Origin of the sequence: Marinovum sp., assembly GCF_034669705.1 — a bacterium.
Taxonomy (GTDB): Bacteria; Pseudomonadota; Alphaproteobacteria; order Rhodobacterales; family Rhodobacteraceae; genus Marinovum.
In genome coordinates this window covers 1-55,839 of sequence record NZ_JAXMOR010000026.1, presented here as the reverse complement: position 1 = coordinate 55,839, position 55,839 = coordinate 1, and the positions used below count along the sequence as shown (strand labels likewise).

Genomic DNA, 55,839 nt, shown 5'->3' with positions numbered 1-55,839 from the left:
CTGTCCTTCGGGATGACGCTGAACGCCGGCGACGTGGTGCTGACCGGCACACCGGCGGGTGTGGGCAACGGGCGCACGCCGCAGGTCTTCCTGAAGCCCGGCGATACCGTCGTGACCCGCGCGACAGGGCTGGGAGAGCTGCGCAATACGGTCACCGAGGTCGACCTTTACGGCGATGCGGACATCGTGCTGTGACACGCGCATTCCCGATCACGGCGATTGCCAGCGTCGACATCCAGTCGCCCGATCCGGAGCGCCATGCCGCCTTCTACCGCGATGTCTGGGGGCTTGAGCCGATAGACCACCCCGGTGATGCGCGTTTCTTTGCGGGCACCGGGGCCGATCCGTATATCCTGGCGCTCGTGCCGGGGGAAAGCCCGGGCCTTGCCGCCGTGACCTTCCGCTGCGCCTCGGCCGAGGCGATGGACCAGACCTTGGCGCGGGCCGAAAAGGCGGGATGCAGGCGGATCGACTCGCCGGCGCCCGCAACGCGGCCGGGCGGCGGCACGATGGTCGATTTTCGTGAACCCAACGGCTGCGTGATCCGGCTTGTCCACGGCGACCAGCCCCGCGATCCGAAACCGACCCGGATCGACCGCGCGACGCGCCTGTCGCATGTGAACATCAACACCCGCGATGTGGATGCGCTGGCACGCTTCTACGAGGATGTGCTGGGCTTCGCGCTGACCGACCGCTCGAAGATCATGGCGTTCCTGCGCTGCAATGCCGACCACCACGCCGTCGTTCTGGCCGAAGCGCCCGTCGAGGGGCTGAACCACATCGCCTTCATGCTGCCCGAACTGGAGGGCGTCATGCGCGCCTCGGGCCGCATGCGAGACCACGGCTACGACTTCGGCTGGGGCGTGGGCCGTCACGGCCCCGGCAACAACGTCTTTGCCTATTTCGTCGATCCCGAAGGCTATGTGGTCGAACACACCGCCGAGGTTCTTCAGGTCGATGACAGCTACGAGGTCGGCGGCCCCGCGGACTGGACATGGCCGCCGGGGCGCACCGATCACTGGGGCATTGCCCCGCCGAAAAGCGAAACCTGCAAGGCGGCGCAGACCGCCATCGGATTCGTATGAGGACCGCCGGGCGTTTTGAGACCGGCGACCAACGACTGACGGGAAAGCCCTATCGGCGGCGGACAGGTCCGCGTCACAGGACGGGGTCCGCGGCAGTCTGAACCCAGGGAGGACGACGACAATGAAAATGACACCGAAAAGCAAGCTTCTGACATGCTCGGCCGTGGCGCTGTTGGCCACGACGGCGACGCTCCACGCGGAGATGACGGATGAGGCCCGGCAATTTCTGGCCGACAACGGCATTTCCGACGAACTGATCGAACAGGCCGCCACGGCCACCGCGACGGAACTGGATGTTCCGGCGGAATGGCTCGAAAAGGCCGCCGAGGAAGGCACCATCGACTTCAGCACCAACGACGCTGCCGGGCATGTGGCCGAATGGCTTCCCGTCTTCAACGCGCGCTATCCCGATATCGAGATCGTGGCGACCGAGACCTCTGGCGCCGCCCGCGCGGTCCAGCCGCTTCTGGCGTATAAATCCAGCAACCTGGTGCGTCATATCGTGGTCAGCTTCGAAGGCTCGCTGCCCGATTACATCGAGGCCGACGCCCTGGCCGAACTTGACGATCTGCCGGCCTGGGACGGCGTTCCCGAAGACCGCCGCGCCGCCGACGGCACCTTTGCCGGGATGCAGAACACGACCTGGTGCCTGATCTACAACAAGGACCGGGTCAGCGAAGACGAACTGCCCGCGACATGGTGGGATCTCGTCGCGGAGGACTCTGCGCTCAAGGATGGCCGGGTCGGTGCCGCGAACCGCGCGCAGCTCTGGACGCTCAATCTCTGGACGCATGAAGACTACGGCTCCGAGCGGATGACAAACGAGTTCTTGCCGGCGTTCTTCAACACGCTCAAGCCGCAGCTGCGCTCCGAAGGGGTCGGCGGCATGATCAACCTGCCGCTGGTCGGCGAGTTCGATGTCGGCCTGCCGACACCGAACGACGAAACGGCGGAAATGATGGAAACCGGCGCGCCGATCGGCTGGCACTGCCCCGAGCCGGTGCCGCAGTACTTCAACCTGATCGGCATGTTCCGCGACTCGCCCACGCATTATTCGTCCAAGGTGTTCATCAACTGGATCCTCAGCCAGGAAGGCCAGCTTGTCCGTCTTGCCGCCGGGGGTGACGGGCCAGTGCACAAGGACCTTCAGGTCGAAGGCGCCGCCGCCCTTGCAGACGAATATGCGGGCAAGGACATCGCGCTTCGCACGATGGACGGCATGCTGAACGAACTGCCCAAGCTCTATGACGTCTGGAACCCGCTCTGGGCCGAGACCGGCGGACCCAACTGATCGCAAACCCCCGCTTTCAAATCTGCTCCCCGGGCCGCAGCAGGTCCGGGGAGGCGTCGCAAAGGTAGAGCGTACTCATGGTCGACACGGTTGACATAGCAGCAACGAAGGCTCCCGCACCAAGCGCCAGGGCCGGTCGCAACATCCTTGCGCGGGCGTTTCCCTGGATCGTGCTGATCGTGCTTGCGGCACTGGTCATCGCGCCGATCTTCTCGCTCGTGGCAGGTGCGTTCAGCCTGTCGCGGCTTCCCAACGAATTCTCGCTCGACAACATCGGGTTCGACAATTTCTATGCCGTTTGGGTCGAGCAACGCATCGACAAGGTGATCTGGAACACCGCGATCTATGTCGTCGGGGCGACCATATTCGGCATCCTCTCGGCGGCCCTGCTGGCCTGGCTGGTGGAACGCTCGGACATGCCGGGCAAGATGTGGATCTATGCGGGCGTGCCCCTTGGCATCGCGGTGCCCGGCATCCTGCATGCCATCGCCTGGGTGCTCCTGCTCAGCCCCCGGTCGGGCTTTGTAAACCGCGGCTATATGGAAATCACCGGCAGCGCGGCGCCGCTCTTTGACATCTATACCATGGGCGGTCTGATCTTTGCCGAGGGCCTGCGCCTCGTGCCGGTCGCCTTCCTCATGCTGGTGCCGCTGATGCGCAGCATGGACCCCTCGCTGGAAGAGGCGGCGGCGGCGAGCGGGGCCAGCCCGATGCGCGCCACGCGGCGGATCACGCTGGCGCTGCTTCTGCCGGGCGTTCTGGCGGTCAGCATCTTTCAGGCGATCACCGCGATCGAGAATTTCGAGGTCCCCGGCATCCTCGGCATGCCGGTGAACCTGCATGTCTTCAGCACGCGGGTCTTCAACCTGATCGACAATATCGGCACCATTCCCGCCTTTGGACAGGCCAATGCCGCCGCCGTGTTCTACCTGATCATTGCGCTGGTCATCTCGTTCTTCTACCTGCGCCTCGTGCGCCATTCCGAGCGGTACTCGATCATCACCGGCAAAGGCTACACGCCCCGTCAGGTGCGGCTTGGCAAATGGCGCAAACCGGCGTTGGCGGTCGCACTGCTGTTTCTCTTCGTGACCATCGTGCTGCCGTTTCTGGTGCTGCTCTATGTTTCGCTGGTCAATTACCTCCGGCCGCCCAGCTGGGAGGCCTTCACCAACATGACCACCAAGCACTACGAGGCGGTGTTCAATCAGCCGCGCGTCTTCCGCACGCTGATGAATACGATCTACGTCACCCTGATGACCGCGACGACGGTGACCATCGTGTCCTTCGTGATCGCCTACGTCATCGTGCGGACCCGGTTCCGGGGGCGTTACGCGCTCGACATGCTGTCGTTCCTGCCGCACTCGATCCCCGGCATCGTGCTGGGCCTCGCGCTGTTCTGGCTGTTCATGCAGTTCGACAAGCTGACCGGGGCCAGCACCTTCGGCTCGATCTATGCGCTGGTGCTGGGCTTCACGATCCTGTTCCTGTCCTACGCGGTGCGGGCGATGAGCGTGGCGATGATCCAGGTGCATCCCGATCTGGAAGACGCGGCCAAGCTGTCAGGCGCGCCGCCCTGGCGGATCGCCCTGCGCATTTTCGGGCCGCTCTTGCTGCCGACGCTGGTCGGCATCTGGATCTACGTCGCCATGCTCAGCGTGCGCTTCATCAGCCTGCCCCTGATCCTGTCGCAGGGCGGCAGCAACGAGGTGCTGGGCGTGATGATCTGGTCGCTCTGGGACAATGGCAACATCAGTTCGGTCGGGGCCATCGGCATCATGCTGATGAGCTTCATGTTCGTGCTTGCGCTGGGACTGCGTGCGTTCGGATTTGGCAATCAGCGCGGAGGTGCACTTTGATCGGAATCCATGACCTGCGGGTCCGCTTCGACTCGGACAAGGGCCTCGTCGACGCGGTGCAGGGCGTCAATATCGACGTCAAACCCGGGGAGTTCTATACCCTGCTCGGCCCGAGCGGCTGCGGCAAGACCACAACCCTGCGCTGCCTTGCGGGGTTGGAGACCCCGACGGGCGGGCGGATCACCATCGGCGATACGGTCGTGCACGATACCAAACGCGGGCTCACCATACCGACCCACAAGCGCGACATCGGCATGGTGTTCCAGTCCTACGCCATCTGGCCGCATCTGACGGTCTTCGAAAACGTCGCCTTTCCGCTGCGCGAAGCCAGACCCAAGGTCCCCGAGGCACAGATCGAGGCGCGGGTCGGCAAGGCGCTGGAACTGGTGCAGCTTGGCGGATACGAGAGCCGCCCGGCGCCGTTCCTCAGCGGTGGTCAGCAGCAGCGCCTTGCCCTGGCCCGCGCCATCGTCCGCGAGGCGTCCGTGGTGCTGTTCGACGAGCCGCTGTCCAATCTGGATGCCAAGCTGCGCGCCGAGACCCGGCTTGAGCTGCGCCATCTGGTCAAACGCCTCGGCATGACGGCGCTTTATGTCACCCACGATCAGACCGAAGCTCTGACCATGGCAGACCGCGTCGCCGTCATGCGCGATGGCCGGATCGTTCAGGAAGCCACGCCGACCGAGATCTACAAGCGACCGAATTCGCGCTTTGTGGCCAGCTTCATCGGCCAGTGCAATTTTGCCGATGGCACCGTCACCGCCGCCGCCAGGGGCGCTGAGCCCGGGCTGATCGACACCGCCTGGGGCCCGGTGCGCTTCGACGCGGCGGCCGATGCCGCGACAGGCGCGAAGGTGACGATTGCCGTGCGCCCCGAAAACGTCCGCCTGGTCGCGAATGGAACCGACGGCGCGGCGGACGTGCCGCAGGGCGAAGTCATCGATACCGTGTTCCTGGGCGAGTCCGTGGAATGCCGGGTCCGGCTCGGGAATTCCGATCTCGTCGCGCGCATCCATCCCGATCAGCCGGTCGAGGAAGGCAAAGCGATCGGCGTGATGATCCGTCCCAAAGATGTGGCGATCCTGTCGACGTGACCGCCGCTGTGCGCCAAGCCGGCCCGCGAACCGAGGTTTTCGTTTTGGCGGCACTGTTGTGCGGGACCTCTGCCACCGTGCTCGAAAGCATGGCCATCGGTGTGACGCTGCCGTTCATCTCGCGTGATTTCGCCGTCTCGGCGGCCAGCGTCACATGGGTCATGGGCGCGTCGGAATTCGTCATCGTGGCGCTGCTGCTGCCGATGGCGGCGCTCGGCGAAGCCATCGGGTATCGCCAGGTCTATCTGGGTGCGCTGGCCCTGTTCGTCGTGGCAACGCTGACCTGCATGCTGGCACCCGGCTTTGGCGTGATCGTCGCGGCGCGGGCGGCGCAGGCGGTCGGGACGGCCGGGGTGATGAGCCTCGGCTTTGCCCTGTTGCGCAGTGTCCTGCCCGAAGATCGTCTGGGCCGCGCCATCGGTCTCATGGCAGCGACCGTGGCGCTGGCCTCGTCGCTTGGCCCTGCCGTTTCCGGCCTGATCCTGTCGGTGGCAAGCTGGCGCGCCGTGTTCGGGATGCTGTCCGCGATCGCGCTGATTGCCTTCGTGCTCAGCCTGCGCGTCCTGCCCGCCACGCCCCCCTCGGGAAAGCGTTACGATCTGGTCGGGGCCATATTGGTGGCCGCGCTGTTTTCTGCCGCGCTGGTGGTGATCAACGGGTTGGCCAACGGCTGGCCCCCTGCCCTGCTTGGCGTGGCAGCCGTGGCCTTCGGCCTGCTGCTGCTGGTCGTCTTGACCCGATCCCGCGGCGCGCAGGCGCCTGTCTTTCCGTTGGATCTGCTCGCGCGGCCGGTGTTTCTGCTGTCCATCAGCGCCTCGGTCTGTGCCTTCAGCGCGCAGTCCATCGGCTTCATCCTTCTGCCGTTCTACCTGCTGTTCACCCTTGGGATGGGCGAATTGCAGATGGCCCTGACGCTCAGCGTCTGGCCCGCCGCGACGGCGATCCTCGCCCCCGTGATGGGCCGGTTTGCAGACCGCATTCCCGCAGGGACCACCGGCGCCGCAGGTCTGATCGTGATGGCGGCGGGATTTGTCCTGATTGCCCGGGCGGGCGACACGGCGAGCCCTGTCGACATCGCGCTGCGGCTTGCGGTTTGCGGGGCGGGCTTTGCCGTGTTCCAGACCCCGAACAACCGGACGATCATGCTGGCCGCCCCCAGGGATCGCAGCGGCGCAGCCAGCGGAACACTGTCCATCGCGCGACAATTCGGGCGGGCCACCGGAACGGCCATCGCGGCCTTTTCGCTTCTGGCTGGACCCAGTGCCGCGCTTGCCGCAATGTCCGTTGCGGCGGCAATTGCCTGTCTCGGTGCGTTTGCGAGTGTCGGACGAACATTTCTGAAGTCAGGACATGCCAAGTGAAACAGCCCGCCGAAGGAACAGGAGTGCGTCGAATGCTGAAGCTATATCACGCAAACACAAGCGTCTGCTCGCAGAAGGTGCGTATTGCCTTGGCCGAGATCGGCCTCGGCTATGACAGCGTCCTTCTCAACCTGCAGCAGGGCGATCAGTTTGCGCCAGCCTATACGGCTTTGAACCCCAATGCGGTGGTGCCGACCCTGATTGACGACGATCTTGTCCTGCTGGAATCGAGCCTGATTGCCGAGTATCTCGACAAGACTTACAACGACAGCCGGTTGATGCCCGACGATCCACGGCAGGAGGCCCGCGTGCGGCTCTGGCTGTTGCGGTGTCTCGCGGTCCATGCCGCGATCAACACCCTGTCGTTTTCAACCTTCATGCGCGACAAGGCGTTCGAGACCAAGTCACCCGAAGAGATCGAGGCCGGCATCGCCCGGATGCCCGACCCGATCATGCGCAACAAGCGCCGCGACCTCTTTGCCCATGGGCTGGGGTCGGATCATGTCGAACAGGCCCTGCGTCATCTGCACAGGGCGTTTGCCGACATGAGCGCGGATATCGGTGCGGGCACTTGGGTCTCCGGTCCGGCCTTCGGCCTCGCGGATATCGGGCTGGTCGCCTATGTTGACAGGCTGGACCGGCTGGGATTTGCAGGGCTCTGGGAGGATGATTTTCCCGCTGTCGGCACATGGCTGGCGGCCATGCAGGCGCGGCCCAGCTATGCCACCGCCATCGAGGCGTTCATCCCCGAGCAACAGGCGCACTCCCAGCGCGCGGGCGGCGGCAAGCACTGGCCGGCGTTGCAGGACCGCTGGAACGAGATCAGGGCCTGACCGCAACTCATGTTTCCGGTGTAAGCGGCACGGATCGAAGTTCGTTGTCCGGACGCCGGGTGAAAGGTCAACCTTCTTGGCCAAGCCACGTCGCGCAGGTTTCGAAGGTCTGGAGGATCGAACGCTGAGCACATTCCAGACAGTCTCGCGGAGCCTGCACCGCTGGATGGGGGCCTGCCTTGCGCTTCTTGTCATCGTGATCGCTCTGACCGGCGTCGGGTTGATCTGGCAGACATCCGTCAATCGCCACCTTTACCCGCAAGGCGCGATTGCCTTTGACGGCACGCCGGCATCAGCCGCCCGAGTCGCTCTGGCTGCGGACCGGGCTTTCGGCCCCGACAGCATCGACCAGGTGACTTTCGGCAACGAAGACTTCGGCCTCAGTGAAGTCCTGCTGCGGGACCAGAGCACTGCCTTCATTGCGGCCGATGGACAGATTGTCGGGGTCTGGCCGCTGAACGGGCGTTGGGACGACTGGCTTGTCGATCTCCATCATCGGTTGCTTGCGGGCACGGCCGGACTCTACGTGGTGGGGTTTACCGGGATCGCTGCGTTGATCTCGATCCTGACGGGATGCATCGCGTTCTGGCCAAGCCGGTCTTCGTGGCGCAAGGGGGGGCTGCCCCGGTCGTCGACCCCGCAAAGCCTTCGGCGCAGTCACCGCAATGTTGGGGTCCTCATGGCGCTTCCGATCGCGCTCATTGTTCTGACCGGCGTGGCGCTGAGCTTTCCGCAAACCGCGAAGCGGGCGATTGCCTGGACCTATGAGAACAGCGAAACCTACGGCGAGACCTTCGGCGATGGCGTCGACATGGCAAGTGGGCGGGATCAGGCCGCTTGGCCGCGCGCTTTCCTTCGCGCGGCCGCGGTGTTTCCCGGCGCCACGATCACCGGGGCGATCTGGCCTACGGACCAAAGCGAGATCGTGATCCTGCTGCGCAATCCCGGGGATTGGACCGATACCGGAAGCGGGCAGGTCCAGATCACCGCGGCCGACGGGTACATGGACCTGCGCATCGACGGACGGCACCTGCCGGGAGGAGAGCGCCTCTGGAACATGGTGAGCCCGCTTCACACCGGGGCCGTGCGGGGTTTGGCATATGCCATCTTGGAGACCATCATCGGCCTGAGTCTGGTCTATCTTGCGGGGATCGGCCTGATGAGCTTTGTCAGAGCCGGTGTCCGGCGCAAGTGACACCACCCGGGCGCTAGGGGCCACGTGATCGCGGCCCCCGGCTTGGTTCACTCGGAGCGTTCGGTCGTCAGGTCGTCGCACTCATAGGGTTCGTAGGCATCAGCCGTCAGAGTGACCTCGTCGGAGCCTGTGATCGGCGCCTCCAGATAAAGCGGGTCGACGAACTCATAGGCACGGTGCAGCACTGTTCCGTCGTCGTTGAGGGTAAAGCGCTCGGTCACGGTCAACTCGGGGCTGTTCCTGACCGCGACGGGACCGGCGCCTTCGGGCCGTTCGGGACGTCCTTCGCCCGCCTGCGGCTCGCCGGGGGCACCGCTCATGGGCGCCATGATCCAGCCGTCGTCGAAGCCGCTGGTCGTCACCACCAGCGTGTCGCCCTCCCATGTGCCGGTGGAATAGCCTGCACGGCTGGGCACATGGTCGTCCGGCATCCCGGTGCCATCAAGGTGGATCGTCCGGACAAGGTCCATGAAGCCATAGGTCATCCGGATTTCGGTGTCCTCCTGCTCGATCACGTTGACCATCTGGTCGAACCACCAGTCCAGAACGATGTTGGTGGGCTCGCACTGAAAGCGCGGATTGTCGTCAGCCGTCGCGCCTTCCACCGCCGCGGCGCCTGCTGCGGTCAGGGAGACCTCGGGCCGCCCGGCGCGCCGCGTTCGGTCAGGACCTGCGCCCAGGTGCCGGCGATGTTGGGCGTGCCGTCGTCGCGCTCGGTCTGGCGTTCCTCGGGCTCGATGTTGCCGGCGTCGTCGAAGGTGCTCTGGCGCGAGGCGGTCAGACCGGAGTCAAAAGTGATCTCGCGCATGTAGCAGGTGGTGGGATCGGTGCGGTCTGGCGAGCCGAGGATCGCGATCTCGCTGCCGATCTCGAACATGTCGGTGGTCCAGCCGCGGCGCTTGAGCAGCGAGCCGGACTGCAATTCGCAGCGCATGTTCGACACTTCGCCCGCGTCATCGGTGGCGTCGAAATAAACGTAGGCATGCGGGTTCACCAGGCGGATGCGGGTGATCGTGCCGCTCAGCTCGACCGTCTGGCTGGTGTCGAACTGGCCGCTGCTGCCGTGGTGGGCGATGGCGGGCAAGGGCATCGCGGCCATCGCGGCCAGCAATGCCAGGTTGCATAGGGTCTTCATGTCAGATCGTCCAATCTCTGTTTCGGCCGCCTCGTGCGAGCCTTGTCGTACCTCAAACGCATGGCGCGCCGGTTTCTGTCGCTTATTTTTCGCGGCGCACTTACCCGACCGGTGTTAAAAGCGATATTTTTTTCATTCCTTAATTAAACTCGATTTTATTGTTGACGTTAAGTAAGAATTGGCGAGACTGGTCGACATGGCGGCCCCGCAACCATGAGGAGGTTCGGGGCCATTGGCCAAATCCTGGAGGAGATGGAAATGTACCTAAGAAACCTTGCGGCCACGACCGCGCTGGTCTGTGCAATGGGCATCGCGTTGCCGCCTGTCGCGGCCTTGGCGCACCATGGCGTCTCGGGGCAATTCGACCTCGATCAGAAGATTGAGACCAGCGGTACCGTGACCCGGGTCCGCTTCGTCAACCCGCACTCCTATGTGTATTTCGACGCGGTCAATGATGCCGGCGAAACCGAGAACCGGCGCTGCGAATTGCGTTCTGGCAGCCTTCTCAAGCGCAAGGGCTGGACGCCCGACATGTTCCCCATCGGCTCCGAGGTGACGTTCAATGGCTCGCCGGATCGCCGCGACCCGCTGACCTGCTATGTCGAAACCGTCACCTTTCCGGACGGCCGCGTGCTGACCCGCTACGGCGCGGTCGCCGAAGACGGCACCTTCATGGAGCCCGAGGGTGATGCAGAACGCGCGGCAGAGGAAGGCACGCCGCCCCCTGCGCCCGCGGCGGATATGCCCGACCTGTCCGGCAACTGGTCCGAGCCTGTCGCCGACGGCCCGCCGCTGCCCTATGCCGGGCGCGCGCCCGACTATGTCCTGACCGATGCCGCCGTCGAGGCCGGAGACGACTGGGAGCCCGACGACAACCCGCGCTTCCATTGTCAGCCGACGAACATCATCCTCGACTACCGGTTCGACCAGATGATCAACAAGATCGAGCAGTCGCCGGAAGAAGTGAAGATCACCTATGGCTTCATGGACGTGGTTCGCACCATCCACATCGATGGCGAGTTCCCCGACGAGATCGAGCCGAGCGTGACCGGCTATTCGACCGGCACCTGGGAGGACGGCAAGCTGACGGTCGAGACCAAGGGCTTTACGCCCGGCTTCCTCGAAGCCATCGGCGGGCGGTCCACGCGGTCTGTGCCGCACAGCGACCAGATGGAGATCACCGAGGTCTTCTACATCGATGACAGCAACGGCGAGCTGGTGCAGGAATACACCATCACCGATCCGGTCTATCTGGCCGAGCCGCATTCGCACCTGAACCGCTCGGTCAAGACGGAAGACGCGTTCATTCCCTATGAGTGTGACGACCTGACAGAAAAGGAATAAGGCGCGACGGAAACTCCGGACTGCGCCGTTTCAACCTCAAAGCCTGTCCGCGCTGCCCTGGTGGCGCGGACAGGAGCCACACAATCTGAAAGGCGAGGTACACCGAATGGACCTCTTGTTTGCGCTGGAGGATTCCGGCGCCGGCATGCTCGTGTCGAGCACGCAATGGGGCTATGCCATCGTGCTGTCGCTTCACGCCGTGGGCATGGCGATCATGGTCGGCATATCGCTGATGCTGATCTTCCGGGTGCTGGGCTTTGGCCAGAAGGTCCCGCTCGGGTCTTTGGCAGACTACTGGAAGGTGGCGCTGCTGGGCTTTTTGGTCAACATCGCCTCGGGCACCATGCTGTTTCTGGGCAGCGCGTCCGAGCTGTTCTTCAACTGGGCCTTCCGCATCAAGATCGCGCTGGTGCTGATCGGCGTCGTGCTGACATGGCGGCTGGTGAGCTATTGCTACAAGCCTGCCGCACGGTCGGACACCGTCTATGTAGACGCCTCGGACCGGCGTCTTGCGGTCGCGGCCCTTCTGGTCTGGCTTGCGGCGCTGATCGCCGGGCGCCTCATCGGCTATCTGAACTAGGGGGGCAGGGCATGTATTCCTTGATCAACTGGGTCATCGAGACCCTCAACGCCACAGCCCTCAGCGGCTTCATCATGGGCAGTGCGTGGGTCTTTCCGATGCTCGAGATGCTGCATTTCTTCGGTCTCTGCCTGCTGTTCGGCTCGCTTCTGATCGTCGATCTGCGGGTTATCGGACTGGCGCCCCGGGTGCCTGTCTCGCAGGTCGAGGTGTTCGTGCGGATCACGCTGGTGGGCTTTGCGATCAACCTGATTACCGGGACACTTTTCCTGATCGGCGACAGCGACCGGTATCTGGTCAACATCGCCTTCTGGCTGAAGATGGGCGTGATCGCGCTGGCCGCGTTGAATACCGCCTGGTTCGTCCGCCGCATCCGGCCGCAGATACAGGCCGGATTTGAGGGGTCCGAGCTGAGCGCCGACGCCCGTTTCATCGCCGGGGCATCGCTGGTCTTCTGGACGGCGGTGATCGTGCTCGGCCGCATGATCCCCTACGTCGAGGAGTGATGCGACCGCGCTGGATCCTGCGCCTTGCGGTGCTTGTCGCGGGTCTGATCCCGCTGGCGGGGGCCGCTCTGGCGCATGGTGTGGCGGAAGGCGATCAGGGGTTCCTGCAGGGCGTGACCGGCGTGCACCCGGTGCCCTTCATGTACCTCGGCGCCAAGCACATGGTCACGGGATACGACCACCTGCTCTATCTGGCCGGGGTGATCTTCTACCTGCGCGCATTTCGTGACGTGGCCGCGTTTGTCAGCCTCTTTGCGCTCGGCCATTCGATCACGCTGCTGTTCGGCGTGCTGTCCGGGCTGCACGTGAACCCCTATCTGGTCGATGCGGTCATCGGTCTGTCGGTCTGCTACAAGGCGCTGGAAAACCTCGGCGCACGCGGCTTTCCGGACCCGAGGCTCGCGGTGTTCGGCTTCGGTCTGGTGCACGGCTTCGGGCTGTCGACCAAGCTGCAGGATCTGGAGCTTGCACGCGACGGGCTGGTGGCCAACATGATCTACTTCAACATCGGGGTGGAAATCGGACAGGCCCTGGCGTTGGGGGTTCTGTTGATCCTGCTCGGAACATTGCGCCGCCGGGACACCGCGCCTGCCGTCGGCCAGAACGCCAATGTCGTCTTGTTCGCCGCCGGTCTTTTACTCTTCGGGGTGCAGATCACCGGGTTTTTCGTCACCTGATCACAGAAAGGACCTGTCGTGAAAAAGGCCAAAGGAATTCTCCCTCTGCGCAAGCTGGGCATTGGCGCGGCTGCCGCGGGCGTGCTGTTCGTTGCCTTCGTTCTGCCTGCGGAATACGGCATCGACCCGACCGGGATCGGCCGGTCCACCGGGCTGACCGCGATGGCGCAGGAGGCAGCACCCGGCTATGTCTTTGACGGCACGCTGGCATTCAATATCGAAGAGTACGATCCCGGGGCCGAACGCATAGAGCGGTCGATCCAAGGGCTGATCCATCTGGAAGACGCGCCGTTCAAGAGCGAAGTGATCGAATTGCAGATCGAGGATATCGGCGAGATCGAGCACAAGTTCGTCCTGCCCGCCGATACGACGCTGCTTTATTCATGGGAGATCGTCGATCCGAAGGGCGATGGCGTCTATTACGAGTTCCACGGCCATCCCTCCAGTGTTGACGCCACAGACTATCCCGAAGGCTTCGAGATGGCCTATTCCAAGGGCGAAGGCATGGCCCAGAGCGGCGCCTTCACCGCGCCGTTTCCGGGCTATCACGGCTGGTACTTCATGAACCTCGAAGAAGGCCCGATCACCATCAGGCTGACGGTTGCGGGCTACTGGTCCGAGCACAAGGAGATGTACCGCGCCATCGACGGCAAGGTTGTCAACAACGTCGAGTTCTGAGCCGCGCGGCTCGCATCCGCCACGCGCCAGCGCGCGTGGTCCACACCCTGTTCGACGCAAGCGTTGAGGTGCCTTTACCGTCACCCGTGGTGGTCAGAACATCGCCCGGCATCAGCTCAAGCCAGTTTGACAGGAATTACACCGGCTCGGCGACCGCAACGATCAGCTTCGCCGTCGTGCTCGACCGGATCTCGACGCCATTCAGATCACAGCGCACCGCAAGGTCGTCTCACTGGCCCTGATCCGCCCTCCACTGGTCCCTCATTCAAGACAAGGGTCCGCAGGTTGGCCAATCAAATGTTGCATCGCTGGTGGAGCGCGTCAGCCGCTTCACGGTGCTGCCGAAGACCCCGGACACCCGCACCAATCCGGTCATCGGCCAGATTGGCCGGATGCCGCCATGGCGGTGCATCGCGCTCGATCGCATGTCGACAGGGTTGGAAACGTCTGGCAGTGCGGGCGGTAACCACAGGAGCAGCCTGCTGAGCGATCGATCGGCCTCCTGGCGTTGCGTCCTGGACCGTACCCATGGAGCGCGCCGCGATCACGGCCGCGCTTCGCGTGCCTCCCGGCATCTCCCCAACCACCTGCGATTTGCCCGAGAACATGGTTTCGACCCCGCGGACGAGCAAGACACTTGCGGTGGGGCGGGCCACCCGGCCGGACGGCCCGCCTCGCGGGTGGTGCGTCAGACGGGCCAGACCGCCTGCAGCTTCTCGCCGGCCAGGATGCGGTCGCGGGCCGAGGCCTCGTGCGCGCCCAGCTCGTCGGCCTGGTCGGCCACCGCCACCAGGTGCCGCCGGGGGATGCAGACCACCCCGTCGATATCGCCGAAGATCACGTCGCCGGGCGTCACTGTGGTCCGGCCGAGTGTGACGGGCACCTGGTTTTCCTTGGGTTCCTTCTTGCCGGTGATTCCCACCGGACTGGGCGCGGTGCCGAACAGCGGATAGCCCAGGTCCCGCACCTGCGCCAGGTCACGCACCGTGCTGTTGACCACGGTGGCAATGACCCCCCGCGTCTTGGCCCCGGTGCTCATCAGCTCGCCCGAGCAGCTGCCGTCGGCGCAGGCAGCGTCGACCACCATGATGGCGCCCGCGGGCGCATTGTCGATGGCATTGTGATAGACGTCCTGCGGCTCGCCCTTGCGGGTCGAGGGGGCAAACAGCACAGTCACCGCCGGGCCGACCACCACCGCCCCGGGGGCCAGCGCGCCGAACAGCGAGATGCCGTCGAGGTAGCCCCAGAGACCCAGCGCCTCCATGCTGTCGTGCACATCCCCCGAGTACCATTTCTTCAGCCGCTCGATCGCGTCGGCCTCTGCCGCGCTGTAGGCGTAGTCATACATTCCGGTCTTCCTCCAGTTCCTTTTCGATGGCGATGCGCAGGTACTCCGCGCTGCGCGCGATCTGTTGACGCATGAGCGCCTTGGCGCCCGGACCGTTGCGGTCACGGATGCGGGCAAAAATCTCTTCGTGTTCGGTATAGGCCTCTTCCAGCGACTTCGTCGGCACGCGGCTTGACAGCTGGATCATCTCGTTGATGAGATTGGCAAAATTCTCGTACATGATGGCGAGGATGCGGTTTCTGGAACAGCGCACCAGCGCCAGGTGAAAGGCCGCGTCGGCATTGACGAAACCGTCGAAATCACCGCTGTCGCGCGCCGCGCGCATGGCATCCAGCGCCGCTTCCACCTCGGCATCCACCGGAGTTTCGCTAGCCACCAGCAGATCGATGACCTCGGTTTCGATCATCCGCCGCGCCTCCATCAGCTGGCGCAGGTAATCCGGCTCGGTCGCCAGAAGCTGGCGCACGGTGACCGCCAGCGAACCGATGAATTCGTTCACGTCCTGGCGCACCACGGTGGTGTGCCCGCCGTGGCGGCGCTGGACCAGGCCCTTGGTCTCCAGCGCCTGGATCGCCTCGCGCACGGAGCGGGTAGACACCCCGAATTCGCGCGCGATCTGGCTTTCCGAGGCCAGCTTGTCGCCCACCTGCAGGTCGCCGACAAGGATACGCTCCTCCAGCGCCGAGAGAACGACGACATGCAGTCTTTCGCGGGACGACGGTGCCGAGTTTGCAGGCGGTGTGGGCGCGCTCATCTCAAAGTCCTCATTTCATGGGTCCGACCGGTTTGTCCGTTCAAGTCTCGGGGCGGTGGCAAAATTCGGCAAGGAGTGTTGACGCCGCGTTCGCTTGAGGTTTAGGCTACTTATGTCATAAGTCATATGTCAAGAGTCGGATTTCTCCGGGGGGGAGCATCCGAGGAGCAACAGGGAGGAAAACCATGTTCCAGGAATTCATGAAGATGTCGCGCCGTGCGGCCGGTCTGGCCGGTGTCACGCTGATCGCCACCGCCGGGGCGGCGCTGGCGGAATGGCCGGAAAAGGCAGTCACGGTGATCGTGCCCTGGTCGGCCGGGGGCGGCACCGATGCCACCGCGCGGGCGGTGGCGACAGAGCTGGAAGAGACCTTCGGCCAGCCGTTCAACGTGGTGAACCGCACCGGCGGCGGCGGGCTGGTGGGCCATGCGGCCCTCGCCAATGCCAAGCCCGACGGCTACACGCTGGGCGTCATCACCATTGAAAGCACGATGTACGAGGCCCAGGGCCTCGCCGGCGTGACCCCCGCGGATTACAGCTATATCGGCCGGTTCAACGCCGATCCCATCGCCATCAACATCGCCGGCGACGCCGAGTATTCCGACGCGGCCGGCCTGGTCGAGGCGGTCAAGCAGGATCCGGGCGCCATAGCAGCCTCGGGCGCCAATCGCGGCGGGCTTTCGCACCTCGCGTGGATCGGCCTGCTCGACAAGCTGGGCATCGACCCGACCGCGGCAACCTGGGTCGCCTCCGACGGCTCTGCCCCGGCGTTGCAGCAGCTGGCCTCGGGCGCCATTGACGTGGTCTCCACCTCGCCGGCCGAAGCGCAGGCGCTGGTCGATGCCGGCGAAGCCAAGACCGTCGCGCTGATCTCGTCCGAGCGCTCGTCGCTCTACCCGGACCTGCCCACCACGACCGAGATCTTCGGCACCGACTGGTCGCCCCTGCCCTTCCGCGGTCTGGCCGCGCCAGACGGTATCCCGGCCGACATCGTCACCAAGGTCGAGGCAGCCCTGAAGGAAATCACCGAGGACCCCGATTTTCAGGCCTTCATGGCCTCGCGCGGCTTCTCGGTTGCCTACCAGGATGCCGCGGGCTTTGCATCCACGGTGAAAGCCGCGTCAGACGGTCTCGCGGCAGCCATGGGCTCTGCCGGGCTGACCCAGTAACGGGTCGCGGAAAGGACCTGTCATGAGGATCGCAGATCGCCTGTCAGGCTCGGTCCTGGCCTTGTTCGGCCTGCTCGTCATCTGGGGAAGCACACGGCTTCCCCAGGTGCCTGGCGTGCGCTTCGGCGCGGACCTTCTGCCCCTGGGCCTCGGCATCGCGCTTCTAGGCTTCGGGCTGATCATCGCCCTCTCGTCCCGGCGCGACGGGCGGGTCTGGATCAACCTCGAGGACTGGCGCGGCAAGGACAGTGACAGGCGACGCGACAGGCTGGCGGCGATCTGGTCGCTGGGCGGGCTCGCGCTTGGGCTGGTGCTGTTCGAGCCGCTGGGCTTCCCGCTCTATGGCATGGGATTCATGGCGGTGATGATGGCACTGATGGGGGCGCGCTGGCCGGTGATTGCGCTGATCTGCCCCGGTTTCATCCTGCTGCTCCACTACGTGTTCTCCGGTCTGCTGCGGGTCTCGCTGCCCGCCGGGCCGCTTGCCGGGATACTGTCATGAGTGCCGCAACGCTGGCCGAGGCGCTGGGCCTCGTCTTTCACCTTCCGGTGCTGCTCGCCATCCTGGGCGGCGCGGTCTACGGGCTGTTCATCGGTGCGCTTCCGGGGTTGACCGCCACGATGGCCACCGCGCTGCTGGTGCCGCTGACCTTCTACATGGCGCCGCTGCCGGCCATCGCGCTGATCGTCTCTTCGACCGCCATGGCGATCACCGCCGGCGACATTCCCGGCGCGCTGCTGCGCATTCCGGGCACGCCCGCCTCGGCCGCCTATACCGAGGAAAGCTATGCCATGACCCGCAAGGGCCTGGCGGTGCGCGCCCTCTCCATCGGTTTCTTCTTCTCCGCCACCGGCGGGCTGATCGGCGCAACGGCGCTTCTTCTGACCGGGCCGCTGCTGGCGAAGCTCTCGCTGAACTTCTCCAGCTTCGAGTTCTTCTGGCTCGCCGTGCTGGGCCTGCTCGCCTGTGCGCTGGTCTCGGGCAGCAGCCCGGTCAAGGGCGCGGTGGCGCTGGCGCTGGGGCTTCTGGTCTCGACCGTCGGGCTGGATGTCACCAGCGGCCAGCCGCGTTTCACCTTCGGCTCGATCGAGCTTTCGGGTGGCGTCAGTTTCATACCGGTGATGATCGGCATGTTCGCCTTCTCCGAGATTCTGCGCGGTCTCTCCGGCGGCGGAACGGACCCTGCGGTGCGACGCGCCAAGCCGGTCGAGACCCTGCCGATGCGCCCCTATCAGGGCATCTTCGGCCTGCTCCGGCGCCATCCCCGCAACCTGTTGCGCGGCTCGGCGCTCGGCGCCACGCTGGGCGCCCTGCCCGGGGTCGGCGGCGACCTCGCGGCCTGGATCGCCTATGGCCTCTCGTCGCGGTTCTCGAAAACGCCCGAGAAATTCGGCACCGGCCACGAGGAAGGGCTGATCGAGGCCACCTCGGCCAACAACTCCGGGCTGTCCTCGGCCTGGATCCCGGCGCTGGTCTTCGGCATCCCCGGCGACGCGGTGACGGCCATCGCGGTGGGCGTGCTCTACATGAAGGGCGTGGCCCCGGGGCCGCGGCTCTTTGCCGAGAACCCGACAATGCCCACCGCCATCATCCTGTGCTTCTTCCTCGCCAACCTGCTGCTCTTCCCGCTGGGCTACATCGCGATCCGCGGCGCCCGGCTGGTGCTGGCGGTGCCGCGCAATGTCATCGTGCCGATGATCCTCGTTTGCTGTTTCCTGGGCTCTTATGCCATCAACAACACCCTCTTCGGCGTCGGCATCATGCTGGTGGCCGGGCTGGTGGGCTATGTGATGGAGCGCAACGGCTATCCCATCGCGCCGGTGATCCTCGGCCTCGTGCTCGGCCCGGTGCTGGAGCGCAACTTCATCATGTCCATGCAGATCGCCCGCGGCGACCTGGCGGGATTTTTCGACCGCCCCGTCGCTGCCGGCCTCGGTCTCATCGTCATCGCGGTGATCGCGCTGACCCTCTTCACCCAAATCCGCAAGGCCCTGCGTCACCGCAGGGCCGGCCAACACCCCTGAACAAGGATAGATCCAGATGCTCGACTTCTTCTCCGTCACCGACAAGGTGGCCATTGTCACCGGCGGCCTGGGCCAGCTCGGCTCGCAGTTTACCAAGCAGCTGGCGGGCAACGGCGCCAAGGTGGCAATCTTTGCCCGCCGCGACCGCAGCCCCGAGGAGATCGAGAGCCAGTTCCCCGGCCTTGGCGACCGGGTGCGCGTCTACAAGGCTGACGTGCGCGACAAGGACAGCCTCGTTACCGCGACGGACCGGGTGATCGCCGACTGGGGCGTGCCGCACGTTCTCATCAACAATGCGGGGATCGACAGCAAGCCCGACGGCGACGCCGATCAGAACGCCCCCTTTGAGGTCTACCCCAAGAAATACTGGGACGACGTGATCGACACCAACCTCACCGGCTGCATGCTCTGCTCGCAGGTGATCGGCACCAAGATGGCCGAGGCCGGGCGCGGATCGATCATCATGGTCGGGTCGATGTACGGCATGGTCTCGCCCAATCAGGCGCTTTACGCCTACCGCGAGGAACGCGACGGCAAGCCCTTCGTCAAGGCAATCTCCTACGCGGCCTCGAAATCCGGTCTGCTGAACATGACCCGCTACCTCGCCACCTATTGGGCGAAAAAGGGCGTGCGGGTGAACCTTGTGACCTTCGGCGGCGTCAAGACCGGCTCCTTCGACAAGGAATTCATCGACGCCTTCCTTGAACGCGTGCCCATGGGCCGGCAGGCCGAGATCGAGGAATTCGGCCCCATCGTCCAGTTCCTGGGCTCCGACGCCTCCAGCTACATGACCGGCGCGAACCTCGTGCTGGACGGCGGCTTTACCTCGTGGTGACCGCATGAGTCATGTGATCGGGATCGATGTCGGCGCGGGCTCTGCGCCGCGTCGGCCTGTTTGACGACGCGGGGCGGCTCCTCGGCACCGGCGCCATCGACACCCGCCGGCCCATCACCCCGGCGGCCGGGCCGGGTCGGAAAGCCTGCGACAACCGCGGATATTCTTCCCTCCGGCGGCGGCACGCTGAAAGGCTATGCCTGGGAAGGCGAGATTATCTTCGCGAAGATGCCTTTGTCGCTCCAACGCTTCCAACGGTTGTAGAGCGTCTCTGTGGGGGCCGTATGCCGCAGGCGCGTCACGCCATCGCAACCCATTACGATTGAAGAAGATAATCTCGCTCAGGACACGCCGATCATCGACGCGCGACTGACCATGGGACTTCGGAAAGTAGGGTTCCAGACGCGCCATCTGCGCATCGCTCAGTCAGAAGAGATCAGACATGATCACCGCTCTGTTCTCGCGCGGTGAATCATGCCAATCTGCTGAATTCAATGGGTCCTGAGCCTAGCGCCGGAAGTCGGGTCGTCAGTTATAAACATAATCTGGTTATAGTAACGTTGATGGCATACCACATCTGTGACTCATTTCTGTCTCCCAAACGGCGTACGTTGGGGATAGCGAGTCGATCATCACGCATCGTTATTGCTTATTATGACGTGTAGCTTCTGATTGCGAATAGATCACAGGCAAACTGCGCAACTATCTGTCTCTGATGTGGAAAATGGTGCCCCCACACGGACTCGAACCGCGGACCTACTGATTACAAATCAGTTGCTCTACCAGCTGAGCTATAGGGGCACGAGGCAACCCTCTAGTGCCTCGCCGCATTCAGGGCAAGAGGAAATCCGGACGTCGCACCCGCCCCTTCCGGCCTGCGGGCTTTCCCCTGCCGCCCCCTTTTGTATAGTGCCCCGAGGCGCAGCACACGGGGGGCCGCATGAAAGTCATTCTCCACGCCGGCGCACATGCCACCGACGACGGCAAGCTGCTGCGCTGCCTGCTGCGCAATGCCGAGGATCTCAGGGCGCGCGCCGTCGCGGTGCCGGGGCCCAGCCACTACCGGCAGCTGCTGTCGGGCAGCCTCAATGCGCTCAGCAAGGCCGACCCTACCCCCGAAGCCCGCGACATCCTGCTCGAAAGCATCCTCAGCGAGGACCCCGACAGCTTCGGACGGGTGGTGTTCAGCCACGAGCACCTGTTCTGCGTGCCCAAGATCGCGCTGGGCGCCGGCCGGATCTATCCCCGCGCCGACGAGCGGATGCGCAATGCCGCCCGGCTGTTCGAAAGCGACCAGCTCGAGCTCTTCCTCGGCATCCGCAACCCCGCGACCTGGCTGCCGGCGGTCTGGGCCGACACCCCGCACGAGAGCTTCGACAGCTTTCTCAACGGTGCCGAGCCGGCCTACCTGCGCTGGTCAGAGGTGATCGAGCGCATCCAGATCGCCGTGCCCGACCTGCCGATCACCGTCTGGTGCAACGAGGACAGCCCGCTGATCTGGGGCGAGATCCTGCGCGCCATGGGCGGGCTGCCCTCTGGCACCAAGATCACCGGCGCCTTCGACCTCTTGGCCAAGATCATGTCCGACGAGGGCATGAAACGCTTCCGCGCCTTCCTCGCCGAACATCCCGGCATCCCCGAGCCGCAAAAACGCAAGGCGATGGTGGCCTTTCTCGACAAGTACGCGCTGGATGACGCGGTCGAGCAAGAGCTCGATATTCCCGGCTGGACCGAGAACTACGTCGACTCGCTGACCGAGCTTTACGACTCCGATGTCGAGTTCATCGCCAACATGCGCAACGTGACCCTGATCGCGGCATGAGCCACTGAAAGCGATTTGAAGACCGGATTGAACCCGTCAGGTCTGTTTACCTACCGTCGCCGACCGTCTAAGCATGCTGCAATGCAACAAACGGAAAGCCTGCCATGTCCGACTTTCACAAGATCCTGATCGCCAACCGGGGCGAGATCGCCATCCGCATCATGCGGGCCGCCAACGAAATGGGCAAAAAGACCGTCGCGGTCTATGCCGAGGAAGACAAGCTTGGCCTGCACCGGTTCAAGGCGGACGAGGCGTATCGGATCGGCGAAGGTCTGGGGCCGGTGGCGGCCTACCTGAGCATCGAGGAGATCATCCGGGTCGCCAAGATGTCGGGCGCCGATGCGATCCACCCGGGCTATGGCCTGCTGTCCGAGAACCCCGATTTCGTCGATGCCTGCGATGCCGCCGGCATCACCTTCATCGGCCCCCGCGCCGAAACCATGCGCGCCCTTGGCGACAAGGCCAGCGCCCGGCGGGTGGCGGTCGAGGCCGACGTGCCGGTGATCCCGGCGACCGAGGTGCTGGGCGATGACATGGCCAAGATCAAGAAGCAGGCGGCCGAAGTGGGCTACCCGCTGATGCTCAAGGCCTCCTGGGGCGGCGGCGGTCGTGGCATGCGGCCGATCGCGTCGGAAGACGAGCTCGAGGACAAGGTGCTCGAGGGCCGGCGCGAGGCCGAGGCGGCCTTTGGCAACGGCGAAGGCTATCTCGAAAAGATGATCACCCGCGCCCGCCACGTCGAGGTGCAGATCCTCGGCGACAAGCAGGGCAACATCTATCACCTCTACGAGCGGGACTGCTCGGTCCAGCGTCGCAACCAGAAGGTCGTCGAGCGCGCGCCCGCCCCCTATCTGTCGGAGGCCCAGCGCGAGGAAATCTGCGAGCTCGGCCGCAAGATCTGCGCCCATGTGAACTATGAATGCGCCGGCACCGTCGAGTTCCTGATGGATATGGAGACCGGCAAGTTCTACTTCATCGAGGTCAACCCCCGCGTGCAGGTCGAACACACCGTCACCGAGGAAGTCACCGGCATCGACATCGTTCAGGCGCAGATCCTGATCGCCGAGGGCAAGAGCCTGGCCGAGGCCACCGGCAAGGCCAGCCAGTATGATATCCGCCTCAACGGCCACGCGCTGCAGACCCGCGTCACCACCGAGGACCCGCAGAATAACTTCATCCCCGACTACGGCCGGATCACCGCCTATCGCTCGGCCACAGGCATGGGCATCCGGCTTGACGGCGGCACCGCCTACGCCGGCGGCGTGATCACCCGCTACTACGATTCGCTGCTGACCAAGGTCACCGCCTGGGCGCAGACCCCGGAGAAGGCGATCTCGCGGATGGACCGGGCGCTGCGCGAATTCCGGGTGCGCGGCGTCAGCACCAACATCGCCTTCGTCGAGAACCTGCTCAAGCATCCGACCTTCCTCAACAACCAGTACCACACCAAATTCATCGACGAGACGCCGGAGCTCTTCGATTTCAAGAAGCGCCGCGACCGGGGCACCAAGGTGCTGACCTACATCGCGGACATCACTGTCAACGGTCACCCCGAGGTGCAGGGCCGTCCCAAGCCGCACCCCGAGCTGAAGCCGGCCAAGCCGCCGCAGGTGCCGTTTGACGCCAAGCCCGCCTATGGCACCCGCAACCTGCTCGAGGACAAGGGCCCTCAGGCGGTGGCCGACTGGATGCTGGCCGAGAAGAAGCTGCTGATCACCGACACCGCGATGCGCGATGGCCATCAGTCGCTTCTGGCCACCCGGATGCGCTCGATCGACATGATCAAGGTGGCGCCGGCCTATGCCGCCAAGCTGCCGCAACTGTTTTCGGTGGAATGCTGGGGCGGGGCGACCTTCGACGTGGCCTATCGGTTCCTGCAGGAATGCCCGTGGCAGCGCCTGCGTGACATCCGCGCCGCGATGCCCAACCTGATGACCCAGATGCTGCTGCGCGCCTCGAACGGGGTGGGCTATACCAACTACCCCGACAACGTGGTGGAGTTCTTCGTCAAACAGGCGGCGGAATCCGGCATCGACGTGTTCCGGGTCTTCGACAGCCTGAACTGGGTCGAGAACATGCGTGTCGCGATGGATGCGGTGCAGGCCTCTGGCAAGCTCTGCGAGGGCACGATCTGCTACACCGGCGATTACCGCGATCCCGACCGGTCGAAATATGACCTGAAGTACTATGTCGAAATGGGCAAGCAGCTGCGCGACGGCGGCGCCCATGTGCTTGGCCTCAAGGACATGGCCGGGCTGCTGAAACCCTCGGCCGCCAGCGCCCTGATCAAGACGCTGAAGGAAGAGGTCGGCCTGCCGATCCACTTCCACACCCACGACACCTCGGGCGCGCAGATCGGCACCATCATGGCGGCGGCCGCGGCCGGCGTCGATGCGGTCGATGGCGCGATGGATGCGCTTTCGGGCAATACCTCGCAACCGACGCTGGGCTCGATTGTCGAGGCGCTGCGCTATACCGAGCGCGACACCGGGCTCGACGTCGCCGCGATCCGCGAGATCTCGAACTACTGGGAAGCGGTGCGCGGCCAGTACGCGGCGTTCGAATCGAGCATGCAGGCCCCGGCCTCGGAGGTCTATCTGCACGAGATGCCCGGCGGCCAGTTCACCAACCTCAAGACCCAGGCGCGCTCGCTCGGCCTCGAGGAGCGCTGGCACGAGGTGGCGCAGGCCTATGCCGACGTCAACATGATGTTCGGCGATATCGTCAAGGTCACCCCCTCCTCCAAGGTGGTGGGCGACATGGCGCTGATGATGGTGAGCCAGGGCCTGACCCGTGCCGAGGTCGAGGACCCCAAGACCGACGTCAGCTTCCCCGATTCGGTGATCGACATGATGAAGGGCAACCTCGGCCAACCGCCGGGCGGCTTTCCCGATGGCATCATGAAGAAGGTGCTCAAGGGCGAGAAACCCAACACCGAGCGCCCCGGCAAGCACCTCAAGCCGGTCGATATCGAGGCCACCCGCGAAGAGCTCTCGCAAGAGCTCGAAGGGCTGGCGATCGATAACGAGGACCTCAACGGATATCTGATGTATCCCAAGGTCTTCCTCGACTACATGGGCCGTCATCGCCAGTACGGCCCGGTGCGGGCACTGCCGACGCATACCTTCTTCTACGGCATGCAGCCGGGCGAGGAGATCACCGCCGAGATCGACCCCGGCAAGACGCTGGAGATCCGGCTGCAGGCGGTGGGCGAGACCGGCGAGGACGGCGAGGTCAAGGTGTTCTTCGAGCTCAACGGCCAGCCCCGCGTGATCCGCGTGCCCGACCGCAAGTCCGCCGCCGCGTCGGCGGCGCGGCCCAAGGCCGAGCTCGGCAACGACCGCCATGTCGGCGCGCCGATGCCGGGCGTGGTGGCCACGGTCGCAGTCAAGGCGGGCGATACGATCAAGGAAGGCGACATGCTGCTGACCATCGAGGCGATGAAGATGGAGACCGGCATCCACGCCGAGCGCGACGCCACGGTCAAGGCGGTGCACGTCCAGCCCGGCGGCCAGATCGACGCCAAGGATCTGCTGGTCGAATTCGAAGAGTAAAACAGCAAGGCCCGGGCGAAAGACCCGGGCCTTCTACCTGACCGGGGTGGTGCCCCACGGGCCCTCCCGTGCGTCTCGGGCCACCCCCCATGCGTCGCAGCTCCGGACCTGATCCGGGGCCTCACCGTCCTGTCCGCCTCTGCGCGTCGCGCCTCGGACCTGCGGCAACAGGCGCGACGGGCTGCCTCCCCCCCACCTCAGCCGCCGTGCGGAATTTTTCCGCGGTCGCAGCATTTTCCGCTTGCGGATCCGGGCCACAGTTTATAAATCGCTCACACCCAATGGATATGCGGGCGTAGCTCAGGGGTAGAGCATAACCTTGCCAAGGTTAGGGTCGGGCGTTCGAATCGCCTCGCCCGCTCCATAGGGACCCCAGGCCAGAGATGGCCAAACGGATGCGGGCGTAGCTCAGGGGTAGAGCATAACCTTGCCAAGGTTAGGGTCGGGCGTTCGAATCGCCTCGCCCGCTCCAAACTCTCTTTCGATCAGATCATGACATCGCCCTGCGGGGCCGTCTGCATGCGTGTCCGGGCGGCCTCAGAACGCCTTGAAGGTCAGCGTGGTGCGCGAACGTTCGATGCCGCCGATGTCGAGCAGGTGGTCGTTGATGTATTTGCCCACGTCCTGCCCCTCGGGAATGTAGAGCTTGAGCATCAGGTCGAAATCGCCGCTGGTGGAATAGAGCTCGGAGTGGATCTCGCGCAGCACGACCTCCTCGGCCACCTTGTAGGTGGTGCCCGGTTTGCAGCGCAGCTGGACAAAAACACAGGTGGTCATCGGCATTCCTCATTCTTGCAGCGCCGAGGCTGTCACAGTGGCCCGGCGCGCACAAGCGGCGAAAACCGCCCGCGCCGCTCTTGGAGCCCCGACCGCCCCGGCCTATAAGGCGCTGACCTTGAAGGACGAGCCAGATGCGCACAGCCACGATCACCCGCAAGACCGCCGAGACCAGCATTTCCGTCAGCCTCGATCTCGACGGCACCGGCGTCTATGACAACCAGACCGGCGTCGGGTTCTTCGACCACATGCTCGACCAGCTGTCACGGCATTCGCTGATCGACATGACGATCCGCGCCGAGGGCGATCTGCACATCGACGATCACCACACCGTCGAGGACACCGGCATCGCCATCGGACAGGCCCTGGTGCAGGCGCTCGGCGACAAGACCGGCATCCGCCGCTACGGGTCCTGCCTCCTGGCGATGGACGATGCGCTGGTGCGCTGCGCGCTCGACCTCTCGGCGCGGCCCTTCCTGATCTGGAACGCCGATCTGCCGACCTCCAAGATCGGCAGTTTCGACAGCGAATTGGTGCGCGAGTTCTTTCAGGCGCTCAGCACCCATGGCGGCATCACGCTCCACATCGACGCGCTGCACGGTGTCAACAGCCACCACATTGCCGAGGCGGCGTTCAAGTCTGTCGCCCGCGCGCTGCGCGAAGCGGTCGAGACCGACCCGCGCAAGGCCGACGCCATCCCCTCCACCAAGGGCGCGCTGTAAGCCACCCGGCGCGTCAACAGCGGGCGCAGCCCGCCGCGCATCGCCATGCCGCAGGCAGACCTCCGGCATGACGCCGCCCCCTGGCCTGGCGATCTGGCTGCCACAAGCGCTCCCTCGACAGGTCATACGGACTTGGCCGGCATAAACTGCCATCCACACCCGTCGGATCGCCAGTCCGCGGCCCGGCCATGCGCGGCTCGCAAATGTTTCGCTGACCCGGTCCTCCCTCTTGTGCTAGCCTTGAGCCAGGAGGACCTTCCATGACCGAACATCACGGCGGCTGCCTCTGCGGCGCACTCAGATACAAGGTGACCGCCGATCCGCTCTGGGTCACCGCCTGTTTCTGCCGCTTCTGTCAACGCGCCACCGGCGCCAAGGGCATGGTCGAGCCGATCTTCGACCTGCCCGATTTTGCCCTCACGCAGGGCAGGCCAAGGCGCTACACCCATGTCTCCGGCGGCAGCGGCAAACAGGTCTACGTGCAGTTCTGCGAGACCTGCGGCACCAAAACCCACCTCACCTTCGAGCGCTGGCCCGACCGGCTCGGCGTCTATTGCGGGACCTTCGACGATCCCGGCTGGTTCGACTTCAGCCCCGACAACAGCAAGTACATCTTTGTCGCAGAGGCCACGCGCGGCACCCTTGTCCCAGCCGGTTTCAAGACCTACGCCGCCCATGCCACCACCGCCGAAGGCGCCCCGTTGGCGCCGGAGGTGCTGTCCGAGGTGCTGCACATCGGCTGACCGCCACCCTTGACGCCGCCCGCGTTTCGCGCCACCCCACGCGCAGACCACGAAAGAGGCGGCCCAATGCTCACAGCACTCATCGACTATGAATCCGGCAACCTGCATTCGGCCGAGAAAGCCTTTCAGCGCATGGCGCGCGAGGTCGACGGTGGCGATGTGGTGGTGACCGGTGATGCCGAGGTGGTGGCCCGCGCCGACCGGATCGTGCTGCCCGGAGACGGCGCCTTCCCGGCCTGCATGCGCGCGCTCAAGGGCCACTCCGGCCTCTATGACGCCATGGTCGAGGCGGTCGAGGTCAAGGGCCGGCCGTTCATGGGCATCTGCGTCGGCATGCAGCTGATGGCCTCCTGGGGCCGCGAATACGCCGATACGCCGGGGCTCGACTGGGTCGGCGGCGAGGTGGTCCGGATCGCCCCCACCGAAGCGTCGCTGAAGGTGCCACACATGGGCTGGAACGACCTGGTGATCGACACCCCGCACCCGGTGCTCGACGGGATCGAGACCGGCCAACATGCCTATTTCGTGCATTCCTACCACGTCCGCGTCAGCGACCCGGCGCATCGCATCGCGCATGTGGACTACGGCGGCGACGTCACCGCGGTGATCGGCCGCGGCACCATGGTGGGCACCCAGTTCCACCCCGAAAAGAGCCAGGGCAACGGGCTCAGGATGATCGGCAACTTCCTGCGCTGGAGGCCCTGAAGGCCGCGGAGCGCCATCGCGCCCCGGAGCCGAGGGTCACTTGAGCCGCGACCAGACCTGCGAGCTGCACAGCAGCCCGCCGGCAATACAGCCCGACATCTTCAGCGTCTGGCCGCTGACCTGCATCTTGCCGTTGTAGATCTTGTTGTTCGACGGCCGCCAGACCTTGCCGGTGTACTTGCCGTTGCCCTGTGGCGTCATCCCCCGCACCAGCTGCTTGCCCCGGTTGGGCGACGTGTACTCGGTGCTGCCCTTGAAGGTGCGGCTGATGGTGCCGCAGAGCTGCGCGCCGCAGGGCGCGATCGTCACATGCGCATAGGCGCCGTCGTCGGCTTCGGTCTGCCAGACGCCAAGCGCCGGATCGGCCTGCGCCATGCCTGCCGTCAGTGTCAGCGCCGCCAGCGCGCTTGCCAGTCGTTTCATCTCGTCTCCTCCCTGAGTGAGAGGCCAGCCTGCGACTCATAGGCGCTGTGGCGCAACTGTGACGTCGGGTCCGTTGCATTTCATGACGCGACGTGCCAAACGCCGCCGAACCGCGACCAAAGGTAAGCCTGCCATGATCCTCTATCCCGCCATCGACCTCAAGGACGGCAAGGCCGTGCGCCTGCTGCGCGGCGACATGGACAAGGCCACGGTGTTCAACGAAGACCCGGCCGACCAAGCGCGCTCCTTCGTCGAGGCCGGCTGCGAATGGCTGCACCTCGTCGACCTCAACGGCGCCTTTGTCGGCGGTCCGGTCAATGCCGGCGCGGTCGAGGCGATCCTGGCGGCCACCGCCGTGCCGACCCAGCTGGGCGGCGGCATCCGCGACATGAAGACGATCGAGAGCTGGCTCAACAAGGGGCTGGCCCGCGTCATCCTCGGCACCGCCGCGGTCGAGGACCCGAAACTGGTGCGCGAGGCCGCCCGCGCCTTTCCCGGACAGGTCGCCGTCGGCATCGACGCGCGCAATGGCCGGGTCGCCACCAAGGGCTGGGCGGAAGAGACCGACGTCGAGGTCACCGACCTGGCACAGAGCTTCGAGGATGCCGGCGTCGCGGCGATCATCTACACCGACATCAACCGCGACGGCGCGATGCAGGGCCCCAATATCGAGGCCACCGCGGCGCTGGCCAATGCGGTCTCGATCCCGGTGATCGCCTCCGGCGGCGTCTCCTCGCTCGACGACCTGAAGGCGCTGCGCAACTGCGGCGCGCCGCTCAACGGCGCGATCTCGGGCCGGGCGCTCTATGACGGCGCCATCGACCTGCGCGAGGCGCTCTCGGTCATGGCCGCCTGACGGCCCGGCACAAACGACATTACGCGGTCTGCGGTGCCCGAAGCCCGGGACTCCCCCCGCTCCTTCATCTTGCCCTTGAACTCCGGGGGGTCCGGGGGGCAGCGCCCCCCGGCCTGTCGACACGCGCAGGCGTGGCGAAAACCTGCCTCATCGGGACAGATCCGTTAATGTGGTAACGGCATCCCGATCGGCCGGCCCCGCCGCCGGAGCCTCCGCCGCATACGAAAATGCCCCCGCCGAGAGGCAGGGGCAGTGCAAGCAGCAGTTCGGAGCGTCAGTTCGACGCGAGCTGATGGGGCAGGCGGAAGGTCCAGAGCAGGCCGCCCTGGTTGAGGTAGTTGACCTTCTTGGCCACCTCGCCGCCCCAGAGCGGCACCGCGCCGCCCCAGCCCGAAATGATCGAGACGTATTGCTCGCCGTCCTGTTCCCAGGTGATCGGCTGGCCGACGATGCCCGAGCCGGTCTGGAACGACCACAGCTCCTCGCCGGTCTCGTCGTCGAAGGCGATGAACTTGCCCTCGGGCGTGCCGGTAAACACCAGCCCGCCCGCGGTGGTCATCACCCCGGCCCAGAGCGGCGCCTCGTTCTTGTATTCCCACTTGATCTCGCCGGTATCGGGATCGAGCGCCTTGAGGCTGCCGATGTGGTCCTCGTAGTTGGGCTTGATGGTAAAGCCCGAGCCAAGGTAGGCCGCGCCCTTCTTGAAGGTGATCGGCTCGTTCCAGATGTCCATGCCCCATTCATTGGACGGCACGTAGAACAGTCCGGTCTTGGGCGAATGCGCCATCGGCATCCAGTTCTTGCCGCCCAGGAAGCCGGGCGAGGAAAACACCACGTCGCCCTTCTTGCCATCGGCTGCGGCAGAAGGATCGCCGGGGCGGTTGTCCTCGACAAAGATCGGCCGGCCGCTGTCGTCAATGCCCTCGGCCCAGGTGATGTCCTTGACGAAGGGCGCGGCCGAAACGAACGCCCCGTCCTCGCGGTTCAGCACGTAGAAGAAACCGTTGCGGTCGGCGGTGGCGAAGCGCTTGTTGCCCTCACGGTCGGTGTAGGCCACCACCTCGTTGACGCCGTCATAATCCCAGCCCTCGCGCGGGGTGGTCTGGTAATGCCACTTGATCTCGCCGGTCGCCGGATCGAGGCCAAGGCGCGAGGCGGCATAGAGGTTGTCGCCGGAGTTGTCGTCCTTGGGCGTGCCGGCATCGCGCAGGTGGCTGTTCCAGGGCGCGGGGTTGCCGGTGCCAAAGACCAGCGTGTCGGTGTCGGCATCGTAGGAGCCGCCGAGCCAGGTGGCGCCGCCGCCGGTCTTCCACATGTCGCCGGGCCAGGTGGCGTTGAGCGCGCCGGTCATGGTGCTGTCTTCGCCGTTGAGCGTGCCCATGTGGCCTTCGATCACCGGGCGTTCCCAGATCAGTTCTCCGGTCTCCGCATCCCGCGCCTGCACCGCGCCGACGACGCCGAACTCGCCACCGGAGTTGCCGGTGATGACCAGCCCGTTCACGATCAGCGGCGCGGCGGTATAGCTGTAGCCGGCCTTGTAGTCGGCGATCTTCTTGTTCCAGACGGTGTCGCCGGTCTTGGCATTGAGCGCCACGATGCGGGCATCCAGCGTGCCGAAATAGACGTTCTCGCCATAGATCGCGGCGCCGCGGTTGACCACGTCGCAGCAGGGCAGGATACCTTCGGGCAGGCGGGCGTCGTACTGCCAGAGCTCCTGGCCGGTCTTGACGTCGATCGCATAGAGCCGCGAATACGACCCGGTGATATACATCACGCCGTCATGCACGATCGGCTGGGTCTCCTGACCGCGCTGCTTTTCACCGCCGAGCGAAAAGGCCCATGCGGGCACCAGGTTCTGCACGTTGTCCTTGTTGAGGATCTCGAGCGGCGAGTGGCGCTGCAGGTGCCGCCCCATGCCGTTGGTCAGCACGTCACCGGTCGAGGCGGCATCATTGGCCAGCATCTCTTCGGTGACGCCCATGCCGTGGCTCTCGGCATATGCGGATGTCGCCAGCAACCCTGCGGTGACGGCGATGATGAATCGGTTCATGTCAGGTCTCCTCCCGGGCCCCAATCAGAGGGGCCGCATCAGTCGGGCCCGGCGCAAAAGGCTGGTGCGGGGCCGCTGTTGCATCATTCTCGCAAAGCAGGCAGGCAGGTATTGGATATTCGTCGTAAGACCCATTGTCAGTTGACAATCGCCGATATCCGCGGCCGTTTGGCGCGATTCGTCGGTGCGCACGCCTATGGTCGTATTTGCCGCCCCGACCATTTCGCCCATCCTGCGTGCAAACGGGAGGACCACATGACCATCACTCGGATACTCAGCGGCGCCGCGGCGGCCGTGATCCTGACCACCGCAGCCTGGGCCGAAGACGCGGTGCTGCGCGCCTCGGTGCTCAAGTTCGGCACGGTGAACTGGGAACTCGACACCATCACCCACCACGGGCTCGACACCGCCAACGGCTTCGATCTTCAGGTGCAGGGCGTGGCCGGCAGTGCCGCCGCGCAGATCGCCTTTCAGGGCGGCGAGACCGACGTCATCGTCTCCGACTGGCTCTGGGTGGCACGGCAGCGCGCGGCGGGCCGCGATTACGTCTTCATCCCCTATTCCAAGGCGGTGGGCGGCGTCATGGTGGCCGAGGACAGCCCGGCGCAGACGCTGGCCGACCTCAAGGGGGACAAGATCGGCATCGCCGGCGGGCCGCTCGACAAGAGCTGGCTGATCCTGCAGGCCTATGCCGAGAAGGCGCACGGGATGGAGCTCGCGGCCGAGACCGAGCAGGTCTTCGGCGCGCCGCCGCTGATCTTCAAGTCCGCTCTTTCGGGCGAAGTGGGCGCGGCGATCAACTTCTGGCACTTCATGGCCAAGATGGAGGCCGCCGGAATGCGCACGCTGATCGACGTGTCCGACGCGGCGCGCGATCTGGGGCTCGACCCCGAGACGCCGCTGCTGGGCTATGTGATCAAGGGCGAGATGCTGCGCGACCGGCCCGCGCTGGTCAACGGTCTCGCCGCCGCCTCGCGCGCGGCCAAGGAAAAGCTGGCCGGCGATGACGCCGAATGGGACCGTCTGCGCGACCGGATGAACGCCAAGTCCGACGCCGAGTTCGAGGCGCTCAAGGCCGGTTTCCGCGCCGGCATCCCCACCCCCGGCCCGGTCGACGAGGCGGCCGCCGGCCGCATGCTGGAGCTGATGGTCGAACTGGGCGGCGAAGACCTGCTGGGCCAGGCGACCGAACTTCCAGAGGGCACCTTCCTGCAGAATGGCAGCTGAGATGACCCTGCTGCAGGACGACGGACCGGCCCGGTCCCCGGGCCCCCTGCTCGACCTGCAGCTCACCGCGCTCGGCTATGACGCCACCCCGGTGCTGGGCGCGCTGTCGCTGCAGCTGCGCCGCGGCGAGACGCTGGCGCTGGTCGGCCCCTCCGGCATCGGCAAGTCGTCGCTGCTGCGGGTGATCGCCGGGCTGCATGCGGGCTTCAGCGGGCGCTGCGCGGTCGCCGGCCGCACCGCGATGGTCTTTCAGGAGCCGGTGCTGCTGCCCTGGCGCTCGGCCCGCGACAATATCTGCATCCCGACCGGGCTTACGGCTGGCGAGGCCGATGCCGCGCTGGCCGAGGTCGGCCTTGCCGGGCGCGCCGGGGATTTCCCCGGCCAGCTGTCGCTCGGCCAGCAGCGGCGGCTGTCGCTGGCCCGCGCCTTCGCGGTGAAACCCGACCTGCTGCTGATGGACGAACCCTTTGTCTCGATCGATCCCGAGCTGGTCGAGGAGATGATGGCGCTCTTTGCCAGCCTGCGCGCGGCACATGGGGTAACCACCCTGCTGGTCACCCATGTCGAGGCCGAGGCCAGACGTCTGGCCAGCCGCATCGTCACACTGGGCGGCAGCCCGGCGCGGATCACCGGCGATGTTCAGAACAGGGGCGCGTATTTCCAGTTGTCGGCATCCGGCGTCACCTCGTCGGGGTCATAGCCCGCGCCCTGCAACCGCCGCGCCACCGGCAGCCCGGCCTCGGCCGCCCGGTCTACGTAGCGCCGCCCCAAGCCATCGTCCTGCGCCACGCCGTGACCGCGCAGCAGATCGAGCCCGTAGTTGAACTGCCCCACCGGATCGCCCAGCTCGGCGGCCCGCCGGTCCCATTCTGCCGCCGCATCGGGGTTGTACGCGCCCCCCAGCCCGTTGTTGGCGAGCTGGCTCATCCAGGTCATCGCCCCGGTATAGCCGGCATTGGCGCAGTTCAGAAACAGCGCGCGGGCGGCGGCGTGATTGCCGGACTTCGTCAGCATGTAGCCCTGCGCGCAGATCACCATGCCGGTCTCGCCGCGCGCCGCGCGCTCGGTCATCGATTGCCAGGTCATCTCGTCGGGGTTGAGGGTGCCGTGGACGGCGTCACCCTCGGCGAGGGCGGGGGTGGCGAGACATGTCAGGGCAAGAGCAAGCTGTTTCATGCGACTGATCCTAGCGCATGGCGGCGCGTTTTCACCAAGCCTATGGTCGTAGACGCCGGGCTCAGCCGCGGCGCGCGATCCGGGTGCGGGCCGGATCATAGCCCCGGAGCGCCAGCGCGGTGAACCCGGCCGTGGCGAGCAGCACCCAGAGCAGCGCCCAGCCGTTGAACTGCGCGTAAAGCGCAAACCGGATCAGCTCGACCGCGTGGGTAAAGGGGTTCACGGCGCAGATATCATGCAGAAGCTTTGAGCTCTCGGCCATCTTCCACAGCGGGTAGAGCGCGGAGGACAGGAAGAACATCGGGAAGATCACGAAGTTCATCACCCCGGCGAAGTTCTCGAGCTGGCGGATGAAACTGGACAGGACCAGCCCCAGCGCGCCCAGCATCAGGCCGGCCATGACCAGGGCCGGCAGCACGGTGACATAGCCCAGAGGCGGCAGGGTGATGCCGAAGGCGGCGGCAATGGCGAGGAAGGCATAGACCTGCAGCACCGAGATCGCGGTGGAGCCGGCGAGCTTGGCAAACAGCAGCCACCAGCGCGGCAGCGGCGAGGTCAGCAACAGCTTCATCGACCCCATCTCGCGGTCGTAGACCAGCGACAGCGAGGACTGCATGCCGTTGAACAGCACGATCATGCCGCAGAGGCCGGGCAGGATGTAGGTCTCGTAGGTGATGTAGGTCTGATACGGCGGGATGATGCTGAGCCCCAGCGCGGCGCGAAAGCCGGCAGCAAAGACCAGCAACCAGACGAGGGGGCGCACCAGAGCGGCGACAAAACGCTCGCGCTGGTGGAGGAAGCGCAGCGCTTCGCGGGCGACGATGGCACGCAGCGATGTGAGGAAGGGCGTCACGCGGGAGCGCCGGTGAGGTGCAGGAAACGTTTCCGGAGCGTGGTGTCTCCGGCAATGTGGCGGGCGGTGCCGTCGGCAAGGATGCGCGACTGGTGCAGGATGACGAGGCGGTCGTCGGGGCGGACTTCGTCGGTGAGGTGGGTGGCCCAGAGCACGGTGACGCCGTCGTCTGCCAGCGCGTGGACGTGATCGGTAATGGCGGCGCGGGCAGCGGCGTCGAGGCCCACGGTGGGCTCGTCGAGGAGCAGCACGTCGGGGTTGTGGATCAGCGCGCGGGCGATCTCGGTCCTCCGTCTGTGGCCACCATTAAGGGCGCGGCATGTCTCATGCGCGCGGACGCGCATATCGAGGCGGTCGAGGGCGGCGTCGATGCGGGTGCGGGCCTCGCGGCCCGACATTCCATGGAGAGCGGCGAAATAGGCGAGGTTCTGGCGGACGGTCAGATCGAGGTCGAGCGTGGATTGCTGGAAGACGATGCCGAGCCGGGCCAGCGCCCTGCGCGGCGTCTTGGCGAGGTCGTGGCCGGCGATGGTGATGCGGCCGGTGGGGCTGACGAAGAGCCGGGTCAGCAGGTTGAAAAGCGTCGACTTGCCGGCGCCGTTGGGGCCGAGAAGCGCGCAGAACTCGCCGGGGCGGACGCGGAACGAGACCTCGCTCAGCGCCTGTCTGGCGCCGTAGCTGTAGCCCAGTCCCGCGACCTCGAGCCCGGTCATTCGATGGTGATGTCGATGCGCTGGGTCTCGCCCGTGGTGCCGGGGATCTGCATGTGGTAGCGGCCGGGTTTGATGGCGAGGAAGCCGATTTCCATCTCGCCGGCCTCGTCGAATTCGACGCTGTCGAGGCCGAGCGGGCGAATTTCCAGACCCTCGACCACGATCTCGTCGATCCAGATGGCGCGGAAGAACTCCGGCCCGACGAGGGCCAGCTCCTGGCTGCCGTCGCCCTGGATCTCGAACTCGTAATAGGTGCCGGATTTCAGCACCCAGGGTGCGGCCGAGATCGGTTCGCCGGCCGACAGGATGATCGGCGGCAGGTCCTCCTTGTTGCTGCCACCGAGCACCCCGGCGGCACCGAAGCCGGCATCGTCGTCGTCATCGGCAAGCGCCAGGCCGGGCGTCAGGGCAAGGGCTGCCATGACGGCAATGGATCGCATGAACATGAGGGTCTCCTCCCAGGGATAGTCAGTTGGCGGCCCGGTATGCCGCGCCCCAGGGGAAACGGCCGACCTTGATGGATTTGAGCGCTTTGCGCGCGGCGACGTCGATCACCGTGACATCGCCTGAGACGCCGTTGGTGGTGAACAGCTGCGAGCGGTCTTCGTTGAAGGCCATGTGCCAGACGCGGCGGCCGACGAGGATGTAGTCCTCGACCTCGTAGGTCTCGGCATTGACCACCGCGACGTGGTTCGACGGCCCGAGCGCCACGAAGGCATGGCTGTCGCCCGTGGTCAGTTCAAAGCCCACGGGCTGCACGCGGTCGGGGTGGACGCCCTGCACCTCGAAGCTGATCTTGGCCTTCTCGGTCTGGGTCTCGGTGTCGAAGACGGTGAGCGTGCCGCCGATCTCGGAACTCACCCACATCTCGGTGCCGTTCTTGACGAACTCGGCATGACGGGGCCGGCTGTCGACGAGGGTGTTGGCAAAGAGCGCCTGCGTCTCGGTGTCGATCCAATGCGCCATGTTGGTGGTCTCGGAGGTGGTGATGGCGATGCGGCCGTCCGGGGAAACGGCCATGCCCTCGGGCTCCACACCGACATCGATCTGGGCGATCACCTTGCGGGTCTCGGTGTCGACGACGGTGGTGATCGCGTCGTCCTCGTTGGCGATATAGAGGTGGCGGTCGTTGGGGTGCAGGACGAACTGCTCGGGGTCCTCGCCCGACGGCAAGTCGTGCAGGATCTCGCCGGTGGCGGGGTCCATCACCTGCACGGCGTCGCTGTCCGAGGCGCAGATATAGAGCCGCGAAAAGTCCTGCGAAAAGGTGATGCCGCGCGGGCGTTCGCCGGTGGGATAGGTCTGGATGACCTCCAGCGTCTCGGTCGAGATCACCGACACGGTGTCGTCCTTCTCGTTGGTCACCCAGATCTCGCCGGCGGCGAGGGGCTGGGCAAGCAGGCAGAGTGCGGAAATCGTGCGGATCATTCAAAGGCCTCGCATTGGCTTTCGGGGCGGTCGAGCCCCAGGGTGTCAAGCTCATTGACCTGATGCAGGAACCCCTCGAGCGGCGCTTGCGCCACCAGCGCGCGCGGGTGGGCCACGGCGATGGGCTGGCGCAACTGGCCGTTCCAGTCGCGATAGGTCAGCGGGCGGCCCTTGAAGCCGGCCAGCTCGAAGGCGTCTGAGAGGATGTAGTCCCGAAGGATCCCTGCATCGGTGGAATTGGTGCGGGTCACCGCCTCGCCCAGGGTGCGGACGGCGGCCCAGGCGGCGTAGTCCTGCGCGGTCATCTCACGGTCGTGCTGGTCCTCGAAGCGCGATTGCAGCTGCGCGGCGCCCCATTGTTCGATCACCGGCGACCATGTGACGGCGGTCAGCCCCTCGGAGCCCACGACAGGCCGCGCGGCCCAGGTGTTGTAGAGCACGTAGCGACCGAAATCATGCAGCTCATCGGCGAGGATCAGCGCGTCGTAGTCGTCGAAATCCTGCGTGAACAGCGGGATTTCCTGGCTCGCGCTGCGGCGCATGTCGGCATCGAACGCCCACGCCTTTTCGCCCGAGAGCGTCAGGCCGAACTTGGTGAGCGAGCGGCGCATTGCCTGCGCATAGGCCTGATCCGCGGGCCGGGTGCCGGCGATCATCACCAGGTCGGTCCAGCGCTTTTGCACCAGCACCTGCGCCAGCGCATCGGTCCGCATCGCATCCGACGGCAGCGCGTGCAGCAGGTTGGCCCGGCAGGCACCGTCGCGCAGCGCCACCTCGCCGGCAGCGGTGTTGAAGAGCAGCGCGCCCTTGGCTTCGTCCAGATCGGCAATCGCCAGAAGCGTCGCGGCGGGCGCATCGATCACCAGAAACCGCGTTTCGGCCAGAAGCGCCCGCGCGGCGGCAAGCGGGTCGTCGCCCTGGGGCACAACGGCCTCTGACATCCGGTAGCCCTGGCCGAGGAACTTGCCGGTGGTCAGGTTGTCCTGCAGGCCGGTCTGCGCACCGGCGCGGCCAATGTTCTCGGGCTCAGGGTCGAGATTCGACAGCACCGGCGGGCGCGGCACCGCAACCGAGAGATAGCCGAAGGTCAGCGCCACCTCGGCGGCGGCGGGGACCGCTGCCAGGGTGCTCAGCGCCAGAAATGTCGATGCGAGGGCTCGTTTCATGCGGCGACGCTAGCAAGCCCGCCGGCGCACGCGGAATGGGACTTTGGTCTCGTTCGGCCGCATTCGCAACCAAAGTCCAATATGCCGCCGCTGCGGCAGGGGCGTAGTTTTTAGCCAACGGACGAGACCTGTTCTGGGAGGAAAACCATGTACTCGACACCCCTCAAGGCCCTGCTGCCCGCCGCTGCCCTGCTGGCCGCCGCCACGCTTGCCCATGCCCACGGAGACGTGGCCCCGCAGGCGGTGGACACCACCGGGCTGCCCGTAACCGGCGAGGACTGGCTGACCGAAAACCCCTACCGCGTCGAGGATGTGGGCGAGGAGGTCTGGCTCAAGGCGATCGAGATCGGCGCCTCGGGCTACACCCAGAACTGCGCCCGCTGCCACGGGCTCGAGGTGGTGTCCGGCGGGCTGGCGCCTGACCTGCGATTTCTGGAGGCCGAGGAATACGGCGACGAGTGGTATGTCGAGCGGTTCCGCACCGGCTATACCCAGAACGGCATCACCAAGATGCCCGGTTTCGGCGATCTGCTGGGCCAGGATGCCGCCTGGGCGATCCGCACCTATATCGAGACCCGCCCCGACGGCGACCAGATGGAAGAGCACGCGGATGAGCTGCGCGCGCTGCGCGACACGCTGGCGGGCTATGCCGAGGATGCCTCCGGCGCCGATGCCGCGGCACTGAAAACCCGGCTGAGCGAAATTGCCGAGGCGATCGACACCCTTTCGGGTGCGCCGATTGCCGACAGCGTGGCGTTCCGCGCCGCCAACCTGATCGATGGCACCCCGGCGTCCTACAAGGCAGCGGCAGAGACCCTGACCATCGGTCTCTCGGCCGCCAACTAGGCGATGTTGCGCAAGGCCCTCTCCGCCTCCTTGCTGGCGCTGGGCCTGTCCTTCGCGGGGCAGGCCCATGCCGCTGACCCCTGCGCCGACTACGTGCCGCAGCCCAGGCCGCAGAACACCGGGCGCGACGTGGTGGGGCAAGAGCTCGACGTGATCCGCGAGCGCGGACACATGCTCTTCGCGGTCTACGAGGACTACCCGCCCTACAGCTGGGAAGACGGCAGCACCCCGCGCGGCGTCGATGTCGAGATCGCCCAGCTGATCGCCGAGGACCTCGGCGTCGAGGCGCGGTTCACCTTCGTCGCCGCCGGCGAGACGCTGGAGGCCGACCTTCGCAACAACATCTGGAAAGGCGCGGTGATCGGCGGCCGGGTGTCCAACGTGATGATGCGCGTGCCCTATGACAGCGCCTTCAAGTGCCGGGTCGAGCAGGTGGTCTTTACCGGGCAATATGCCGGAGAGAGCATCGCGATCGCCTATGACCGCGCGTCCTATCCCGAGGACAAGCCGGTGCCGGCCTATTTCCGCTTCGACACCGTCGGCGTCGAGAACGATTCGATCTCGGATTTCTATCTCTCGGGCTTGGCCGGCGGCCAGATGCGCGGCAACATCCGCCGCTATCCCCACATGGGATCGGCGATGGCGGCGCTGGCGGCGGGCGAGGTCAAGGCGGTGACCGGCCCGCTGGGCCAGCTCGAACACGGGCTGACCGCAGCGTTTGGCGTGCACCAGCCGCCGCTGGCCGGCTTCGCGGTGAGCAAATGGACGCTGGGCGTGGCGGTGAACTTTGCCTATCGGCCGCTGTCCTACGCGGTGGATGACGCGATTAACCACGCGCTGCAGGACGGGCGGATCGCGCAGATCTACGCGAACCACGGCCTGACCCACCAGCCGCCGGAGCGCTGAGATCAGAGGCTGGTCAGATCGCCGGCCGGATCGACCAGCAGCACCCGCCGCACCCCGACCGCGCGGCGGACCTCGCGCACCTGTTCCAGTGGCGCCAGCACCAGCGCGGTCGAGAGCGCATCGGCCAGCACCGCCGTCTCTGCCTCGACCGTCACCGACGACCAGAGCGGGCGGGCGCGCGGGTGCAGGATATGGCCGGTCTCGCCCAGCGGCGTCGCCAGCGGGCTGGAGGTGGCCACCGCGCCGTCTGACAGGCTGATCGCGCCCAGCGCGCCATGCAGCGGATCGGCCAGACCCAGCCGGTACGGCCCGCCGCCGGCGCGGAATTCGCCGATGTTGATCAGCGTCCGGTCGACCCCCTGCGCCGCCAATGCCTCTGCCACCAGATCGGTCGCAAAGCCCTGGGCAATGCCGTTGAAGGTGAGCGCCTGTCCCGGCGCGAGGCGGATGTCCTCGGCGCTGAACCGCAGCCTGTCCCAGCCGATCAGCGCGGCGGCGGCCGCCGGGTCTTCCCCCCGGCTGAGCGCGGACCAGAGCGGCTGCACCGTCGGATCGAACAGCCCGCCGGTCAGCCGATGCGCCCGGTCGGCGGCCTGCATCAGCGCAAGGAACCGCGGCGCAGGCACCAGCCACCCCGCGCGGTTCAGTCGGACCAGATCCGACGGCTGGTACAGGCTGAACATGGCCTCGACCTCGGCGATCACCCGCTGCGCCGCCTGCAGCGCGGGACCGGTCTGCGCGCGCGACCCCTGCAACACGATGGCGATCTCAGCCCCGAAGGCCCGGCCGCGCCAACTGTGGCGCTGCGCCATGGCGGGGGTGGCGGCGAAACCGGCGGCAATGGCAAGGAATCGGCGGCGGGTCGGTCTCATTCGGCGGCAATCTCCGGCTTGCGGCGCCGGGCGGCGAGGATCAGCGGCACGCACTGGCGCGGGTCATCATGGATCGTCACGCAATCAAGACACTGGAAGCATTCGGAATAGGCGATCTCTCCGCTTTTCTTGATGGCGCCGTAGCGGCAGTTCACCCGGCAGAGCTGGCAGGGCGATCCGCAGGCCTCGCGTCGGGCGATCCAGTCGCGCCCGCGCACCAGCCCGCCGATCGCCATCACCGCGCCCAAGGGGCAGAGGTAGCGGCAGAAGCCCTTGAACAGCACCATCGACAGCACCAGCAGCGCCGCCGCATAGGCGACGTAATACCACTCGCGGACAAAGAAGGTGGTGATCGCGGTCTTGAACGGCTCGACCTCGATGGCGGCATCAAGCGCGGCAGGGGCAGCAAGGAGCAGCGCCACCAGCCCGGCCAGCACCAGGTATTTCAGCCCCTTGAGCCTGCGGTCCCAGACTGCGCTCGGCTCGATCTGCGGCAGGCGCAGCAGCCGTCCGATGTGGCTGGCGAACTCCTGCAGGGCACCGAAGGGGCAGAGCCAGCCGCAAAACAACCCCCGGCCCCAGAACACGAAGCCTATGAGGGTCACGCCCCAGATCACCAGCGAAAACGGATCGTAGAGCAGGAAGGCGAGGCTGCCGCCCTCGAGCCCGGTGCGCGCCACCGCCAGCGGCGTGGCAATCGAGAGCTGCCCTTGCCCCCACCAACCGATGAACCCGGTGACAAAGGCGAGGAGGGCGAGGCGGATCGGGGTGAACAGACGGTGCCCGGCCAGCCGGCTCATGCCAAGGCTCAAGACCGCCAGCAGCGCGGTCAGAAACAGCGCCAGCACCACCAGATCCCCCTGACGGTTGCGCAGCGCCTCGACCCAGGGCGGCACCGGCATGATGACCTCCGGGCGGGAAAAGAACCGCTCCGGCGTCTTGTGGCTGGCCTCCAGCGTGACGCTGCCGAGCTCGGGCTGGAACGAGCCATGCGCGCGCAACGCCTTGATCTGAAGGGTCCACTCGGCCGTGGGATCAAACCCCAGCCGCCGGTCGGTGCGCAGGATCAGCGCCGCGCCGTCGTGCAGTTCCTCGGGCAGGGCATCGTTCAGCTCGATGTAGATGTCAGCGTCGCGAAAGGCGATGGGAAAGCCGCCCTGCGTGGCGCTGATCAGGTCTGGCGAGGTGTTGCGCACGAAGCGCTCGGTCACCAGCCCGTGGCGCGCGGTGTCGATCACCAGCACCGGCTCGTCGGTGGTGGCAATTGCCATCAGGCCCTGCAACTCGTCGTAGCTGCCCGGGCTCAGCACCGCCTGCGCAATCGACGGCGGGCCAAGATCGACCACCCAGAGATCGAGATAGGGCGCCTCCGGGGCATCGCGCGCGGCGGGGTCATCATCCTCCCAGAGCGTGCCGGCAAAGGCGGCGTCGATCTCGGCATTGCTGACGGTCTTGCGGGTGACGATGCCCTGCGCCAGCAGATCGTCCCATGTCAGGTCCTCGTGGTGGTCGCGGTCGGGATGGGCCGGCGGGCCGGTCGAGATGCCGCTCATCTTCTCGCGCGCGACCTGCAGCGCGGCGGCCAGGATGCTCTCATGCGCGATCCGCACCGAGGCGGTGCCCTTGGTCACCCCGTCGAGATAGACCAGCGCCGAGCCTTCGCCGCCGGCGCCATAGGGCGAGCCCACGACCAGCGTGTCGGAAATCGAATGGCCGCGGTACTGCTTGAAGAAATCGTAGAACAGCTTTTCCGGCAGGCCGGAGACGAAGATCGGCTCATTGTGCGACAAAAGCTGCACGTCGAGGAACCGACCGTCGAGGTCGAGCACCACCAGCAGGTTGATCGCCGCACCGGAAAACCCCGGCAGGGGCGCCATCGGCTCGGTCTCGAACACATAGCCCGCCTCGGCGCCGCCGGAGTTCAAGAGCTGCCAGACGCCCTTGTCGTTGATCCGTTCGCCAAGGCTCATCGGCGGCGCGATATAGGGCGCCAGCGCCTCGCGGCCCAGCGTCTCGGCCGCCTGTGCCAGCGCCGCCACGCCAAGCGCCATCGACAGGGCCAGCGCCCGAATGATCCGTCCTCCCAACATGGGCGATACGCTACGCCCGGCAGCGGCGCGGCCCTATGCGACCATGGTACCAGCGCCCGGCTTTCGGCTTTGGTGCCGCCGGCAGATGTGACAAACTCACCGCCATGCAGGAGCCACAGGCACAGACCCCGGTCGTCGTGATCTCGCTCGCCGCGCTGGTCGTGCTCTGGGCGCTGGCGGCCTGGTGGGGCGATGACCCCTCGGTGCTGCCCGGCCCGCTGGCGGTCTGGCAAATCTTCGCGCACGAGGTCGCGTCTGGCGAATTGCAGGGCCATCTGGCCGCCACACTTGCCCGGGTCTTTGCCGCCTTTGCGCTGGCGATGGGCTTTGGCATGGGAATCGGGCTGGCAATGGGGCTGAACGACAGGCTCAACCGCTGGTTCTCGGTCTGGCTGGTGGTGGCTCTCAACATCCCGGCGCTGGTGGTGATCGTGCTCTGTTATCTCTGGATCGGCCTGAACGAGGTGGCGGCGATCACCGCCGTGGCGCTGAACAAGACCGCCATGGTCGCCACCACCATCCGCGAGGGCGTGCAGGCGCTCGACCCCAAGCTGCGCGACATGACCCGCGCCTTCGACATGCCCTTTGCCCGGCGGCTGCTTCACGTGATCCTGCCGCAGCTCTGGCCCTATGTCGCCGCCTCCACCCGCAACGGTCTGGCGATCATCTGGAAGATCGTTCTGGTGGTCGAGTTCCTCGGCCGCAGCAATGGCGTGGGCTTCCAGATCCACCTCTACTTTCAGCTTTTTGAGACCGGCTACGTGCTGGCCTATGCGCTCAGCTTCGTGGCGCTGATGCTGCTGCTGGAACTGACGGTGATCACCGGCTTCGAGGCCCGCGTCACCCGCTGGCGCCGGGCCTGAGGCCGCGGCGTCAACAGCCAGCTTGCCCCGCCCTCTGTCAGGCCGTAAGAGACCCCCATGCTCAAGACCCGCATCATCCCCTGCCTGGACGTCGCCGATGGCCGCGTCGTCAAAGGCGTGAACTTCGTCGACCTGCGCGATGCCGGCGACCCGGTTGAATCGGCCCGCGCCTATGATCTGGCCGGCGCCGACGAGCTCTGCTTTCTCGACATCCACGCCACGCATGAAAACCGCGGCGTGATGATGGAGGTGGTGCAGCGCACCGCCGAGCATTGCTTCATCCCGCTGACCGTCGGCGGCGGCGTCCGCACCGCGGGTGACGTCCGCAAGCTGCTGCTGGCCGGGGCCGACAAGGTGAGCTTCAATTCGGCGGCGGTGGCCAACCCCGACGTCATCGCCGAGGCCGCCGACCAGTTCGGCAGCCAGTGCATCGTCTGCGCCATCGACGCCAAGACCGTCGCCCCCGGCAAGTGGGAGATCTTCACCCACGGCGGCCGCAAGCCCACCGGCATCGACGCGGTGGAGTTCGCCCGACAGGTCACCGAGAAGGGCGCCGGGGAAATCCTGCTGACCTCGATGGACCGCGACGGCACGCGTGCCGGCTTCAACCTGCCGCTGACCCGGGCGATCTCGGATGCGGTCACGGTGCCGGTCATTGCCTCTGGCGGGGTCGGCACACTCGACCACCTGGTCGAAGGCGTCACCCAAGGCGGTGCGTCGGCGGTGCTTGCCGCCTCGATCTTCCATTTCGGCGATCACACCATCGCCGAGGCCAAGCATCACATGGCCGCCGCCGGCATCCCGATGAGGCTGACATGAGCGTTCTGCACGACCTCGAGACGGTGATCGCAGCGCGCAAGAGCGCCGACCCCGAGAGCTCCTGGACCGCCAAGCTGCTCGCCAAGGGGCCGGAGAAATGCGCCGAGAAGTTCGGCGAGGAGGCGATCGAAGCGATCATCGCCGCCGCCAAGGGCGACGCCGAAAACCTCACTTACGAGGCCGCCGACGTGCTCTATCACCTGCTGGTGATGCTGGCCGCGCGCGACATTGCGCTCGACGACGTGCTGGCAGAGCTGGCCCGCCGCCAGGGCACCTCCGGCATCGCTGAAAAGAACGCCCGCAGCTAGGCGCGGCTTGCCCTCCGGCGGCTCCGGCGCCTACCCTGCGCCAAACCGCAGCCGGAGCGCGCCATGACCAATCCCTACTGGCCCGAGATCACCCGGGCTCTGGACCTCACGCCCGCGCCCTTCCAGGAGACCGGCACAGGCGCCCTGCCCTCGGTGCACGCGGTCAGCGATTTCGCCGCTGCGACCGTCGCCGCCGCCGGCACCGCGCTGGCCAGGCTCGACGGCAGGGGCGCCGAGGCGGTCACGGTCGACCGCCGTCTCGCCTCGCTCTGGTTCGACATGAGCCTGCGGCCCACAGGCTGGGAGATGCCCTCGATCTGGGATCCGCTGGCCGGCAACTACGCCACCGCCGACGGCTTCATCCGGCTGCACACCAATGCCCCGCATCACCGCGACGCCGCGCTCTCGGTGCTGGGCTGCGCGCCGGAGCCCGAGGCGGTGCGCAGCGCCGTCAGCCGCTGGCAGGCCGAAGCGCTGGAGAGCGCTATCGTTGCCGCCAAGGGCTGCGCCGCCGCCCTGCACAGCCCGGACGCGTGGCGCGCCCACCCGCAAGGCCGCGCCGTCGCCGCCGAACCGCTGGTGCGTTGGCACCGGTCAGAGGCGTGCGAGGCCCGGCCGGCCCGCCTTGCCGGGCTGAAGGTACTCGATCTGACGCGGGTGCTCGCCGGCCCCGTGGCGACGCGCTTGCTTGCCGGGTTCGGCGCCGAGGTGCTGCGCATTGATCCGCCGCATTGGTCAGAGCCCGCCGCCGAGGCAGAGGTCAACCTCGGCAAGCGCTGCGCCGGCCTCGACCTCACCCGCAGCGAGGACCGCGAGACCTTTCGCCGGCTGCTCGCCTCGGCCGACATGTTGCTGCACGGTTACCGTCCCGGCGCGCTCGAGGGGCTGGGGTTTGGCGCCGAGGCCCGCCGCGCCCTCAACCCCGGACTGATCGACGTCAGCCTCTCGGCCTATGGCCGCTCCGGTCCCTGGGGCGAACGCCGCGGCTTTGATTCACTGGTGCAGATGTCCTGTGGCATCGCCGCCCTCGGCAGGCAGCAGGCCGGTCTCGACCGCCCCCTGCCGCTGCCGGTGCAGGCGCTTGACCACGGCACCGGCTACCTGCTGGCCGCCGCCGCCCTGCGCGGCCTCGCCCGCCGTGCCGAGGGCCGCACCACCCGCGCCGAGCTCTCGCTGGCCCGCACCGCCGAATGCCTGAAGTCCGCCCCCGGCAGCCTGTCACCAGAGCATCCGATCACCGCCACCCCCGAGGATTTCGCGCCCGACCCCGAAGCCACCGGCTGGGGCCCGGCACAGCGCCTGCGCCCACCGCTCACCGTCAACGGCCAGCCGCCGGTCTGGCGCCTCGCCACCGGCCCGGTCCGCCGCCACGCCCCCGCCTGGGCCTGACCCGCTGACCGCAAGAGCGCAGCACACGCCAAACGCGCGCCCGAACCGCCCTCCGTCACCACCGCCCGAACGGTCCGACGGCACGCCCCGCTCCAGCTTCATCTTGCCGAACAAACTCCCGCCGGAGGCGCCCGCAGCCAGCTCCCCGCGGCCCGGCCGGCAAATCTCACACCACGCTCTCGCGCCGCGCATTGCGCCATTGCCGCCAGCCAAACGCCAGGATGAACCACCCCGTCAGCATCAGGATCACCGTCGGTGCCGGCGCGCTGTCGAGCCAGAAGCTGGCATAGACCCCGCCCAGCATCGCCGTCAGGTTGACCGCCACCGCCGCCGCCAGCATGTGGCGGAACTCGCGGGTCAGCAGGAAGGCCACTGCCCCCGGCGCGATCAACAACCCGATGGCCAGGATCAGCCCCACCGCGCTCAGCACCGCGACAATGGTCAGCGACAGGATCGACAGCAGCCCGTAATGCAGCCAGCCCACCGGCAGCCCGATGGCCTGGGCCTGCGCCGGATCGAAGGCATGCAGCAGCAGGTCCTTCCATTTCAGGATCAGCACCACGGTAACGAAGGCACCGATGATCCCGGCGGTCCAGAGATCGCCAGACCCGACCCCCAGCATGTTGCCGAAGAGGATGTGATCGAGGTGCACATTGGTCTCTACCTTGACATAGAGCACCATCCCGACCCCGAACATGCCCGAGAACACCACCCCCATCACCGTGTCCTGCTTGATCCGGGAATTGGCGTTGAGATAGCCGGTGGCCAGCGCGCAGGTCATCCCGGCCGCGAACGCGCCGATGATCAGCGGGATGCCCAGCATATAGGCCAGAACCACCCCCGGCAGCACCGCATGGCTCACCGCGTCGCCCATCAGCGACCAGCCCTTGAGCACCAGGAAACAGCTCAGGATCGCGGTCGGCGCGGCCAAGAGCAGCGCCACCAGAAAGGCATTCTGCATGAAGGGGAACTGGAAGGGCAGGAGCAGCTGGTCCATCATGCCTCCTGCAAGTCCCGCGCCGCACGGGCCCGCGCCGCGCGCAGCCCGTGTTTCGGTGCAAAGAAGAAGGCCAGGAGGAACACCGCCGTCTGCAGGGTGATGATGATGCCACCGGTCGCCCCGTCGAGGAAATACGAGGCATAGGCGCCGACGAAGGACGTCACCGCGCCGATCGTCACCGAGATCACCAGCAGCACCGGGAAGCGGTCGGCCAGCAGGTAGGCGGTGGCGCCCGGCGTCACTACCATGGCGATCACCAGAAAGGCGCCGACGGTCTGCAGCGCCGCCACGCAGGAGGCCGAGAGCAGCACGAAGAACACGAAGCGCAGCCGCTCCGGGCGAAGGCCGATCGAGCGGGCGTGGTTCTCGTCGAAGAAGGCGACCATCAGGTCCTTCCATTTCACCAGCAGCACCGCCAGCGAGACGAAGCCGATCACCGCCAGTTGCAGCGTGTCCTCAGGCGTTATCGCCAGGACGTTGCCGAGGATGATGGTCTGCACGTCGACCGAGACCGGCGAGACCGAGACCATGAACAGCCCCAGCCCGAAGAAGCTGGTGAAGATGATGCCGATGATCGCGTCTTCCTTGAGCCCGCTGCGCTGGTTGAGAAACAGCATCGCCCCGGCCGCCAGCCCACCCGACAGAAAGGCGCCCAGCGCGAAGGGCAGCCCCAGCATATAGGCGCCGGCGACCCCGGGCACGATGGAATGGCTCAGCGCGTCGCCGATCAGCGACCAGCCCTTGAGCATCAGATAGGCCGACAGAAAGGCGCAGACCGCGCCGACCAGCGCCGAGACCCACATGGCGTTGGTCATGTAGCCATAGCCGAAAGGTTCGAGCAGCAGGCTCACTCCTCCTCCTCGCTCTTCGGCCCGACGGTGCGGGCCTGGTCGTCATACATCACGAAGGGCCGCTCGTCGTCGCTGAGGATGGTCACCGCGCGGGTGTCCTCGTCATCATGCAGATCGGCGCCGCCGAGGACGAAATGCCTCAGCACCCCGCCAAAGGCCGCCTCGAGGTTGCTCTGGGTGAAGACTTCAGGCGTCGGCCCGTAGTTCAGCACCGTGCCTTTCACCAGCACCACCTGGTCGCAGAACTCCGGCACCGAGCCGAGGTTGTGGGTCGAGACCAGCATCACCTTGCCCTCGTCGCGCAGCTCGCGCAGCAGGGCGATGATCGCCTCTTCGGTCTGCACGTCGACGCCGGTAAAGGGCTCGTCGAGCAGGATCACCTCGCCCTCCTGCGCCAGCGCCCGGGCCAGGAACACCCGCTTGCGCTGGCCGCCGGAGAGCTCGCCGATCTGGCGCTTGCGATAGGCCTGCATGCCGACCCGGTCGAGCGCGGTCTGCACCGCCGCCCTGTCGGTGGCAGAGGGGATGCGCAACAGGCCCATGCGGCCGAACCGGCCCATCATCACCACGTCCTCGACCAGCACCGGGAAGGTCCAGTCAACCTCCTCGGCCTGCGGCACATAGGCCACAAGCCCCTGTTTCAGCGAGGCTTTGACCCCCTGCCCGAGAATGCCGATCTCGCCCTTGGCGGCCGGCAGAAAGCCCATGATCGCCTTGAACAGGGTCGATTTTCCGGCGCCGTTGATACCGACGAGCGCTGCGATCGAGCCCCTTGGCACCGCGAAGCTCGCGGATTTCAGCGCGGTGACCCCGTTGCGATAGGTCACCGCCAGATCGCGGACCCAGAGGCCCGCGCTGTCGAAGGCATCGGCTTCTATTCTACTCACCCGTCAATCCGTTCACCACTATTTCGGTCGTCACCCGAAGCAGGTCGAGATAGGTCGGCACCGGGCCGTCGGCCTCTGACAGGCTGTCGACATAGAGCTCGCCGCCATAGCGCGCCCCGGTTTCGCGGGCGACCTGCTTCGCGGGGTCAGTGTTGACCGTGCTTTCGCAGAACACCACCGGAATTTCCCGTTCGCGGATGGTGTCGATCATCCGCCGCACCTGCTGCGGCGTGCCGATCTGGTCGGCGTTCATCGGCCAGAGATAGACCTCGCTCAGCCCGAAATCCCGCGCCAGATAGGAAAACGCCCCCTCGCAGGTCGCCAGCCAGCGCTGGCCCTCGGGCACCTCGGCGATCATCTCGCGCAGCGGGGCAATGGCCGCGGTGATCCGCGCCTTGTAGTCTTGGGCGTTGGCGGCATAGGTCTCGGCATTCTCCGGGTCGTGCTCTGCCAGGGCATCGCGGATATTGTCGACATAGATCAAGGCGTTGTCCAGTGACATCCAGGCATGCGGATTGGGCATGCCCTCGTATGCGCCCTCAGAGATCGGGATTTCCTCGACGCCTTTGCTGACCACCACCGAGGGCTTGTCGCCGAGGTTGCCGAGAAACTGCTCGAACCAGAGCTCGAGGTTCATGCCGTTCCACAACACCAGGTCGGCATCAATCGCACCAACCAGGTCGCGCGGCGTCGGATCGTAGCCGTGGATCTCGGCGCCGGGCTTGGTGACCGAGACAACCTCGGCGGCGTCACCGGCGACGTTCTGCGCCATGTCGGCGATCACTGTGAAGGTGGTGACCACCTTGAACTCCTGCGCCGACGCCGCCCCGGCCCAGGTCAGGGCAGAGGTCAGCGCCACCCCGGCAATCATCTGTCGCAGCATCACGCTCTCCTGAATCAATGGGTCTTTCGGCAAATATGCCCGTGGCTGGCGCAATGTCAATGAAATTGAGAACCATTCTCATTCAAAGCTGCGTTGCGCGAAGCCACCCCGCGGCGGACAACCCGACAGCGCCCGCCCGCGCCGATCTCGGCTTGCATGGCGCCCCCACGTCCCTATGCTCCCCGAAAAACACGAGACGCCGCCGATGACCGACACGCTCGACCCTGAGAACTGGGACGATTTCCGCAAGAGCGCCCATGCCCTGCTCGATGCCTGCATCGACCGCCTGGCCGAGGCGCGCGCCCATCCCTGGCAGCCGCTGCCCGAGGCAACCCGCGAGCGCTATGCGCTGACCGGCACGGGCCATGGCGAGGCGGCCACGGCCCAGCGGCTGATCGACGACATGCTGCCCTATGGCACCGGCAACACCCATCCGCGGTTCTGGGGCTGGGTGCATGGCACCGGTCTGGCCTCGGGGCTGTTGTCGGAAATGGCGGCGGCGACGATCAACGCCAATTGCGGCGGCCGCGACCACGGCATGATCCATGTCGAACGCGCGGTGATCGACTGGACCCGCGGCGTGATGGGCTTCCCCGAGACCGCCTCTGGCGTGCTGGTCACCGGCACCTCTCAGGCCACGGTCATCGCGCTGGCCACCGCCCGACAGCGGGCGCTGGGCCCCGAGGTGCGCCGCAGGGGGGTGCAGTCCCGGCTCACCGCCTATGCCGGTGCCGGGGTGCACACGGCCTCGGCCAAGGCGATCGAGCTGCTGGGCATCGGCGCCGACAACCTGCGCCGCATCCCCGAAGACGACCGCGGCATCGACCTCGCCGCCCTGCGCGCCGCCATTGCCCGCGACCGCGCCGAGGGCGCCACGCCTTTCGCCATCATCGGCACCGCCGGCTCGGTCGATTTCGGCCGGTTCGACGACCTGAACGGTCTGGCCGACATTGCCCGCGACGAGGCGCTCTGGCTGCACATCGACGGGGCTTTCGGCGCCTGGGCCCGTCTCGCCGAGCCGCCCTGGCGCGGCCTGACCGAGGGCATCGACCGCGCCGACAGCCTGGCCTGCGACTTCCACAAGTGGATGTACGTGCCCTATGACTGCGGCCTCTGCCTGATCCGCGACCAGGCCGAGCATTACGCCACCTTCGCCGCCCGCCCCGCCTATCTCGCCAGCCATGGCGCGGGGCTGTCCGGCGGCGATCCGTGGTTCTGCGATTTCGGCACCGACCTGTCGCGCGGCGCCCGGGCGCTCAAGGTCTGGACCGCGATCGAAACCTACGGCGCGGCCCGGCTCGGCGCCGCCATCACCGCCAATTGCCGCGCCGCCGCCCGCATGGGTGCGGCGGTCACCGACCAGCCCGACATGGCGCTGATGGCACCGGTGATCTCCAACCTCTGCGTCTTCACCGCCGGGGCCAGCCTGCCGCCAGAGGCGCAATCGACCCTCAACAAGGCCGTGGCCTCCGCCCTGCAACTCGACGGCACGGCGGTCTTTTCCACCACCGAGGCCCGCGGCATCACCTGCCTGCGCGCCGCCATCGCCAATCACCGCACCACGCCAGAGGACATCGACGCCGCCATCGCCGCCGTTGCCCGCAAGGCGCGTGCCCTTGCCCCGGCCGCATAGCCCAAACCAGGGAGCTCCCCCATGTTTTCCGACAGCCTGCTTTCCGAGATCCGCGCCCGCTTTGCCCATGTCGACGACTGCCCCTTCCAGGGCCCCCGCGTCTTCTTTGAAAACGCCGGCGGCGCGCTGACCCTGAACTCCGTGGTCGAAACCTCGACCAGGTTCGCCGCCATCCCCGACAATCAGGGCCGCGACAACCCCGCCGCCCATGCGCTGGTCGCCACCATCAACGCCGCCAAGGCCGACATGGCGACCTTTTTCGGTGCCTCGTCGGGGCAGTTCTTCGTCGGCGAGAGCGGTACCGAGCTGACCTTCCGTCTGCTGCGCGCGATGATCCTCGGCGCCCGCTCCGGTCCGGTGCTGGGCGCGACGGTGGAACATCCCGCCTCGCGCTCGGCGGCGGCCAAATGGGCGGATGTCTCGGGGCGCGACCACATCCTGGTGCCGCATGACGACGCCACCGGGCTGGTCACCGCCGAGGCCTATGCCGCGCAGGTCAGCCAGGACACCGCCGTCGCCACCATCCTGCACACCTCGCCGGTCACCGGCATGGCGATGGACCTGCCGGCAATCGTCGCCGCGATCCGCGCCAAGGCGCCGGACTGCCTGATCTTCGTCGACGGCATCCAGCACGCCAGCCACGGCCGGATCGACATCGACAGCTACGATATCGACGGCTACGTGATCTCGCCCTACAAGGTCTTCTCGCGCCACGGCTACGGCATTGCCTGGGTCTCCGACCGGGTCTCGAAACTCCGACTCGAAGGCCTCACCGGCGGGCCCGAGGAGAACTGGGAGTTCGGCACCCGCGACACCGGTGCCTATGCCACCTTCTCCGACGTGGTCGGCTACTTCGACTGGCTCGGCACCCAGGTCTCCGACGCCGAAGACCGCCGCGCCCGCATCCTCGCCGCCGGTGCCGCCATCCACGACCACGAAAAGGCGCTCACCGATGCCATGCTGCACGGCACCGGCAACCTGCCCGGTCTGGCCGAGCTGCCCGGCGTCCATATCGTCGGCGGCATCGACAACCCGGCGCGCGAAGGCCTGGTCAGCTTCTGGCGCGAAGGCGTGCCCTCCGAAGACATCGTCGCCGCGCTCAACGCCCAGGGCATCCGCACCCATACCCGCAAGGCGGACCACTACTCCGGCAACATCCTCGACCCGCTGGGCCAGCCCTCCTGCATCCGGGTCTCGATGTGCCATTACAACAGCCTCGCCGAGGTCGCCGCCTTCCTCGCCGCGATGAAGGACATGTCATAGCGCCCCGATTGGCTTTATCTTCCTGATCCTTCTTCTGTTCACAAATACCCTCGGGGGAGTCCTGCAAGGACGGGGGCAGCGCCCCCTCCTTCCGCAGCACCCTGCACCCCGGCTCCGACTCTGGACTCCAAACAAGAACAAAACATGAATATACTGCCAGCTCTCCGAAGATTCGCCCAAGCTGCCAGGTCCCATGTTCGCCGAGTTGTCGATCACCTCGAATTTCACCTTCCTCACCGGGGCCTCCCACCCCGAGGAGTTCATCCAGCGTGCCGCGCGCTGCGATCTGTCGGCGATTGCCATCGCCGATGACAATTCCGTCGCCGGCATCGTCCGCGCCCATACCCAGGCGCGCGAGATCGCCCGCGCGGTCCGCGAACGCCAGGCCTTCGACGCCGCCCACAGGCTGATCGGCCCGCCGGCGCCCAAGCCCGGCCCGCCAAGCCCGCTGCGCACCGCCATGCCGCGGCTGATCCCCGCCGCCCGGCTGGTCTTCACCGATGCCCCGTCGGTCACCGCCCTGGTGCAGAGCCGCCGCGGCTGGGCGATCCTCTGCCGTCTGCTCTCGCGCGGCCGGCTCAGGGCAGAGAAAGGCAGCTGCATCCTTCACCTGAACGACCTGCTGGAGATGGGCGCCGAGGGCCTCCACCTGGCGCTGCACGGCCCGCCACAGGCGCAGGGCACGCCGCCCGGCGCGGACGGATGGTGGCCGCAGGCGCAGCAGCTGACGCGCCGCTTTGGCGCGCAGATGTCGCTTCTGATGACTCCCGCCTACGACGGCACCGATCCGGCCCGCTTCGATGGTCTCGCGCGGCTCGCAGAGCGTCTCGGTCTGCCCACCCTGGCCTCGGCCGCGCCTTTGATGCATGCCGGGCCGCGCCGCCGGCTGGCCGATGTGCTCAGCGCCATCCGCGAAGGCACCACGGTGGAAACCCTCGGCGCCCTGGCCCAGCCCAACGGCGAGCGCCGGCTGCGCTCCGAGGCCGAGATGCGCCGGCTGTTCAAGGGTCACGAGACGGCCATCACCCGCGCCGGCGCCCTCGCCCGCGCCTGCCGCTTCTCGCTCGACGCGCTGCGCTACGAATACCCGTCAGAGATCGCCGAGGGCGAGACCCCGGCCGGCCGTCTGTCGCGTCTCGCCCATCAGGGGCTGCGCTGGCGCTACCCCGACGGCGCGCCGGACAAGGTGCGGCGGATGCTCGAGCACGAACTCCAGCTCATCTCCAAGCTGAACTACGAGCCCTATTTCCTCACCGTCCGCGACATCGTCCACTTCGCCCGCGAGCGGGACATCCTCTGTCAGGGCCGTGGCTCTGCCGCCAATTCCGTGGTCTGCTTCTGCCTCGGTGTCACCTCGGTCTCCCCCGAGATCGGCACCATGGTGTTCGAGCGGTTCGTCTCAGAGGCGCGCGACGAGCCGCCAGACATCGACGTCGATTTCGAACACGAGCGCCGCGAAGAGGTGATCCAGCACATCTACGCACGTTACGGCCGTCACCGCGCCGGGCTTTGCGCCACCGTCATCCATTATCGCGGCAAGCGCGCGATCCGCGAGGTGGGCAGCGCCATGGGCCTGAGCCAGGACACCATCGGTGCCATGTCCTCGCAGCTCTGGGGCTTCTGGGGCGCCGACGGGCTGCAGGACCAGCGGCTGCGCGAGATCGGGCTTGATCCGCAGGACCCGCAGATCCGACTGACGCTGTCGCTGATGCAGGAGATCATCGGCTTCCCCCGGCACCTGAGCCAGCACGTCGGCGGTTTCATCGTCACCGAGGGCCGGCTTGATGAACTGGTGCCGATCGAGAACGCCAGCATGGAGGACCGCACCGTCATCTGCTGGGACAAGGACGATATCGACAGCCTCGGCATCCTCAAGGTCGACGTGCTGTCGCTCGGCATGCTGACCTGCATCCGCAAGGCTTTCGACCTGCTGAAGAGCCACAGGGGCCAGGACTGGCAGCTCGCCACCCTGCCGCCAGAGGACCCGGCGGTCTATGACATGCTCTGCCGCGCCGACAGCATCGGGGTGTTCCAGGTGGAAAGCCGGGCGCAGATGAACTTCCTGCCGCGGATGCGGCCGCGCTGCTTCTACGACCTGGTGATCGAGGTCGCGATCATCCGCCCCGGCCCGATCCAGGGCGACATGGTGCATCCCTACATCCGCCGCCGCAATGGCGAGGAGCAGGTCTCCTTCCCCTCAGATGCCCTGGGCGAGGTGCTGGGCAAGACGCTCGGCGTGCCGCTGTTTCAGGAACAGGCGATGCAGATCGCCATCGTCGGCGCCGGCTTCACCCCGGAAGAGGCCGACCGGCTGCGCCGGGCGCTGGCCACCTTCAAGAAGCTCGGCAATGTCAGCGAGTTCCGCAGCCGTTTCATGCGCGGGATGAAGCGCAACGGCTATGACGAGGCCTTCTCCGAGCGCTGCTTCTCGCAGATCGAGGGCTTCGGCTCCTACGGCTTCCCAGAGAGCCATGCGGCAAGCTTTGCGCTCTTGGTCTATGCCTCGGCCTGGATCAAGTGCCATCACCCCGGCATCTTTGCCTGCGCGCTGCTCAATTCCCAGCCGATGGGCTTCTACGCCCCGGCGCAGATCGTCCGCGATGCGCGCGAACATGGCGTGGTGGTGCGGCCGGTCTGCATCCAGTCGAGCTACTGGGACAACGTGATGGAGCCCGACGGCCGCGGCGGGCTGGCGCTGCGGCTGGGGTTTCGTCAGATCAAGGGGCTGGCCGAGGAGGACGCCAACTGGATCACCGCCGCCCGCGGCAACGGCTATCGCGGGGTCGGCGATGTCTGGCGCCGGGCCGGTCTGACCGCGCCGGTGCTGGCGCGGCTGGCCGAAGCCGACTGCTTTGCCGGGCTGATGACCCGGCGCGAGGCGCTCTGGGAGGCCAAGGCGCTGACCGCGCCCAAGACGCTGCCGCTGTTCGACGGCGATCTCGACGGCGAGGCGATCGACGAGCCCGCCGCCAACCTGCCGGCGATGACCCTGGGCGAGGAGGTGGTCGAGGATTACGTCGCCCTGCGCCTGACCCTGCGCGCCCACCCGATGGCGCTGCTGCGCGACCGCCTGACACCACCCGCCCGCCAGCCGAGACCCACGCCAACCCCGTCCCGGGCCTGACCCGGCAACCGTAATCGGTCACCGCGTGTCAGACGGCTTTCGGGTCGAAGGGTTTGCCCGTTCGCAGCATCGCGTTGAGGATCGTTAGAAGCTTGCGGGCGACCGCGATGATGGCCTGTTTCGC

Annotated in this window: 53 protein-coding genes, 3 tRNA genes and 1 pseudogene (1 of these 57 only partly in view); 36 read left to right on the top strand and 21 right to left on the bottom strand. The window is 66.5% G+C overall.

The genetic code is table 11. The features are described from left to right. From VOI27_RS16835 to VOI27_RS16800, 8 genes are all read left to right on the top strand, one after another. Window positions 1-195: the 3' end of a fumarylacetoacetate hydrolase family protein gene (locus VOI27_RS16835; protein WP_323766624.1), read on the top strand. It extends 711 nt beyond the left edge of the window; the window shows 195 of its 906 coding nt (coding positions 712-906); its start codon lies beyond the left edge, outside the window; its stop codon occupies window positions 193-195. Beyond that, window positions 192-1,085, top strand: coding sequence for a VOC family protein (locus VOI27_RS16830; RefSeq protein WP_323766622.1), 894 nt, complete (start codon window positions 192-194; stop codon window positions 1,083-1,085). The genes VOI27_RS16835 and VOI27_RS16830 overlap by 4 nt, the downstream gene beginning before the upstream one ends. Before the next feature lie 121 nt (window positions 1,086-1,206). After that, window positions 1,207-2,376 (top strand): ABC transporter substrate-binding protein, encoded by a 1,170-nt coding sequence (locus VOI27_RS16825; protein ID WP_323766620.1) that lies wholly within the window; start codon window positions 1,207-1,209, stop codon window positions 2,374-2,376. A 77-nt stretch (window positions 2,377-2,453) separates the two neighbouring features. Next, window positions 2,454-4,232, top strand: a complete 1,779-nt coding sequence (locus tag VOI27_RS16820) for an iron ABC transporter permease (protein WP_323766618.1) — start codon at window positions 2,454-2,456, stop codon at window positions 4,230-4,232. Further along, window positions 4,229-5,326: an ABC transporter ATP-binding protein gene (locus VOI27_RS16815; protein WP_323766616.1), complete on the top strand. Its 1,098-nt coding sequence runs from the start codon at window positions 4,229-4,231 to the stop codon at window positions 5,324-5,326. Before VOI27_RS16820 ends, VOI27_RS16815 begins: the two co-directional genes overlap by 4 nt. 44 nt (window positions 5,327-5,370) lie before the next feature. Then, window positions 5,371-6,687 carry an MFS transporter gene (locus tag VOI27_RS16810; RefSeq protein ID WP_323766614.1) on the top strand — a complete coding sequence of 439 codons (1,317 nt, stop codon included), beginning with the start codon at window positions 5,371-5,373 and terminating at the stop codon, window positions 6,685-6,687. 32 nt (window positions 6,688-6,719) lie between these two features. Further along, a complete protein-coding gene (locus tag VOI27_RS16805; protein WP_323766612.1) occupies window positions 6,720-7,520 on the top strand; it encodes a glutathione S-transferase family protein in 801 nt (266 codons plus the stop codon). Between the two features lie 76 nt (window positions 7,521-7,596). Next, window positions 7,597-8,715 (top strand): PepSY-associated TM helix domain-containing protein, encoded by a 1,119-nt coding sequence (locus VOI27_RS16800; RefSeq protein WP_323766610.1) that lies wholly within the window; start codon window positions 7,597-7,599, stop codon window positions 8,713-8,715. Between the two features lie 47 nt (window positions 8,716-8,762). Here VOI27_RS16800 and VOI27_RS16795 read toward each other — a convergent pair whose 3' ends face one another. Together VOI27_RS16795 and VOI27_RS16790 are read right to left on the bottom strand one after the other, a co-directional pair. Beyond that, a complete protein-coding gene (locus tag VOI27_RS16795; RefSeq protein WP_323766608.1) occupies window positions 8,763-9,320 on the bottom strand; it encodes a hypothetical protein in 558 nt (185 codons plus the stop codon). Between the two features lie 20 nt (window positions 9,321-9,340). Next, a complete protein-coding gene (locus tag VOI27_RS16790; protein WP_323766606.1) occupies window positions 9,341-9,850 on the bottom strand; it encodes a DUF6152 family protein in 510 nt (169 codons plus the stop codon). Window positions 9,851-10,108: 258 nt separating this feature from the next. Here VOI27_RS16790 and VOI27_RS16785 point away from each other — a divergent pair, with 258 nt between their 5' ends. The 5 genes from VOI27_RS16785 (at window position 10,109) to VOI27_RS16765 (ending at window position 13,635) form a co-directional block, all read left to right on the top strand. Beyond that, window positions 10,109-11,194, top strand: a complete 1,086-nt coding sequence (locus VOI27_RS16785) for a DUF6152 family protein (protein WP_323766604.1) — start codon at window positions 10,109-10,111, stop codon at window positions 11,192-11,194. A gap of 106 nt (window positions 11,195-11,300) precedes the next feature. Further along, the gene (locus VOI27_RS16780; RefSeq protein WP_323766602.1) at window positions 11,301-11,774 is read left to right on the top strand and encodes a hypothetical protein; all 474 of its coding nucleotides are present in this window, start codon (window positions 11,301-11,303) and stop codon (window positions 11,772-11,774) included. Between the two features lie 11 nt (window positions 11,775-11,785). Further along, window positions 11,786-12,280, top strand: a complete 495-nt coding sequence (locus VOI27_RS16775; protein ID WP_323766600.1) for a hypothetical protein — start codon at window positions 11,786-11,788, stop codon at window positions 12,278-12,280. Next, on the top strand, window positions 12,280-12,957 hold the full coding sequence (locus tag VOI27_RS16770) for a HupE/UreJ family protein (protein WP_323766599.1): 678 nt from the start codon (window positions 12,280-12,282) through the stop codon (window positions 12,955-12,957). Before VOI27_RS16775 ends, VOI27_RS16770 begins: the two co-directional genes overlap by 1 nt. A gap of 18 nt (window positions 12,958-12,975) precedes the next feature. Beyond that, window positions 12,976-13,635, top strand: coding sequence for a hypothetical protein (locus VOI27_RS16765; protein ID WP_323766597.1), 660 nt, complete (start codon window positions 12,976-12,978; stop codon window positions 13,633-13,635). Window positions 13,636-14,323: 688 nt separating this feature from the next. Here VOI27_RS16765 and VOI27_RS16760 read toward each other — a convergent pair. Both VOI27_RS16760 and VOI27_RS16755 read right to left on the bottom strand, forming a co-directional pair. Then, window positions 14,324-14,983, bottom strand: coding sequence for an RraA family protein (locus VOI27_RS16760; RefSeq protein ID WP_323766595.1), 660 nt, complete (start codon window positions 14,981-14,983; stop codon window positions 14,324-14,326). Continuing rightward, on the bottom strand, window positions 14,976-15,737 hold the full coding sequence (locus VOI27_RS16755) for a FadR/GntR family transcriptional regulator (RefSeq protein ID WP_323766593.1): 762 nt from the start codon (window positions 15,735-15,737) through the stop codon (window positions 14,976-14,978). The genes VOI27_RS16760 and VOI27_RS16755 overlap by 8 nt, the downstream gene beginning before the upstream one ends. A 185-nt stretch (window positions 15,738-15,922) precedes the next feature. On the opposite strand from VOI27_RS16755, the gene VOI27_RS16750 reads away from it, so the two are divergent. From VOI27_RS16750 to VOI27_RS16735, 4 genes are read left to right on the top strand one after another with little or no spacing between them, the layout of a single operon-like run. Next, window positions 15,923-16,906, top strand: coding sequence for a tripartite tricarboxylate transporter substrate binding protein (locus VOI27_RS16750; RefSeq protein ID WP_323766591.1), 984 nt, complete (start codon window positions 15,923-15,925; stop codon window positions 16,904-16,906). A gap of 22 nt (window positions 16,907-16,928) precedes the next feature. Continuing rightward, the gene (locus VOI27_RS16745; protein ID WP_323766589.1) at window positions 16,929-17,408 is read left to right on the top strand and encodes a tripartite tricarboxylate transporter TctB family protein; all 480 of its coding nucleotides are present in this window, start codon (window positions 16,929-16,931) and stop codon (window positions 17,406-17,408) included. Next, window positions 17,405-18,931 (top strand): tripartite tricarboxylate transporter permease, encoded by a 1,527-nt coding sequence (locus tag VOI27_RS16740; protein ID WP_323766587.1) that lies wholly within the window; start codon window positions 17,405-17,407, stop codon window positions 18,929-18,931. The genes VOI27_RS16745 and VOI27_RS16740 overlap by 4 nt, the downstream gene beginning before the upstream one ends. A gap of 16 nt (window positions 18,932-18,947) precedes the next feature. Continuing rightward, window positions 18,948-19,766, top strand: a complete 819-nt coding sequence (locus VOI27_RS16735; protein ID WP_323766585.1) for an SDR family oxidoreductase — start codon at window positions 18,948-18,950, stop codon at window positions 19,764-19,766. A gap of 212 nt (window positions 19,767-19,978) precedes the next feature. Here the strand turns inward: VOI27_RS16735 and VOI27_RS16730 are convergent. Together VOI27_RS16730 and VOI27_RS16725 are read right to left on the bottom strand one after the other, a co-directional pair. Beyond that, a pseudogene (locus VOI27_RS16730) lies at window positions 19,979-20,177 on the bottom strand (transposase); the annotation flags it as partial. Between the two features lie 314 nt (window positions 20,178-20,491). Next, a tRNA-Thr gene (locus tag VOI27_RS16725) sits at window positions 20,492-20,567 on the bottom strand. Between the two features lie 139 nt (window positions 20,568-20,706). Between VOI27_RS16725 and VOI27_RS16720 the strand changes: the two genes are divergently transcribed. From VOI27_RS16720 to VOI27_RS16705, 4 genes are all read left to right on the top strand, one after another. Next, window positions 20,707-21,588, top strand: coding sequence for a hypothetical protein (locus VOI27_RS16720; RefSeq protein WP_323766583.1), 882 nt, complete (start codon window positions 20,707-20,709; stop codon window positions 21,586-21,588). 104 nt (window positions 21,589-21,692) lie between these two features. Beyond that, on the top strand, window positions 21,693-25,142 hold the full coding sequence (locus VOI27_RS16715) for a pyruvate carboxylase (RefSeq protein WP_323766581.1): 3,450 nt from the start codon (window positions 21,693-21,695) through the stop codon (window positions 25,140-25,142). A 289-nt stretch (window positions 25,143-25,431) separates the two neighbouring features. Continuing rightward, window positions 25,432-25,506, top strand: a tRNA-Gly gene (locus VOI27_RS16710). A gap of 33 nt (window positions 25,507-25,539) precedes the next feature. Further along, window positions 25,540-25,614 (top strand) — tRNA-Gly (locus tag VOI27_RS16705). Window positions 25,615-25,679: 65 nt separating this feature from the next. Here the strand turns inward: VOI27_RS16705 and VOI27_RS16700 are convergent. Then, the gene (locus VOI27_RS16700) at window positions 25,680-25,919 is read right to left on the bottom strand and encodes an Lrp/AsnC family transcriptional regulator (protein ID WP_323766579.1); all 240 of its coding nucleotides are present in this window, start codon (window positions 25,917-25,919) and stop codon (window positions 25,680-25,682) included. Between the two features lie 134 nt (window positions 25,920-26,053). Between VOI27_RS16700 and hisB the strand changes: the two genes are divergently transcribed. The 3 genes from hisB (at window position 26,054) to hisH (ending at window position 28,089) form a co-directional block, all read left to right on the top strand. Further along, window positions 26,054-26,641: an imidazoleglycerol-phosphate dehydratase HisB gene (hisB, locus tag VOI27_RS16695; protein WP_323766577.1), complete on the top strand. Its 588-nt coding sequence runs from the start codon at window positions 26,054-26,056 to the stop codon at window positions 26,639-26,641. A gap of 260 nt (window positions 26,642-26,901) precedes the next feature. Then, entirely contained in the window at window positions 26,902-27,384 is a 483-nt protein-coding gene (locus VOI27_RS16690) for a GFA family protein (RefSeq protein ID WP_323766575.1), read from the top strand. Window positions 27,385-27,450: 66 nt separating this feature from the next. After that, window positions 27,451-28,089 (top strand): imidazole glycerol phosphate synthase subunit HisH, encoded by a 639-nt coding sequence (hisH, locus tag VOI27_RS16685; RefSeq protein WP_323766573.1) that lies wholly within the window; start codon window positions 27,451-27,453, stop codon window positions 28,087-28,089. Between the two features lie 36 nt (window positions 28,090-28,125). On the opposite strand, the gene VOI27_RS16680 is transcribed toward hisH, so the two are convergent. Beyond that, window positions 28,126-28,512 (bottom strand): DUF2147 domain-containing protein, encoded by a 387-nt coding sequence (locus VOI27_RS16680; protein WP_323766571.1) that lies wholly within the window; start codon window positions 28,510-28,512, stop codon window positions 28,126-28,128. A 133-nt stretch (window positions 28,513-28,645) separates the two neighbouring features. Between VOI27_RS16680 and hisA the strand changes: the two genes are divergently transcribed. Beyond that, window positions 28,646-29,368, top strand: a complete 723-nt coding sequence (gene hisA, locus VOI27_RS16675; RefSeq protein WP_323766569.1) for a 1-(5-phosphoribosyl)-5-[(5-phosphoribosylamino)methylideneamino]imidazole-4-carboxamide isomerase — start codon at window positions 28,646-28,648, stop codon at window positions 29,366-29,368. 274 nt (window positions 29,369-29,642) lie between these two features. On the opposite strand, the gene VOI27_RS16670 is transcribed toward hisA, so the two are convergent. Next, window positions 29,643-31,418: a PQQ-dependent methanol/ethanol family dehydrogenase gene (locus tag VOI27_RS16670; protein WP_323766567.1), complete on the bottom strand. Its 1,776-nt coding sequence runs from the start codon at window positions 31,416-31,418 to the stop codon at window positions 29,643-29,645. Window positions 31,419-31,673: 255 nt separating this feature from the next. Between VOI27_RS16670 and VOI27_RS16665 the strand changes: the two genes are divergently transcribed. Continuing rightward, window positions 31,674-32,645 (top strand): ABC transporter substrate-binding protein, encoded by a 972-nt coding sequence (locus VOI27_RS16665; RefSeq protein ID WP_323766565.1) that lies wholly within the window; start codon window positions 31,674-31,676, stop codon window positions 32,643-32,645. 1 nt (window position 32,646) lies between these two features. Next, complete coding sequence (locus tag VOI27_RS16660; protein WP_323766563.1) at window positions 32,647-33,345, top strand: ABC transporter ATP-binding protein; 699 nt, start codon at window positions 32,647-32,649, stop codon at window positions 33,343-33,345. Here the strand turns inward: VOI27_RS16660 and VOI27_RS16655 are convergent. The 6 genes from VOI27_RS16655 to VOI27_RS16630 all read right to left on the bottom strand — a co-directional run bounded on the left by VOI27_RS16655 (window position 33,285) and on the right by VOI27_RS16630 (window position 37,981). Further along, a complete protein-coding gene (locus VOI27_RS16655; protein ID WP_323766561.1) occupies window positions 33,285-33,821 on the bottom strand; it encodes a sel1 repeat family protein in 537 nt (178 codons plus the stop codon). The genes VOI27_RS16660 and VOI27_RS16655 overlap by 61 nt on opposite strands. A gap of 61 nt (window positions 33,822-33,882) precedes the next feature. Further along, a complete protein-coding gene (locus VOI27_RS16650; RefSeq protein ID WP_323766559.1) occupies window positions 33,883-34,674 on the bottom strand; it encodes an ABC transporter permease in 792 nt (263 codons plus the stop codon). Beyond that, window positions 34,671-35,387: an ABC transporter ATP-binding protein gene (locus VOI27_RS16645; RefSeq protein ID WP_323766557.1), complete on the bottom strand. Its 717-nt coding sequence runs from the start codon at window positions 35,385-35,387 to the stop codon at window positions 34,671-34,673. Before VOI27_RS16645 ends, VOI27_RS16650 begins: the two co-directional genes overlap by 4 nt. Then, window positions 35,384-35,827 (bottom strand): hypothetical protein, encoded by a 444-nt coding sequence (locus VOI27_RS16640; protein WP_323766649.1) that lies wholly within the window; start codon window positions 35,825-35,827, stop codon window positions 35,384-35,386. Before VOI27_RS16640 ends, VOI27_RS16645 begins: the two co-directional genes overlap by 4 nt. A gap of 28 nt (window positions 35,828-35,855) precedes the next feature. Then, a complete protein-coding gene (locus VOI27_RS16635; protein WP_323766555.1) occupies window positions 35,856-36,815 on the bottom strand; it encodes a YVTN family beta-propeller repeat protein in 960 nt (319 codons plus the stop codon). Continuing rightward, window positions 36,812-37,981: an ABC transporter substrate-binding protein gene (locus VOI27_RS16630; RefSeq protein WP_323766553.1), complete on the bottom strand. Its 1,170-nt coding sequence runs from the start codon at window positions 37,979-37,981 to the stop codon at window positions 36,812-36,814. Before VOI27_RS16630 ends, VOI27_RS16635 begins: the two co-directional genes overlap by 4 nt. 147 nt (window positions 37,982-38,128) lie before the next feature. Between VOI27_RS16630 and pedF the strand changes: the two genes are divergently transcribed. Continuing rightward, the gene (gene pedF / locus VOI27_RS16625; RefSeq protein WP_323766551.1) at window positions 38,129-38,827 is read left to right on the top strand and encodes a cytochrome c-550 PedF; all 699 of its coding nucleotides are present in this window, start codon (window positions 38,129-38,131) and stop codon (window positions 38,825-38,827) included. Window positions 38,828-38,830: 3 nt separating this feature from the next. Then, a complete protein-coding gene (locus VOI27_RS16620) occupies window positions 38,831-39,733 on the top strand; it encodes a substrate-binding periplasmic protein (protein WP_323766549.1) in 903 nt (300 codons plus the stop codon). A gap of 2 nt (window positions 39,734-39,735) precedes the next feature. On the opposite strand, the gene VOI27_RS16615 is transcribed toward VOI27_RS16620, so the two are convergent. Both VOI27_RS16615 and VOI27_RS16610 read right to left on the bottom strand, forming a co-directional pair. Further along, window positions 39,736-40,605, bottom strand: coding sequence for an FAD:protein FMN transferase (locus tag VOI27_RS16615; protein WP_323766547.1), 870 nt, complete (start codon window positions 40,603-40,605; stop codon window positions 39,736-39,738). Beyond that, complete coding sequence (locus tag VOI27_RS16610) at window positions 40,602-42,695, bottom strand: 4Fe-4S binding protein (RefSeq protein ID WP_323766545.1); 2,094 nt, start codon at window positions 42,693-42,695, stop codon at window positions 40,602-40,604. Before VOI27_RS16610 ends, VOI27_RS16615 begins: the two co-directional genes overlap by 4 nt. 104 nt (window positions 42,696-42,799) lie before the next feature. On the opposite strand from VOI27_RS16610, the gene VOI27_RS16605 reads away from it, so the two are divergent. From VOI27_RS16605 to VOI27_RS16590, 4 genes are all read left to right on the top strand, one after another. Next, entirely contained in the window at window positions 42,800-43,558 is a 759-nt protein-coding gene (locus tag VOI27_RS16605; RefSeq protein ID WP_323766543.1) for an ABC transporter permease, read from the top strand. A gap of 57 nt (window positions 43,559-43,615) precedes the next feature. Beyond that, the gene (gene hisF / locus VOI27_RS16600; protein ID WP_323766541.1) at window positions 43,616-44,377 is read left to right on the top strand and encodes an imidazole glycerol phosphate synthase subunit HisF; all 762 of its coding nucleotides are present in this window, start codon (window positions 43,616-43,618) and stop codon (window positions 44,375-44,377) included. Then, on the top strand, window positions 44,374-44,685 hold the full coding sequence (locus VOI27_RS16595) for a phosphoribosyl-ATP diphosphatase (protein WP_323766539.1): 312 nt from the start codon (window positions 44,374-44,376) through the stop codon (window positions 44,683-44,685). The genes hisF and VOI27_RS16595 overlap by 4 nt, the downstream gene beginning before the upstream one ends. 63 nt (window positions 44,686-44,748) lie before the next feature. Then, the gene (locus tag VOI27_RS16590) at window positions 44,749-46,074 is read left to right on the top strand and encodes a CoA transferase (protein WP_323766537.1); all 1,326 of its coding nucleotides are present in this window, start codon (window positions 44,749-44,751) and stop codon (window positions 46,072-46,074) included. Window positions 46,075-46,240: 166 nt separating this feature from the next. Here the strand turns inward: VOI27_RS16590 and VOI27_RS16585 are convergent, their stop codons facing one another. The 4 genes from VOI27_RS16585 to VOI27_RS16570 are packed head-to-tail and all read right to left on the bottom strand — an operon-like array spanning window position 46,241 to window position 49,695. Next, window positions 46,241-47,074 carry a metal ABC transporter permease gene (locus VOI27_RS16585; RefSeq protein WP_323766535.1) on the bottom strand — a complete coding sequence of 278 codons (834 nt, stop codon included), beginning with the start codon at window positions 47,072-47,074 and terminating at the stop codon, window positions 46,241-46,243. After that, the gene (locus VOI27_RS16580; protein WP_323766647.1) at window positions 47,071-47,889 is read right to left on the bottom strand and encodes a metal ABC transporter permease; all 819 of its coding nucleotides are present in this window, start codon (window positions 47,887-47,889) and stop codon (window positions 47,071-47,073) included. The genes VOI27_RS16585 and VOI27_RS16580 overlap by 4 nt, the downstream gene beginning before the upstream one ends. A gap of 32 nt (window positions 47,890-47,921) precedes the next feature. Beyond that, window positions 47,922-48,803 (bottom strand): manganese/iron ABC transporter ATP-binding protein, encoded by an 882-nt coding sequence (locus VOI27_RS16575; RefSeq protein ID WP_416374686.1) that lies wholly within the window; start codon window positions 48,801-48,803, stop codon window positions 47,922-47,924. A gap of 1 nt (window position 48,804) precedes the next feature. Then, on the bottom strand, window positions 48,805-49,695 hold the full coding sequence (locus tag VOI27_RS16570; protein ID WP_323766531.1) for a metal ABC transporter substrate-binding protein: 891 nt from the start codon (window positions 49,693-49,695) through the stop codon (window positions 48,805-48,807). 205 nt (window positions 49,696-49,900) lie between these two features. On the opposite strand from VOI27_RS16570, the gene VOI27_RS16565 reads away from it, so the two are divergent. From VOI27_RS16565 to VOI27_RS16555, 3 genes are all read left to right on the top strand, one after another. Then, a complete protein-coding gene (locus VOI27_RS16565) occupies window positions 49,901-51,328 on the top strand; it encodes a pyridoxal phosphate-dependent decarboxylase family protein (RefSeq protein WP_323766529.1) in 1,428 nt (475 codons plus the stop codon). A gap of 21 nt (window positions 51,329-51,349) precedes the next feature. After that, complete coding sequence (locus VOI27_RS16560) at window positions 51,350-52,591, top strand: aminotransferase class V-fold PLP-dependent enzyme (RefSeq protein ID WP_323766527.1); 1,242 nt, start codon at window positions 51,350-51,352, stop codon at window positions 52,589-52,591. A 193-nt stretch (window positions 52,592-52,784) separates the two neighbouring features. Beyond that, on the top strand, window positions 52,785-55,715 hold the full coding sequence (locus VOI27_RS16555) for an error-prone DNA polymerase (RefSeq protein ID WP_323766525.1): 2,931 nt from the start codon (window positions 52,785-52,787) through the stop codon (window positions 55,713-55,715). The last annotated feature ends 124 nt before the right edge of the window (window positions 55,716-55,839 follow it).

Bases quoted from the DNA above. Each gene is read 5' to 3' on its own strand.
- VOI27_RS16825 (WP_323766620.1), top strand. From the start codon at position 1,207: ATGAAAATGACACCGAAAAGCAAGCTTCTGACATGCTCGGCCGTGGCG.
- VOI27_RS16820 (WP_323766618.1), top strand. From the start codon at position 2,454: ATGGTCGACACGGTTGACATAGCAGCAACGAAGGCTCCCGCACCAAGC.
- VOI27_RS16805 (WP_323766612.1), top strand. From the start codon at position 6,720: ATGCTGAAGCTATATCACGCAAACACAAGCGTCTGCTCGCAGAAGGTG.
- VOI27_RS16790 (WP_323766606.1), bottom strand. From the start codon at position 9,850: ATGAAGACCCTATGCAACCTGGCATTGCTGGCCGCGATGGCCGCGATG.
- VOI27_RS16785 (WP_323766604.1), top strand. From the start codon at position 10,109: ATGTACCTAAGAAACCTTGCGGCCACGACCGCGCTGGTCTGTGCAATG.
- VOI27_RS16780 (WP_323766602.1), top strand. From the start codon at position 11,301: ATGGACCTCTTGTTTGCGCTGGAGGATTCCGGCGCCGGCATGCTCGTG.
- VOI27_RS16775 (WP_323766600.1), top strand. From the start codon at position 11,786: ATGTATTCCTTGATCAACTGGGTCATCGAGACCCTCAACGCCACAGCC.
- VOI27_RS16770 (WP_323766599.1), top strand. From the start codon at position 12,280: ATGCGACCGCGCTGGATCCTGCGCCTTGCGGTGCTTGTCGCGGGTCTG.
- VOI27_RS16760 (WP_323766595.1), bottom strand. From the start codon at position 14,983: ATGTATGACTACGCCTACAGCGCGGCAGAGGCCGACGCGATCGAGCGG.
- VOI27_RS16755 (WP_323766593.1), bottom strand. From the start codon at position 15,737: ATGAGCGCGCCCACACCGCCTGCAAACTCGGCACCGTCGTCCCGCGAA.
- VOI27_RS16750 (WP_323766591.1), top strand. From the start codon at position 15,923: ATGTTCCAGGAATTCATGAAGATGTCGCGCCGTGCGGCCGGTCTGGCC.
- VOI27_RS16745 (WP_323766589.1), top strand. From the start codon at position 16,929: ATGAGGATCGCAGATCGCCTGTCAGGCTCGGTCCTGGCCTTGTTCGGC.
- VOI27_RS16740 (WP_323766587.1), top strand. From the start codon at position 17,405: ATGAGTGCCGCAACGCTGGCCGAGGCGCTGGGCCTCGTCTTTCACCTT.
- VOI27_RS16735 (WP_323766585.1), top strand. From the start codon at position 18,948: ATGCTCGACTTCTTCTCCGTCACCGACAAGGTGGCCATTGTCACCGGC.
- VOI27_RS16720 (WP_323766583.1), top strand. From the start codon at position 20,707: ATGAAAGTCATTCTCCACGCCGGCGCACATGCCACCGACGACGGCAAG.
- VOI27_RS16715 (WP_323766581.1), top strand. From the start codon at position 21,693: ATGTCCGACTTTCACAAGATCCTGATCGCCAACCGGGGCGAGATCGCC.
- VOI27_RS16700 (WP_323766579.1), bottom strand. From the start codon at position 25,919: ATGACCACCTGTGTTTTTGTCCAGCTGCGCTGCAAACCGGGCACCACC.
- hisB (WP_323766577.1), top strand. From the start codon at position 26,054: ATGCGCACAGCCACGATCACCCGCAAGACCGCCGAGACCAGCATTTCC.
- VOI27_RS16690 (WP_323766575.1), top strand. From the start codon at position 26,902: ATGACCGAACATCACGGCGGCTGCCTCTGCGGCGCACTCAGATACAAG.
- hisH (WP_323766573.1), top strand. From the start codon at position 27,451: ATGCTCACAGCACTCATCGACTATGAATCCGGCAACCTGCATTCGGCC.
- VOI27_RS16680 (WP_323766571.1), bottom strand. From the start codon at position 28,512: ATGAAACGACTGGCAAGCGCGCTGGCGGCGCTGACACTGACGGCAGGC.
- hisA (WP_323766569.1), top strand. From the start codon at position 28,646: ATGATCCTCTATCCCGCCATCGACCTCAAGGACGGCAAGGCCGTGCGC.
- VOI27_RS16670 (WP_323766567.1), bottom strand. From the start codon at position 31,418: ATGAACCGATTCATCATCGCCGTCACCGCAGGGTTGCTGGCGACATCC.
- VOI27_RS16665 (WP_323766565.1), top strand. From the start codon at position 31,674: ATGACCATCACTCGGATACTCAGCGGCGCCGCGGCGGCCGTGATCCTG.
- VOI27_RS16660 (WP_323766563.1), top strand. From the start codon at position 32,647: ATGACCCTGCTGCAGGACGACGGACCGGCCCGGTCCCCGGGCCCCCTG.
- VOI27_RS16655 (WP_323766561.1), bottom strand. From the start codon at position 33,821: ATGAAACAGCTTGCTCTTGCCCTGACATGTCTCGCCACCCCCGCCCTC.
- VOI27_RS16645 (WP_323766557.1), bottom strand. From the start codon at position 35,387: ATGACCGGGCTCGAGGTCGCGGGACTGGGCTACAGCTACGGCGCCAGA.
- VOI27_RS16640 (WP_323766649.1), bottom strand. From the start codon at position 35,827: ATGCGATCCATTGCCGTCATGGCAGCCCTTGCCCTGACGCCCGGCCTG.
- VOI27_RS16635 (WP_323766555.1), bottom strand. From the start codon at position 36,815: ATGATCCGCACGATTTCCGCACTCTGCCTGCTTGCCCAGCCCCTCGCC.
- VOI27_RS16630 (WP_323766553.1), bottom strand. From the start codon at position 37,981: ATGAAACGAGCCCTCGCATCGACATTTCTGGCGCTGAGCACCCTGGCA.
- pedF (WP_323766551.1), top strand. From the start codon at position 38,129: ATGTACTCGACACCCCTCAAGGCCCTGCTGCCCGCCGCTGCCCTGCTG.
- VOI27_RS16620 (WP_323766549.1), top strand. From the start codon at position 38,831: ATGTTGCGCAAGGCCCTCTCCGCCTCCTTGCTGGCGCTGGGCCTGTCC.
- VOI27_RS16615 (WP_323766547.1), bottom strand. From the start codon at position 40,605: ATGAGACCGACCCGCCGCCGATTCCTTGCCATTGCCGCCGGTTTCGCC.
- VOI27_RS16610 (WP_323766545.1), bottom strand. From the start codon at position 42,695: ATGTTGGGAGGACGGATCATTCGGGCGCTGGCCCTGTCGATGGCGCTT.
- VOI27_RS16605 (WP_323766543.1), top strand. From the start codon at position 42,800: ATGCAGGAGCCACAGGCACAGACCCCGGTCGTCGTGATCTCGCTCGCC.
- hisF (WP_323766541.1), top strand. From the start codon at position 43,616: ATGCTCAAGACCCGCATCATCCCCTGCCTGGACGTCGCCGATGGCCGC.
- VOI27_RS16595 (WP_323766539.1), top strand. From the start codon at position 44,374: ATGAGCGTTCTGCACGACCTCGAGACGGTGATCGCAGCGCGCAAGAGC.
- VOI27_RS16590 (WP_323766537.1), top strand. From the start codon at position 44,749: ATGACCAATCCCTACTGGCCCGAGATCACCCGGGCTCTGGACCTCACG.
- VOI27_RS16585 (WP_323766535.1), bottom strand. From the start codon at position 47,074: ATGATGGACCAGCTGCTCCTGCCCTTCCAGTTCCCCTTCATGCAGAAT.
- VOI27_RS16580 (WP_323766647.1), bottom strand. From the start codon at position 47,889: ATGACCAACGCCATGTGGGTCTCGGCGCTGGTCGGCGCGGTCTGCGCC.
- VOI27_RS16570 (WP_323766531.1), bottom strand. From the start codon at position 49,695: ATGCTGCGACAGATGATTGCCGGGGTGGCGCTGACCTCTGCCCTGACC.
- VOI27_RS16565 (WP_323766529.1), top strand. From the start codon at position 49,901: ATGACCGACACGCTCGACCCTGAGAACTGGGACGATTTCCGCAAGAGC.
- VOI27_RS16560 (WP_323766527.1), top strand. From the start codon at position 51,350: ATGTTTTCCGACAGCCTGCTTTCCGAGATCCGCGCCCGCTTTGCCCAT.
- VOI27_RS16555 (WP_323766525.1), top strand. From the start codon at position 52,785: ATGTTCGCCGAGTTGTCGATCACCTCGAATTTCACCTTCCTCACCGGG.